Consider the following 57,671-nt stretch of genomic DNA (forward strand, 5'->3'; position numbering starts at 1 on the left):
CATAAAGAGGTTAAGATTTGTTCGCGTTTTAAAACAGAATTTTTATGATCTAGAAAAAGTTTCAATAATTCGGCTTCACGTTGGGTTAATCCAACTTTTTCTTCGTCATTAAAAAGAATGAAATTTTTAGTGTCAAACTGATATTTTCCTACCTCATAAATTGTTTTTGCAGGCGGAATATTTTTCTGAGATCGTTTCAAGAAAATTTCAATTTTCAGAAGTAACTCTTCAATGCTGAAAGGCTTTACCAAATAATCATCTGCCCCGAGACGAAGTCCTTTAATGCGATCTTCTTTTAAAGTTTTAGCCGAAAGGAAAATAATCGGAACATTAACATCAATTTTTCGAACTGCTTCTGCAAGCTCAAAACCATCCATTTTTGGCATCATAATATCAAAAATGCACACATCAAATTCTTCTTCCTCAAAAATTTTAAGTGCCGATTTTCCGTCAGAACAATGAATCACTTCATAATTATTTTGCTCCAAATTATCTTTGGTTAAAAACGCAAGGGTTTCGTCGTCTTCAGCATATAGTATTTTGAAATTTTTCATTTTTTGTAAGGAATTGATAAAGTTAAAGTAACACCTTTTTCTTGATTATTTTCGGCTTTTATTTTCCAGTTTTGCAAACTGCAGATTTCTTTCACATAATATAAACCAAGTCCAAAACCGTTAACTTCGTTACTTTTTTCGTTCTGAACGCGGTAAAACTTATCAAAGATAAAAGATATTTTTTTAGGATTAATGCCAATTCCATTATCAATAAATTCGAGTTTTAGACAATTATTATCTTCAATGATTTTTATTGTAACTTCTGGTTTTTCATTACAATACTTTATAGCATTATCCAATAAATTATAAACTAAATTGGCAAAATGAAAAGTATCAGTTTCAAGCAAATATTCTTTTGAAACGGTTTCAATTGTAATAGAAGCCTCAGGATATTTTAGTTTAATGTTTTCTATTGTCTCTTCAATAATCGGAACAATTAAAATACTTTCTTTTTTAAGTTCTAACGGAGTATAATCAGATCTTGCAATATCTAGAATCTTTTCGATGTGGCCGTTTAGTTTATTTCCTTGATTGATAATAATATCGGTATAAGTAAAAAGTTTTTTATCTTCTTTAATTGGTTTTTGTTCGATCAAATATTTCGATGCAATAAGAATAGATGCTAAAGGAGTTTTAAATTCGTGCGTCATATTATTGATGAAATCACGCTGCAGTTCTGAATATTTTTTATGCTGTAAAAGTGTAAAAATAGAATACACATAAATCAATAAAATCAGAATCAATGCGGTTGAAAGAATAAACCAAAAACGCATAGAACTGAATAAATAGGTGGTTTCATTCGGAAAACGAACAGCGAAATAATAAACCAGATTTTTATGTTTAGGAAAATAAACAGTCTTTTTACATTCTGATTTTTTCTTCGAAAGCGAAATATAATCGCCATAAATCATTTCATCACTTTGGCAATTGTACATTGCATATTCAAAGTCGGTCGTGATATTCATTTTTTTGAATTCTGTCTTTAGATAAAATTCTAAAATATCAGGTTCAAATTCATTGTCGACATTTACAATATAATAGTCGTTTGCAATTTTCTGTACAGGATTCTGAACCGGAAGTTCATGATTAGTTCCTTCGTATAATTTTTTAGCCACTTCTAGCAAAGCAATATGTGCTTTTTGGCTAAGTTTTTTTTGTTCGATTGTGAAAGCCTCTTTTGTCCATAACAATTGTGCCACCAAAATACTGATGATGGCTACCAATCCTAAGATAATGATGCTGTTAAGTTTATTAATTTTCAAGAATGCAGAATTTTAAGAGTGTAATATTAATCAATTTTAGCCTGAAAATAAGCGATTAACAAGTCATTAACAAACGTTTGAAAGCGGTTAACAGCGATTTGTTTTTGTCTGAATTACCTTTGTAATATCAAAATGAACTACAAACCATTTTAAATATATCAGTTATGAAAATGATCAAAATTTCGATGTTAGCTTTGGCTTTAGGCCTAATGTCTTTTTCGGCAATTGCGCCAGTACAATCTTTAGTTTCAGATAATGAAATTTCAGAAACTGCTGCAGCTTCTACAATTGTTTGGAAAGCAGAAACAATTGATGTAGGACAAATTCCGCAAGGAACTCCAAAAGCAATTGTATACGAATTTAAAAATACAGGAAAAACAGCTGTAGTTATTACAAGCGTACAAGGATCTTGCGGATGTACAGCTACAGATTACACAAAAGAACCAATTCAGCCAGGTAAATCTGCAAAAGTTACTGCAACTTACAATGCCGCAAATAAAGGTGCTTTTACAAAAACAGTTACTGTAACAACTAGTGCAGAAACAACACCTAAAGTACTTACTTTAAAAGGTACAGTTATCTAAGATTTTTAATAGGTTGGTTATATGGCGAAAGCTCCAGACATGAAAATTGTTTGGAGCTTTTTATTTTTTTATTAAACGCTTAAATTTCAAAAAAATAAGGTTAAGATTTATTTCAGAGTTCTTTGATTTAATAGAATTTTTTCTACTTTTAACTCATTAAATAGAATTTAAAAAATAGACTTTAACACATAGAAACATAGATTTTTAAGTCTAAAAATAGGGATTAAAAAGAAACAAGTTTCGACACATAGATAAACTATGTGCATTTAAATTAGCGAAACGCCTTTTTTTAATTTTTCAAAAAATTATGTTTCTATGTGTTGAAAATAATTAAGCTCAACAGATTTACTTTTAATAAAAAAATCTACTTATGAAAATTTGGTATACGCCTTTAATTGCAGTTGTTTTTTTCGTTGTTTTTTCGTGTAATTCGAAAGCCGATAAGAAGGAAGAAAAATCGATAAAAAAAGTTGAAAAAATTCCAGAATTAAAACTTACAATTGACACCGCACGCATTGCGAAGTTTTATGAAAATTATCCTAAACTGGATAAATTTAAAAATGATGTAACCGCTTTGTATCAAAAAAACAAATCAACTCAATTATGGCAGGATAATAAAGGAGTAGTTGAGTTTGGAAGTACATTATTCAATCAATACAAAAATTTAGATCAAGAAGGATTAAAAGCCAATTACCCTTATAAAGAAGAACTAAATTCGGTTTTCGAAAACAATCCAAGCAAAAAATTATCCAAAGAAGATACCGATTTATTGTTGTCAAATTTGTATTACTATTATGCCGAAAAAGTATATGCAGGTTTTGATGAAAAAACAAGTATTTCGTTAGAATGGCTTTTGCCAAGAAAAAAATTCAACTATCAAGTACTTTCAGATTCTATTTTTAAGAAATCAACCATTTTGGATGATAAGAAGAAAAAAGATGTTCAGCCAGTATTACAAGCTTCGTGATGCTTTAAAAGAATATAGAGAAATTGAGAAAAACGGCGGTTGGAAAACTATCGAAACTGATGAAGATTACAAAGCGTTAAAAGTTGGAGATTCATCAGATATTGTTGCTCAAATTAGAGAAAGGCTTTTTGTAACAAAAGATATTAAGGAAGATAATAAAAGTGCCGTTTGCGATACCATTTTAATGAAAGCCATGAAGTACTATGAAGCACGTCACGGTTATACTCCAAAAAACACTATTTTATTAGAGCATATAAATGATTTAAATATTCCAGTTTCAGAACGTATCAAAACAATTATCGTGAATATGGAACGTTGCCGCTGGATTGATCCTGAATTAGAAAAAGGTCAAAAATATATCGAAGTTAATATTCCTGAATTTAAACTGTATATAATTGAAGACGGAAAAATTGCTTTTATTTCTCCAGTTGTGGTTGGAAGAGCAATGACCAAAACCGTTATTTTTAGCGGAATGATGAGTAATATTGTTTTTAGTCCGTATTGGAATGTACCAACGAGCATTATTAATTCGGAGATTAAACCCGGAATGGCAAAGGATAAAAATTATCTGCAAAAGAAAAATCTGGAGTGGAATAATGGCGCGGTTCGTCAGCTTCCAGGAAAAAATAATTCTTTAGGTTTAGTGAAGTTTTTATTTCCAAATTCAAGCAATATTTATTTGCATGATACACCTTCAAAAAGTTTGTTCGAAAGAGAAAGCCGAGCATTTAGTCATGGTTGTGTCCGTGTAGCAAAACCACGTGAATTGGCAATTGAATTATTAAAAGTAGATCCGCAATGGAATCCTGCAAGAATTGATAAAGCCATGCATGCAGGAAAAGAAAGCTGGTATACGCTTAAGAAAAAAATTCCAGTATACATAGGATATTTTACCGCTTGGGTTGACCGCGAAGGAAATCTAAACTTCTACAAAGATATTTATGGAAGAGATGAAAGTCTAATTAAACTCTTAACCGAAGAATAAAAGTTTAAGGTTGCCACGAATTGCACGAATTTACACGAATTAAATTATAGTATTGCAAATAAAAAATTAGTAAAAATTAGTGCAATTCGTGGCAAAAAATAAAAGCCAGAGATTAAAGGATTAAAAAAATCTGTGCAAATCTTTTTATCGCGATAGCTATCGGGAGTGACAAAAAATAAATTAGTGCCTAAAAAAATTATTTCTCCAAGACATCAACACATTTATAAAAGCGTTTGGTATAATGTTCTGTATCAAGCGCTGTTATAGTTACTTGCTGTGCTTTTCCTGACGAAGCATGAATAAATTTCGAATGCATTCCATTGGCTTCACAAATAATTCCAACGTGACCTACAATATTTCTGTTTTTATATCCGTAAAAAACTAAAATATCACCAACTTTAAAATCTTCTGGTTTTACAGTTTTACCAATATTTTTATAACCGCTAGAACTTCGCGGAAGCGTCATTCCAAAATTTTTAAATACATAACCCACAAAACCCGAGCAATCAAATCCTTTTTGCGGATTACTGCTGGCGTACCTGTACGGAATTCCTAAATGTTTTTTTGCAAAAGCAACAATAGAATCACGATTGATTTCGGTTTGAATATTAGAATTTTGAACTAGAATTTGTTCACTATTCTTTTTGAAAGTAAAAGAAGAAAATAATATAAAGGCAGATAGAAAAGTAAAAAGACGTAATTTCATTTGGGCTATAAAAACTATTGAATTGATAAATAAAAACGGCAAATTAAGCATTTCAAAGCAATACTATTTGATGCACTTGTAAGAATTAACGTTATGAAATCCAAAAGTGATGTGTTTGTGTGGTGTTTTTTTATTACTTTTTGACATTTTAGTATCTTTTTCGATATTCTCTTTCCAATATATTTGTGAATCGTATTTAGATTTTAACAAATAAATTATGTTTCCCAAAAAAATAGCCCTTTTAATTTTGTTTTTGCTGATTTCAGTTATTTCGACTTCGCAAACACTAAATTCAAATAAAACTTTCTTATATCAGGGCAGAATAGAAAAACTGCAAAATGATAATGTCATTTTAATCGGAACAGCTTCATCTGTTTCTTTCAATTTTACAGGAAAAGAGTGTTCAATTTCACTTCAAAGCGTAGACGCTTATGAACATCATAATTATGTTCAATTGGTTTTGGACGGTAAATATATTGGGAAGATCAGAATTGAAAAAGGAGCTGTGCAGGTATTTCCAATAAAAGTGACTTCAAGTAAAAAAGAACATCGACTAGAAATTTATAAAAATACTGAAGCCCAAAGCGGCAATATTTTGTTTGCTGGAACAACTTCGAAATTAATTCCGATTTCGTTTAAAAAGAAAAAGAAAATAGAATTTATTGGTGATTCTATTACTTGTGGCGCCGCTAGCGATCCGTCTGATGTTCCTTGTGATAAAGGAGAATACATGGATCATCATAACGGTTATTATGCTTATGGACCAACACTTTCACGAGAAATCGATGCAGATTACTTAATGAGTCGCGTTTCTGGAATCGGAATGTATAGAAACTGGAATGATGAGAATAAAGACGAAGCTATAATGCCAGATGCTTATCCAAATTTATATCTAACGAAAGATGCATCAAAACCTAAATATGATTTTGCTTTTCAACCTGATATTATCAGTATTGCTTTAGGAACAAATGATTTTTCTGGCGGAGATGGTAAAAAAGAAAGATTGCCTTTTAATCCAGAAAAATACATTTCGAATTACATCAATTTTATAAAAATGTTGTACGAACATAATCCAAAAGTACAGATTGTAATTACGAATAGTCCAATGGTTGGAGGAGAAAGAGGAGTTGTTTTTGAAGATTGTCTGAATAAAGTTAAAAACGCTTTCGCGAATGATAAAGCACATAAACCAATTCAGATTTTCAAATTTAAACCAATGACTCCAAGCGGATGTTCAGGACATCCAGATCTTGCAGAACATAAGGTTTTGGCAAACGAATATGCTCCATTTTTAAAGAAGTTGCTAAATGAAAAATAATATCTATAAGTTTGTTTTCTTTTTATTGATTTCCAGTACTATGATGGCAAACATTTCGCTTCCGAATATTTTTAGTGATAATATGGTTTTACAACGCAACTCTCAAGTGAAAATTTGGGGTTGGGCAAATCCTAAAGAAGAAATTAAACTAGTTTCGAGTTGGAACAATCAGGAATATAAAACCGTTGCCAACAACCAAGCAAAATGGGAAATTACCATTAAAACTCCAGAAGCGGGCGGACCTTTTACTATTTCTATAAAGGGCTATAATGAAGTCGTTTTAAAAAACATTCTAATTGGAGAAGTTTGGCTTTGTTCTGGACAATCAAATATGGAAATGTCTGTGAGTTGGGGAATTGATGATGGAGAAGAAGAAATGAAAAATGCAACGAATCCAAACATTCGTTTTTTTACCGTTCCAAAATTAACGGCGGAAAGTCCGCAGAATAATTTGCTGGGAAATTGGACAGAATCGACTCCAGAAACGATGAAATATTTTAGTGCGATTGGCTACTTTTTTGCTAAACGCCTTCGCGAAGATTTAAAAAATGTTCCAATCGGATTAATTTCTTCGAATTGGGGCGGAACTCCGGCTGAAATCTGGATGCCAGAAGATGTGGTAAATAATGATCCGCTTTTATTAGAAAATGCAAAAAAGCTTAACGAACAAGAATATGGACCAAGACAACCTGGACGTGCTTATAATGCGATGATTTATCCAATTGTCGGATTTAAAATCGCAGGAACGCTTTGGTATCAAGGAGAATCTAATGTTGGTTCGTTAGTTTATGATAAAACTTTAGGAGCCTTAATTATTTCTTGGAGAAAAGAATGGAATGATAATTTTCCATTTTATTACGTTCAGATTGCGCCATTTAAAAATGGTTCAAATAATTTCTCAAACGTAACGGTTAGAGATTCTCAGAGAAAATTATTGAAAGAAGTTTCAAAAACAGGAATGGTTGTAATTAGCGATATTTCGAATACGATTGATATTCATCCCAAAAATAAAAAATCGGTTGGAATTCGTTTAGCGAATCTAGCTTTGGCCGAAACTTATAAAACCAATTCTAACTTGGTTAATGGACCGCTTTTTAAAGGAATTAAAGTGAATAAAAATGCAGTAATCGTTTCTTTTGACTACGGAGACGGATTGTACTTTAAAGACAAAAAATCGAATCAATTTGAGGTTGCGGGAGTAGATGGAGTTTTCTATCCGGCCGAAGCTTCGATTAAAAATGACGAAGTGATTGTGACAAGTAAAAAAGTAGCTTCTCCAGCAAAAGTGAGATTTGCATGGGGAAATACGATTCAGTCAGATTTGTTTAATAAAGCGAATTTGCCTGCTTCTTGTTTTATTTCTGAGTTATAGAGAGAAGGGAAAAGAAGCAAGATTTTAGATTATTGATCTGCTTTGCCAGGCTTAGTGAAGTCGAAGCTAAAAATGTATAGTTCGAATCTCTCAAAGACGCTAAGGCGCAAAGTTTTGGAAAACTTAGGATCTCAGAAGCTTAGCATCTTAGTACCTAAAAAAGAACTAACTAAACCATCATGAAAAATAAAAAAATAATTATTATCGGGGTTTTATCCCTGTTTACTGTTGGAAATATGAATGCACAAAAAAAGCCGTATCTGGATAAAAATAAAACTGTTGAGCAGCGCATAGACCTGCTTCTGCCATTAATGACGCTGGAGGAAAAAGTTGGGCAGATGAACCAATACAATGGCTTTTGGGATGTTACGGGACCGGCGCCAAAAGGCGGAACAGCCGAACTGAAATACGAGCATTTAAGAAAAGGCCTTGTGGGATCGATGCTGACAGTTCGCGGCGTTAAAGAAGTGCGCGCGGTGCAGAAAATTGCAGTCGAAGAAACCCGCTTGGGAATTCCATTAATTATCGGTTTTGACGTGATACATGGCTATAAGACGTTAAGTCCGATTCCGCTGGCAGAAGCTGCGAGCTGGGACTTGGAAGCGATTAAAAAATCGGCGGCGATTGCGGCAGATGAAGCTTCGGCATCTGGAATTAACTGGACTTTCGGGCCAAATGTTGATGTGGCAAATGATGCGCGTTGGGGACGCGTGATGGAAGGCGCGGGAGAAGATCCGTATTTGGGAAGCAAAATTGGATATGCAAGAGTAAAAGGCTTTCAGGGCGAAACGGTTGCTGATTTGGCTAAAGCAAATACAATTGCTGCCTGTGCAAAACATTTTGCCGCTTACGGTTATGTTGAAGCAGGATTGGAATATAATATCGTAGACATTAGTAATTCGAAATTGTACAATTCGGTCTTGCCTCCTTTTGAAGCAACGGTTGACGCTGGAGTTCGCACGTTTATGAATTCGTTTAATACTTTGAACGGTGTTCCTGCAACTGGAAATGCCTTTTTGCAAAGGGATATTCTAAAAGGGAAATGGAAGTTTGACGGATTTGTAATTTCGGATTACGCTTCGATTCGCGAAATGATCGCTCACGGTTATGCAAAAGACGAAGCCGATGCAGCGGCAAAAGCCGTAATTGCAGGTTCTGATATGGATATGGAATCGTATTTGTATGTAGCGAAATTAGTTGATCTGGTAAAATCGGGAAAAGTAAAAGAATCTTTAATCGATGATGCCGTTCGCAGAATTTTGCGTGTAAAATTTGAATTGGGGCTATTTGATGATCCGTACAGATATTGCGATGAGAAACGCGAAAAAGAAGTTGTGGGAAGCAGAGCCAATAACGAAGGCGTTTTGGATATGGCAAAGAAATCGATCGTTTTGCTGAAAAACGAAAAGAATCTGCTTCCGCTGAAAAAATCAGGTCAGAAAATCGCTTTGATCGGAGCTTTGGCAAATGATAAAAACAGTCCGTTGGGAAGCTGGAGAATTGCGGCTTCAGACGATACTGCGGTTTCGATTTTGGAAGGGATGCAGCAGTACAAAGGCAATCAGCTTACTTTTGAAAAAGGTGCAGATTTATTAAAACAGAAAGCAACTTTCTTAACGGAAACCGTTTTCAATACAACAGACAGAAGCGGATTTGAAGTCGCTAAAAATGCGGCTAAAAATGCCGATGCCGTAGTAATGGTTTTAGGCGAATACGGATTCCAGAGCGGTGAAGGAAGAAGCAGAACCGATTTGAATCTGCCAGGTTTGCGGCAGGAATTATTGGAAGAAATCTACAAAGTGAATCCGAATGTGGTTTTGGTTTTAAACAATGGACGTCCGCTGAGCATTCCGTGGGCGGCAGAAAATGTTCCGGCCATTGTGGAAGCTTGGCATTTGGGAACCCAAGCCGGAAATGCAGTTGCGCAGGTTTTGTACGGAGACTACAATCCGAGCGGAAAATTGCCGATGTCGTTTCCTAGAAATGTTGGACAGGTGCCGATTTATTACAACAAATACAGCACAGGAAGACCGATCGATAGCGATAAAAATGTTTTCTGGTCGCATTATATGGATGTCGAGAAAACGCCCCAATTTCCGTTTGGTTTTGGATTAAGCTACACCACTTTCGATTATAAAAACCTGAAATTGAATAAAACATCTTTTGCAAAAGGTGAAAAAGTTCAGGTAAGCGTTGAAGTTGCAAACTCTGGAAATTACGACGGAAAAGAAGTGGTTCAATTGTACATTCATGATGAATATGCAAGCATCGTCCGTCCGATTAAAGAATTGAAAGGTTTTGAACTGGTAAGCCTGAAAAAAGGGGAAACCAAAACGGTAAGCTTTACTTTAACGGATAAAGAGCTTGGTTTTTACGATAACGAAGGAAATTATCTGGTAGAACCAGGAACTTTTAAAATCATGGTTGGAGGAAGTTCTGATAAAGGTTTGCAGAGTGGTTTTGAAATTAAAGAGTAAAAAGGGTTTTGCCACAAAGGTACTAAGACACTAAGTTTTTTTAATCTCACAATCCCGATAGTTATTGGCAGTAAAGATTTTTGAATAGCCCCTAGCTTCAGCTAGGGAAATAAGATTTGAATAGGAACAGGGCTTTAGCCAAACTTTGTAGGTTTGGCTAAAGCCCTGTTTTATTGTGGTTATGTTTTCATCCAGCTAAAGCTGGACGCTATTGATTTGCATATTGTAGTTTGTTAAGTATTTGTATGTTAGTATTTTATTGTAGGAAAAATATTTTGGTTTACGCTTTTGCCTTATCTTTGATAGACAGCCATTTAAATATTTTTTAATTGGCAATTCAAGGTAAGCTGAAAACTTTATAGAGTAGGCAAGATTTTAAAACAGTATTATGGAACATTCTTTATTTAAAAAAGTGAAAGCGACAATTGATTATTGGTACATTCCGTTATTAGTGGGAATACTTTTTGTAATCATCGGATTTTGGTCTTTTGCCACACCTGTAAAGGCATATTTAACATTAGCATTTTTATTTAGTGTATCGTTTCTGGTCAGCGGAATTTTTGAAATTATTTTTGCACTTTCAAACAGAAAAAAATAGACAATTGGGGCTGGACGCTGATCTCGGGAATTATAGGTTTAGGAGTTGGAATAGTATTAATTGCTAATCCGTTAGTTTCAGTAACACTTTTGCCACTTTATGTTGGATTGGCTATTTTGTTTCGCTCTGTAATGGCTATTTTTATGGCTTTTAATTTAAAAAGCTATTCTGTTCCAGATTGGAAAAATCTTTTAGGATTAGGAATTTTGGGACTATTGTTTTCATTTTTGTTATTATGGAATCCTGTTTTTGCGGGACTTTCAATAGTATATTGGACTGCTTTTGCTTTCATCGCAAGCGGTATTTTTTACATTTATTTTTCTTTCAAGTTGAAAAGAATTCATGATTTAGGATAAAGAATATAGATTGTTCTTTAACTTTTAATAAATTAAAAAAGAATTAGATTTTAATTTTCTCTCGCAGATTTAGCAGATTCGGCAGATTTTTTATCTCCTAAATCTGCTAAATCTGCGGGAGTTTTTTTTACCTTTAAAATCTATTAAAATTCCAACTTTTAAATTAAAACAATGAAATATAACAGATGCGGAAAAAGCGGTTTGTCGCTTCCTGAAATTTCTTTAGGATTATGGCATAACTTCGGTTCGGTTGATAATTTTGAAAATGCCGAAAGCATTGCTATTGAGGCTTTTGATAAAGGAATTACTCACTTTGATTTAGCAAATAATTATGGTCCAGTTCCAGGTTCTGCTGAGGAGAATTTTGGAAAAATATTATGGCATAATTTTCAGGGAAATCTGCGTGATGAAATCATAATTTCTACCAAAGCAGGTTATACGATGTGGAAAGGTCCTTACGGAGATTGGGGTTCGAGAAAATATCTGCTTTCGAGCTTAGATCAGAGTTTGAAAAGAATGAATGTCGATTATGTAGATATTTTTTATTCACACCGTCCAGATCCAGAAACGCCAATTGAAGAAACTATGATGGCTTTAGATCACGCCGTAAGAAGCGGAAAAGCTTTGTATGTCGGAATCAGTAATTATTCTGCGGAACAAACGAGAGTTGCGGTTGATGTTTTAAAACAATTGGGAACGCCATGTTTGATTCATCAAGCAAAATATTCGATGTTGGAGCGTTGGGTTGAAAATGGTTTGTTGGATGTTTTAGAAGAAAAAGGAGTAGGCTGTATTGCGTTTTCGCCTTTGGCACAAGGACTTTTGACCGATAAATATTTAAAAGGAATTCCTGAAAACTCACGTGCTCATAATCCGAATGGGCATTTAAGAGAAGATGAGGTTACACAAGAACGTATTCAGAAATTAATTCAATTGAATGAAATGGCTCAAAATAGAAATCAGTCTTTAGCACAAATGGCTCTGGCTTGGCTGCAGAAAGACAAACGAATTACATCGGTTTTAATTGGCGCAAGTTCTGTAAAACAATTGTGTAATAATATTGATTGTTTGCAAAATACTGAATTTAGTAATGATGAATTAAATGCGATTGAAAAAATTCTAGCATAAAATGCTATTTGTAAAATGTGAAATGATAAAAAAAGGAGAACAATTTGTTCTCCTTTTTTTATTTGATAATCATCGCCAATCCACCTCCGCTTGCTAAATGATATTTTAATTTCGTAGTTGAATCAACTGTTATAATTTCTTTTTTATAATCAGTTGCGGCTTTGTCTGCGTTTATACCATCAGAGAAAATCTCGGCTTGGAATTTTTTGCCTTTTTCAAGGAAAGAAAAATCAATTGCTACTTCTCTAGAATCCCAATTTGTAATAGCGCCTAGGTACCAAGTATTTCCTTTTCTTCGGGCAATTGAAACATATTTTCCAACTTCACCATCAAGTGCGATAGTTTCATCAAAAGTCGTTGGAACTTTAGCGATAAAATCGGTGCTTTCTTGTTCTTTCATAAAAGCAGTCGGACTGTCGGCCATCATTTGTAAAGGCGCTTCAAAAATCGTGTACAATGCCAATTGATGACATCTTGTTCCTTGACTCATTGGTGTCGAATGACTTGGTTTGAATTCGCTTTTTGTAGCATTTCGCATTGCGCCAGGCGTATAATCCATTGGTCCAGCCATCATTCTAATAAACGGAATCGTGCAATCATATAGCGGAACATCATCATTTGGTGTCCATTTGTTGTTTTCTAAGCCTTTTACACCTTCAAAATTTAAAATATTTGGATAAGTTCGTTGAATTCCAGTTGGTTTGTACATTCCGTGGAAATCTAGAATCAATTTATAATTTGTCGCTTTTTGAGCAATATCGTAAACCGAATTGACCATTTTGGCATCATCGCGGTCTAAGAAATCAACTTTAAAACCTTTAATTCCTAAATTGGCATAATTCTTTAAAATTTCATCTGTGTTTTTAGTCAAAGCCATCCAAGAGCTCCATAAAATAATTCCAACATTTCGTTCTTTTCCGTATGCGATTAAAGCCTCTAAATCGACATTAGGATTATGCTTCATAATATCTTCTTCCAAACTCCAACCTTCGTCTAAAACCACATATTCAACTTTATTTTTAGAAGCAAAATCAATATAATATTTATACGTCTGTGTATTAATTCCGGCTTTAAAATCGACATTGTAAATATTCCAATCGTTCCACCAATCCCAAGCAACTTTTCCGGGTTTAATCCAAGAAACATCTTTAATTTTTGAAGGTTCAGCTAATTTCTGAACCATATCATTATTCGCTAATGCGAGCATCACTTTCAGAAATTACAATTGCTCTCCATGGGAAAATTCTTGTTCCTTTTGTCTTCACCAAATAATCGGCTCTTTCGGTAATTAATCGGTTGATATTGTTGAATCCGCCATTGGCTTCTTTTAATGGATATTTAGAAAAACGAGATTCAAAACCTATTTTATTTTTATTATTAGTAACAAATAATCCAGGATAATCTTCTAAATTGACTTCTAAGAAAACGGCTTTTTTATGGTTTTTGTAATCAATTAAAAAAGGTAAAAATGCCAAAGTATCTTTTGTAAATTCACTGATTTTCTTGTTTTCGTAATGTGCTTCAAAAGAAGAAATATAAGGATCTTTCGGATTTCTTAAATCTCTTACATAAGGCATTAAAGTGCTGTAGTCTTTGTCAAAATTTAAAACAACTTCTTCTGATTTTATCGTAATATCTTTTTTCTTTTTGGTAACGAATCGATACGCAGCTCCATCATCAAAAACACGGAATTCAATTGCGAAATCATTTTTAAAATTGATAGTTAGTTTATTATACTGATCTTTTACGCTTTTCTTTTTGTATAAAGGTGTTTCAAAAGAAGTATTTACGCTTTCTTTTTTCGAATTTAAAACAACTGGGTTTTTTCCTAAAACATTATTTTCATCCAAAGTCATAGCCATTTCAGATGGCGCTAAAATCAAATCATTTTCGTGCAAAATAGACCATGAGATTTTATCATTTACAGCAATTTTAACTTCGATTTTTCCATTTGTAGAATTCACCGTAAAATCTTGTTTCTTTTGTGAAAAAGAAAGGTTTACGATTATAAAACAGAAAAGAATAAATATGTTTTTCATGTTGTATTTTTTATCAAATTTTGATTTTGTTATTCTGTAGAGACGCACCGTAGTGCGTCTAACGTATTTTGGATATTCGTTGTGTAGACGCACTGCAGTGCGTCTCTACAGAAAATAGAGATGAATAATTCTTTTATTTCTTTAATTCTGAATTGTATTTTTTGACAATTTCTAATGTCGATTTATCTCCATTAAAAACAGAGTTTAAACCTTGTGGTTCTTGAGGAGGATCTGTTGTAAGTGGTTCGCCAGGATTCCATTTTCCGTCTGGATGAATCGCTTTTCCTTCACCGCCATAACCCCAGAAATTTGTCGCTCTTAACGGGCCATTATTTTTAACGCTTTCTGCAACTCGTCCAAAAATATAGCTGTAAAACTTATCTCTGTAAACAGAAGAAGCACCAGCATTCAGATTTTCATTTTCTCTCGGAAGACCAAATTCTTCAATAATAATTGGTCTTTTCAGATTATTAGCTACTTTAATGTGGTCGTCAATATATTTTCCGGCATTTTCGATTGTTACAGGCATTGTAGCTTCGGCATTATCAGCTTTAAACCAATTCCAGTTTTTAGGCCAAATGTGCATGGTTAAATAATCAATATTCGGATTTTGATGTGTTCTTTCGAAGATTTCCATGCTGTCGTTAGAACTGTTTTTTCCTTCAGAACCTGTAGAAACCAAATGATTTTTGTCTAGACTATCAATTAAATCCACAATATTATTGAGCCATTTCGTGAATTTTGCTTCATTTTCTGGCGTAAAAGTTCTTGGTTCGTTTCCAACCTGCCACGCCATAATTGTGTTGTCTTCGTTGTATTTCTTTTTAGAATAAGAATTTGTTCTTCCGATAATAAACTTTACATGATTGTTCAATGCTTCCATGCATGGTTCGCAGCTGTGAAACTGTTCTGTATACGACATAAATTGAGGCCAAGTATTTGGCGGAATATTTGGAACTGGAACTGGACCTTTGCCATTCCATTCTAAATATTGCGACATTCCGCCCGACCATTCCCAGTTATTCGTTAAATACAAAACTGCGTACATATTTCGTTTGCCCATTTCGTTAATCAAGAAATCTAAGCCATCGAGTAAATCTTCATCATATTTTCCTTGCTCGTATTGCAATGCTGGGCGAACCGTAAAATCGTATTTTCCGCCATCAGCACCAACTAAAACACGTAAATTATCAATTCCGTTTTTTTTCATTAAATCCAATTCGCGTAAAAGCCTTTTTCGGTCTCCTATTTTTTTAGAAGCCAACATACTTCCGTACCAATAATTGGTTCCGATATAAGCATAGGGTTTCTCGCCTTTGTAAAATTGGTTTCCTTTTACGGTGATTTTTTCTTGAGCATTACATGCAATTGCTGTTAAGATTAAGACTAACGAAAGGGTTTTAAAAAATCTATTTTTCATAATTTATATTTTAATGGAGCTAATCCTGCTATCCGTTACAATCTTTTATGCTGAACCCCAGCATAAAAGGATTTTCACTCCTATCAGGGCTAGGGCTTTACGTTATTTTAGAAAGTTTTGAATTCAAACTGAAACAAAAAGTTATTTCGGCATTTCATACATCTTTGGCAGAGAATTCACCAAAGCTGATTTTGTTTTCAAACTATAAGTTTTAAAATCTGCTGTATTCGAAACCGAACCATTCGGAACATAATAACCATCAGTATTATTGTTCCAGAACATTACATAACTTATCTGGATGTCATTTTTGGTTAACGCGTTGTATAAAAGTGAAGAAAACCAGTCGGTAATGGATGGAGTTGTGCTAGTTACACGATAACCTGTTTCGGTTAAGGCGGCGATTTTTACTTTCGTTTTAGCGTAATCAGAAAGAATTTTAAGTTTTGTATTTGCTCTGTCAGATCCCGTTTGTCCTTGATTATTGAAGTCTCCGTAATTATCCATTCCGATAATATCAACATATTTATCGCCTGGATAACGGCTTAAGTAATTGGCTTCAGTTGTGTAAGAGTTGTCGGGAGAAAAAGCATATAAAATATTATGAACGCCTTTTGTGTTTTTTAAATAATCAACTGTAAACTGATAGGCTTTTTTATATTCATCGGCAGTACAAAAATCGGCGCCCCACCAAAACCAGCTTCCGTCAAATTCATGAAAAGGTCTAAAAATTATCGGAATCAATTCGCCATTTGAACCTTTTAAGTTTGAGACCACGCTGGCAACTTTATCTAGTTTTTTCTTGTACCATTCGTTGTTTGCCCCACCAGGAAGAATGCTTCTAAAAGCGGTCGATTTCTGCTCTGAAGTCATATCGGCTGTGTAGAAAGAATCTTCGTTGTAAGGTTCTCTCAAATGCCAACTGAAAGTATTGATTATTCCTTTCGCGTAAGCGGCCTTTGTATCGGCAATAATTTTTTGTTTCTGCTGATAAAACCAATTATTGCTTTGCTCGTTATTGTTTTTATCGGTAATAAACATAAAATCTGAACCCAGAACTGCTGGATCAAAACCTGTATTTTTTTTAATGTCAGAATCTCCGCCAGCATCTTGATAAAAGCTATTGAAAGCATCTTGCTGACCGATTGCTGTTTTGGTTTGTGCTAGTCTTTTTAAGTTATAAAATAAAGCAACAGTTTCTTTTGTAGCACCGGCATCGACCATATAATTTGCCGCATTTGATGTCGTTAAAGGATCGTCTTGCATTGGCGGATCGACAATTACTTTGCCAGAGTCTTCATTGTCTGAAGAACAGCTGATAATAGTTAAAATCGAGAGGCTGAGAAATGCTATTTTAAGAAATGTTGTTTTCATTTTAGTCTTTAATTCGATTAATAAGCTCTAGGCAAGCGCGGCCGTTATGATATGGGCATTTCCAAAATCCAGCTTTGTCTTTTTTCATTGTGGAATAATCCTCGTAGATGCCCCAGAACCATTCTCCGTTTTGATGATCGATCATGTGTTTCTTTGTGAATTTCCAGATTTTGTAAACAATGTCTAGATATTCTTCTTTATCAGTTAATTGATATGCATTGTAGAAACCAATTAATGCTTCTGCTTGTGGCCACCAATGTTTTTCGGCAATTAATTCTTTTTTTTCAGGATCGTATTCGTACCATAATCCACCATCAAAGTCAAGGCCTTCTTTAGTGGCTTCGGCTATCTGAATGGCGTATTTTTTAAAATTGGCAATTAAGGTTTCATTTCCTGAAATTTCTGCACATTGCTGTAAAAGCCAAGCAGCTTCGATATCATGTCCATACGAAATCACATCTGGCTTTTCATTCCAGTTTTCATCAAAAAACAAATGTAAATGCCCTGTTTCTGGATTGATAAAATGCTTTTCGATAGTTTCTAATAATTCGATAATATCGTACAACAGTTTTTCGTCTTTCCAGACTTTATATAAATTCACATAACCCTCAATAATATGAAGATGCGTGTTCATGGTTTTCTTTTCGTTGGCATCTTTTGCACTTAAACGCAAATCTTCAATTGGTTGCCAATCTCTGGTAAAAGCTTCAAGGTAGCCTTTATTTATAGGATCGTAGCTGTGTTCTTGAATTTTGGCGTATAAGTTTTTAGCCAATTCTAAAGCTCGTTCTTCTTTTGAAATAGCATAATATTCAGACAAGCCATAAATAGCAAATGCTAAAGCATAAATTTGATTTTTGGTGTCTTTTGGAGTTTTATCCTCATTTATACTCCAAAAAAGACCTCCAAATTTTGTGTCATAAAAATAAGTCGCGAGAAATTCGAATGCTCTTTTTGCCAGTTTTTTGTGGTTTTCGTTTTTTGTGGTTGTGTAGCTGGCAGAGAATGTCCAAAGAATTCGGGCGTTTAAAACCGAACCTTTTTCTGCATTCACAATAATATGATCGTTAAAATCGATTTGACCAACAAAACCTCCATTTTGGTCGTCAATAGAACGCTTCGACCAATATTTTAGAATGGAATTGAGTTCTGCGGTTAATTCCGATTTTAAAAGCTTTCTTTGTAATGACACGGTATTTTAAATTGCGTTATTTTTTTCGATTTGTTTAATAATGGTTTGCACAGAACCTGCAGAAATAAAAGTATCTGATGGAGTATTTATTACATAATCTACAAGTTTGTCTACAGAAGAAACCGCTACGTGCATGCGTGTATCCGATGAAGCGTAGTAGATATAAACTGTTCCGTCTTGGTCTTCGATCCATCCGTTAGAGAATAAAACATTCGAAACGTCTCCAATTCTTTCAATTCCTTCAGGTCCCATAAAATGTCCAGCTGGAACGTGAGTTACTTTCGAAATATCATTTAAATCGGTCATGAACATATACAAAGTATAGCGTAAGCCGGCGGCAGTATTTCTAACTCCGTGTGCTAAATGCAACCAGCCTTTTGAAGTTTTAATAGGAGCAGGGCCAAGACCATTTTTTAATTCGTAAATTGTATGATAATGTTTGCCAAAAATGATTTTTTCGTCTTTTACTACAGGATTTGCCATATCGTCAACATATCCTAAACCGATTCCGCCACCTGATCCAACATCGATAAAACCATCTTGCGGACGCGTGTATAAAGCATATTTTCCGTTTACAAATTCTGGATGTAATACTACATTTCGCTGTTGTCCTGTATTTGAAATTAAATCTGGAAGTCTTTCCCAGTTTACCAAATCTTTAGAACGAACGATTCCTGCATTGGCTACTGCCGAACTTGTATCTCCTTTTGGCGCTTTTGGGTCTTTTCTTTCGGTACAGAAAATCCCATAAACAAATCCGTCTTCATGATGGATTAAGCGCATATCGTATACGTTTGTATCTGGTTCTTCTGTCTGTGGAATCACACATGGTTTATCCCAAAACTTGAAATTATCGATTCCGTTTGGACTTTCTGCGATAGCAAAAAACGATTTTCTGTCAATTCCTTCTACGCGAACGGCCATTAAATATTTGCCATTCCATTTCATTGCTCCAGCGTTGAAAGCCGCATTCATACCGATTCTTTCCTGTAAAAACGGATTGGATTCTTCGTTAAAATCGAAGCGCCAATTTAACGGAATATGTTCTGCTGTAACAACTGGATTTTTATATCGTTCGTATATTCCGTTTCCAACAGTTTGCTGAGGCTCGTTTTTTTGTTCAAGCAGAGTTTTATGTTGTTTTTCTAATGCCAATTTTCTTTCTTGAAAAGTGGCTGAAGATGTTATTGTTGTCATATAAATTGATTCTTTGTCTTTGTTTTTTAATGATTTCTCTTTTCGTTTAAATCCTGTTCTATAATCTGTAATTTTTCTTCTGATAGAGGGTAAAATACTATGAAAGCTACTGATACTGCAGCCGCAATTGCGGGTAGAATACTGAGCATTAATTGAATTCCGTTTTGAGCAGTTGCTGTTTGCTCGACATTGGCTTGAAAACCGTAATAGCCTAAAAGCCATCCCGCTCCAGCGCCACCAATTGTCCATCCGAATTTTTGTGACATTGACGAAGCTGAGAAAACCAATCCTGTTGCTCTACGTCCTTGTTTCCATTCCGAATAATCGGCACTGTCTGCATACATTGACCAGATTAATGGGAAAATACATCCGGCACAAATACTGATTAAAACTTGGAAACTCATGATTAGGAAAACATCTTCTTTTCCGAATACATAGAAAATCAGGCTTAAAATGGCGACCAAAGTCATCGCTCCGAAGAAAGTTTTTTTCTTACCAATTTTATTTGCAATTGGCGTTGCAATGATTACTCCAATGATGTTTGCTGCTTGTCCTAAAACCAAATAAATTGAAGTTGGAGTCATATGGAAATCGGTTCCGAAAAGTGAAAAATCGAAGTTTATAGTACTGCTTACATAATACTTGAAATAGTAAACTGCTGCACCATCACGAATAGAATTGAAAACTAATGCGCCAATTCCTGCTCCAAGCAAAATCCACCAAGGTCTATTTTTTAGAAGATCTTTTAAATCTTCTTTTAAGTTATTTTGTTCATTTTCAATTGGCTTAATTCTTTCTTTAGTGAATAAAAAACAAGCCCAAAAAAAGATGGTTGTGATTAATCCGAAAACGGCAATTGTAGCCAGCCAACCAGTTTTTGAATTTAAATTTCCACCGAAATAATTTACTAAGGGCTCAATTAGCCAAAGCGCTAAAAGACTTCCTCCAAAGGCAAAAAGCATTCGGTAAGAAGAAAGTGTATTTCTTTCTTTTCTGTCAGAAGACATTACGCCCAAAAGTGATGCGTAAGGAACATTGATTAAAGAATAAATCATCATCATTAAGGAATATGTCACATAAGCATAGATGATTTTTCCTTTTTCGTCAAAATCAGGAGTGTAAAAAGTTAGAACTCCAATCACGGCAAAAGGTATTGCTACCCAAAGCAAATAAGGTCTAAATTTTCCCCATTTGCTTTTGGTTCTATCGGCTAGAATTCCAACAATTGGGTCAAAGCAAGAATCCCAGATTCTAGTAATTAAAAACATAGTTCCTACTATGGCAGGCGCTAATCCGAAAACGTCGGTGTAGAAAAATAACAGATACATGCTGAAAATTTTCCAAAACATAGATGAAGCAGCGTCTCCAAGTCCGTAACCAATTTTTTCTTTTAAACTAATTTTGTCGTGCATTAGATTTCTTTTAAAGATTGTAATTTATTTTGGGGCGATTATTTTAATTTTTTCTGAATGTCTTTCTCAAAGATTGTCTGGTCGAGATTATAAAAATCTATAAAATCTTTCTCGCTTACTTGTCCGTTAAAAGGAGCGTAGTAATGCATTTTTTGTTCTTTTTCTTGCCAACCGTGATTTCTCCATAACAGGACATAAGAAATTTTATAATCTCCAATGGCTTTCAATAAAGTTCCTGTCCACCATTTTGGGTCTGGAACTGCTTCATAGCCAGCTTCTGCCAAAGCCATTGGTTTATGCTTTTTTAGGCTTATTTCATTCAATATTTTAAATTGGTTCTGAACTTCAGAGATGAATTTTTCTCCATTTACATCAGTATTATTTTGGTAACTATCAAAGCTTAAAATATCGACGTAATTATCTCCTGGATAATTGGTTAAGAAATCATTTTCGTTTCCGAAACTTCCTGTATTATAAACATAAATTAAATTATGAACACCTTTTTTCTGAAGATAATCAAAGGTGAATTTCCAAGCGGTTTTAAATTCTTCTGAAGTGCAATTTCCTTTTCCCCACCAAAACCATCCGCCAGTAAGTTCGTGAAAAGGTCTAAAGAGAATCGGAATGTTTTTACCATTCTTATCTTTTAAAGACAAAAAGAAAACAGTCGCCTTATCTAACCATGAAGCGAATTTTTTATGATTTGCGGCTCCAGGCAGAATTGTTTTTAAAGAGTTTGGCGCATTATCCCAAGCGTTTTTTCCTGTTGCAGGGTTGTCAAAATGCCAACTTATTGTAGAAATTCCGCCTCTTGCATTTGCTTCAATAATATACTGTTTCATTTTAGTAAAAGGTACGCCATCGATATTATTTTGACTATCATTTTCTAAGCCGGCAATATCCCATCCATATACAGCAGGATAATCACCAACAACATCTTTTATATCGCTTCGTCCGTCTTCATACTTCCATTTAACGCCATAAGCCAAATCATCCTGATGCCCGAATAAGAACCCTTTTTGAGTTAAAGTATTAAGTTCTTTATATAAAGATTTAGTTTCAGTTGTTGCTTTTTTATCTGAAAGTGACAAATTAGTATTACTAGTGCTTTTTTGAGACATACATGAACTTGCTATTAGGGTTACAGTCAAAAGCGTTAAAAAATGTTTTTTCATTGAAAAATATTAGTTGATTGTTTAGCTAAAAGCTGACTAAACAAGAGTTTATAGTTTTTAAAATATAGCGATTTTTTTACCCAAAATTCTCTATGTTATTATTGTTAAAATTATTAAAACTATAAAAAGTTATTTAATAAAAAATGATTAATGTTTATTATTAATATTCTTTTTAAAGAAATGATAAATTAACTTTTTCAAAGATAAACGGATGATTATACTGTAATTAATATTATTTTATCAATTATATATCATATTATTGCAGTCAAAAAAGACAAATATTGTTTTCCTAAAAATAATTTTTAAGATGGGTAGTACGAAAAATTTTTATAGAGAAATAGCACCGCTTGCTGCGAGTGATAGCTTTTTAGTTTTTGATCGCGTGAAAGATAGTTTTGATTTTCCGGTTCATTATCATCCAGAATTCGAGATCAATTTTATTCAAAACGGAAAAGGAGTGAAGAGAGTTGTAGGAGATAATATTGAAGAAATCGATAATGTCGAATTGGTTTTAATTGGTCCGAATTTATATCACGGTTGGGAGCTAAATAAATGTACAAGTAAAAAAATACACGAAATAACAATTCAGTTTCATAATGATTTATTTCATGAATCTTTGTTGTCAAGACGTATTATGAATCCGATTCGAGATATGTTTAATAGATCGATTCACGGAATTCTTTTTCGAAGAAAACAGCAGAAGAATTAACGCCAAGGCTTGTGAGACTCTCTAAATTGGATGGTATGGATTATTTTCTTGAAATAACTTCTTTATTATATGATCTTGCCAATTCTAGAAATCAGCGTTTGCTTTCGACTTATACGGTAGACTATGATACTTTTGATGATTATGATAAAATGAAATTGGTTTATGAGTATGTGCAAAAACATTTTGCTGAAAAAATCACTCTAGAAGATGTAGCAAATGTGGCGAGCATGTCGATAATCTCTTTTAATCGATTTATAAAAAAAAGAACAGGAAAAACTTTTGTCAATTATATAAATGATATTCGTATTGGTTATGCTGCGCGTTGGTTGGTTGAGAAAGATATGAGTGTTTCTGAAGTTGCTTTTAAATCTGGGTTTAATAATATTGCTAACTTCAATCGCAGTTTTAAGGCAACAAAAAATTGCACTCCAAGTCAATACCGAGAAGAATTTTCAGGTCTAAAGCGCATTTTATAGTGATACTTTTTTGTCACTACTAAATATTATTTTTAACGAAAACGTTTGATTTTTGGGTTTTCGTTGTTTTTAATTCATTGTTTGGGTTTTTAAGAGTGGTGTAATTGAGAATAATTTAAAATTTTAATGGTTTTATTTTCATATGTGTTTTTTTAATCGTATCTGGTAAAAATATTATCATTAAATGATATAATACTATTGATTTGATAACCCTCTCTGTTATAGATTTGTTAAATAATTTAAAACGTAAAAATTACCCTGGCATTTGCTTTTAGATTATAGAAAAAAACAAATTTAACTAACCAAACACTTATTATGAAAAAACTAATGACTAGCTTCATTCATTGGATGGCTGACCACAGAGCCGTTCCTTTGATATTATTTTTGTTACTGACTAGTAATTTTATTACGGCTCAGGTAAAGGTTTCGGGAACTGTATCTGATGAAAAGGGATTATCTATACCAGGTGCCAATATCGTAGTTACCGGTACAAAGAAGACGGCTTCGACAGACTTTGATGGAAAATATTCTATTGAAGCACCTGCAAATTCTACTATTTCTGTTTCATTTATTGGATATGTTGCACAAACAATCAACGTTAAAAACGGAGGAACAGTCAATGTTGTTCTGAAGCTTAGCGCCGAAGATTTGCGTGAGGTTCTAGTAAACGTAGGATATAGAAGTGTAAAGAAAAAGGACTTAATGGGGGCTGTTTCTACAGTAACCTCTAAAGATTTTGCTGATACTCCACAAGTGTCTGTAGATCAATTGTTACAAGGACGTGCTGCAGGGGTTTCAGTTACGAATAACTCTGGTCAGCCTGGAGGTAGTGTTTCGGTTAAAATACGTGGAACGACTTCTATTTCTGGAACAAATGAGCCGTTGTATATCATAGATGGTATTCCAATTTCTGGAGATGCTTCTAATACTAACACAGGTGGTTCTATTGTAACTGGTTACTTAGGAACAAATACAGGAAACGTTACTTCTAGCCCTATTGCATTTTTAAATCCAAATGATATCGAGACAATGGATATTTTGAAAGATGCATCTGCAACTGCAATTTATGGTTCTAGAGCGTCAAACGGAGTTGTAATTATTACAACAAAAAGAGGTAAGAAAGGCTCAGGAAAGATCACTTTTGATTCCTTCATGTCTATTCAAAATGTTACACGTTTATTAGATACGATGACTTTGAGCCAATATGCAGCACAGCAAAATGCTTTAGCAGGGGTTTATGGTGTAACGCCTAGAGATGAGTTTGCTGTTCCGTCTGTTTTAGGTAAAGGGACAAACTGGCAAGATGAAATTTATAAAACAGCAATAATGACTAACCATCAGATTTCTTTCTCAGGAGCAAAAGATGGTACGACTTATTATATTTCTGGAGGTTATGTAAATCAAGAAGGTATTGTGATTGGTTCTGGATTTAAAAGATATAATTTTAAAACGAACGTAGACAGTAAAATAAAAGATTGGCTGACTGTTGGTGTTTCTATTGGAACAGGTATAACTAACGAGGATATTACAATTAATGGGGCAAGTAACGGTATTATTAGTACATCTATTTTATCTACTCCAGATGTTGCGGTAAAAGATACTAATGGTAATTATGCTGGTCCACCAGCAGATGGATCAATCGGAGTTTGGATTAATCCTGTAGCTTCGGCTTTGATGAATACTAATAAGTTGATTAAAAAGAATTTCCTTGGAAACTTTTATGCTAATTTTAGAATAGCAAAAGGATTAGAGTATCGTTTTGATTTTGGAGGATCTACTAATATTGATAATTTCGAAGGGTTTCAGCCTACTTACAAATGGGGATCGGCAGTTAGAGAAACTAATTCGCTTGTTGAAAGAGCTAACAATTGGTATGGTCTGAACGTTAAAAACGTTTTAACTTACAAGACTGATCTAGACAAACATCATTTTAATGTATTAGTTGGTCAAGAGGCTAATGATAGCCATTGGAACGGAAACTCACAATCGGTTTCAGGCTTATTAAGTAATGATATCCATTCTATTAGTTTAGGAGATCCTGATACAGTTGTGGCTTCAGAATATAAAGGAAGCTCTTCTTTATACTCTTTCTTTGGATCTTTTAATTACGATTTTGATAACCGTTATGGTTTGCAGGCAACAATGAGAGCTGATGGAAGCTCTAATTTTGGACCTGGCGAAAAATGGGGCTACTTTCCTTCTGTTTCAGGTTATTGGAAACTTTCAAACGAAAAGTTTATGGAAGGCACTAAAGAGTATATTGACAATATCAAATTTAGAGCTGGATATGGAGAAACTGGAAACCAAAATATTGGTGGTGCAGGTTATATGAGTACAGTTCGAGCAATAAAATCTGCAATGGGGAATTTCTTTACTGTAAATAATATTGCAAACCCTGGCTTAACTTGGGAAACTTCTAAACAGACTAACCTTGGTCTAGATTTTACACTTTTTAATTCTAAACTTCAAGCAACGGTTGATGTATATAGAAAAGAATCGGAAGGATTTTTATTTGTTTTACCATTACCTTATTATGTTACTGGTACAGATGCTTATCAGGGAGGTCTAGGAGCGCCGAATGTGAATTTAGGAAGCTTAAGAAACCAAGGTCTAGAGGTGACTTTAGATTACACTAATAAGTTTGGGAAAGATTTTAAATGGAATTCAAAAGTAATATTCTCTGCAAATAAAAATAAATTATTGAGCTTACAAGACAATTTTGATTTGACAAAAGATGTAATGCTTAATGATTATACTACTAAAGCAGTTACCAAAACAGTGGTTGGTCAGGCAGTTGGTCAATTTTACGGATACCAATCTGTTGGTATTATTAGAACCAATGAGCAATTGGCAAATGCACCAATTCCTTTTACAGGAAATAAAGCTGTAAAAAGCCAATTAGGAGATATTGAATACGTAGATCAAAATAAAGATGGTTTAATTGATGAGAAGGATTTAACGTACATTGGTAATCCGCAACCAAAATTCACTTATGGATTCAACAATACTTTCAATTACAAAAATTTAGATTTAGGAGTCTTTTTACAAGGATCTTACGGAAATAAAGTAATGAATTTAACTAGACGTGCTGGTACAAAAAACCAACGTTTGTATGAAAATCAATTGGCTGAAGCTGCAGATTTCTGGACACCAGAAAATCCAAATGCAAAATATCCAAGACCTGATGGTGGAGATGGAAATCCAAACATTGCAATTTCTGATCGTTACGTAGAAGATGGATCATACTTAAGAATTCAGCAATTAACTTTTGGTTATAGCATGCCTTCTGATGTTATTTCGAAAGCGAGTATTAGTAAACTAAGATTTTACTTAGGTATTCAAAATCTTTACACATTTACTAAATATACAGGTTATGATCCAGAGATCGGATCATATAATCAAGATCCATTATTATCAGGAATTGATTCTGGGCGTTACCCAACCAATCGTAGTTTCACTTTTGGATTGAATTTAGAATTTTAATTACTACTCTTATGAAAAAATATATCAATATAAAGACATTCGTTTTATTCTTGACACTTGGTTTGGCAACTACTTCTTGCAGCTGAAGATTTCTTGGATCGTCCATCTGAAGATAGTTACAGCAGTGACCAGTTTTATAATAGCGACGAGCAAGTGGCACGTACTACTTATGGTATGTATGGAGCAATGTGGGCACCTTATTATACTAAAAATTTTTATGCATTGTCTGAGTTGTCGTCAGGAAACTGCTTAGCTTATGCAGATGGACCAGAACTTATTCAATTTAAGTTAACTTCTGACAGTACAATTTTATTAGATCCTTGGAGAGCTTGTTTTGCAATTGTAGCTCAGGCTAATAATTTAATTAATAATATAGAGAAAAATGCTACTTCAGCTGTGAGCCGCGATGTAATTAAAAATACTATTGCCGAGGCACACTTTTTTAGAGGGATAGCTTATTTTTATTTAGTTCGTTTGTACGGGCCAGTGCCTATTATTGAAGATAATTTAGCTTTAGCAAAAGACCCATTAGTTAATACAAATAGAATTGAAGATGTTTATACATTCATTGAAAACGACTTCAAATTTGCAGCTAGCAAATCTAAAATCTAAAATCAGATCAAGATCTGCTAGTGGAGACAATATTTTTGTAACACAAGGTTCTGCAGAAGCATTTTTGGCTAAAGTGTATTTATATGAAAAAAAATACTCAGATTCTAAATTAATGGCTGAGAAGGTTATCAATTCAGGAGAGTTTGCTTTGTTGCCAAATTTTGCAGATTTGTTTTTGACTAGTAAAAATAACAACGAAGAATCAATTTATTCTTGGCAATGGTCTGGTGCTATAAACACTTATGGAGGAGGAAACTTTTCTAATATTCAATATGGTTTAGATATTTTGAATGATAATGCATCTTATGGTGCTACATACGTGCCAAGTAACGATGTGCAAGATGCTTTTGAAATAGGCGATTTAAGAAGAAAAGAATCTTTTATGGTTTATGGTGATTCTTACCCTAATCTGAAAGCTGACGGGCAAGTGGGCTTTGTAGTAGATAAAGATAAGTACGGAGATATATTGGCTAATACTGGCGCAGCGGTCAAAAAATATGTTGTAGGACAAGCTACTAGCGAAACAGGCCCAGCAGATTCGTGGGGAGGAATGAATAATTGCAATTATATTATGCGTTATGCAGACCTTTTATTGATTTATGCAGAAGCAATTATGGCTGGAGCTGATGAAACTACTAATGCAGCACGCAAAAGATTCATACAATATGGTGAGACAGAGAGCAGGTCTTGGTATTTTAGGAAATAATGTTCCTTTGACAAAAGCGGCTTTATTTCACGAGAGAAGAGTTGAATTTGCTTTTGAAGGAGAATTTTGGTTTGACTTAGGAAGACTTCCGCGTCAAGAAGCAATTAATATTATTTCTCAGCAAGATAGAGGTTTTGATTCTCAAGGAGTGATGCATTATACACCAACTCCAACAGATTTTACTTATCCAAAACCAGATATTGAAGTTAGAAAAAATCCAAAGTTGAAAGAGGCACCGGTTCCTTACAATTTTAAATAATTTTTTAAAAAGTAAATCACTATGAAAAATATAAAAGATAGAATGTTATTGAAGTTGTATTTTTTGGCTTCAGTTTCAATTTTGCTGTTCGCTTCTTGTTCAAATGATGATTCTGGAGGTTCATCAGGAAAACTTGCAGTAACAGGAATTAGCAAATCTGTTATTGATGATCCTTTGGTTGAAGGAGACAGACAGGTAGATGTTCCTACAGATATTATTAATGCAGGAAATTATTATATCATTAGAGGATCTGGTTTTGCTACATTAAAATCAATTTCATTCAACGGGTTAGAATCTTATTTTAATCCGACTTTCGTAACAGATAACGCAATCGTTGTGTTGGTAGACCAAAAAACGCCATACTATAACGAAATGGATGAAATGAAAATAGTTACCAATCTTGGTACTTTAAACTATAAAATAGCAATTCGACCTCCAAGTCCTACCATTAAAGGATTTCCAATTAACCCTAATGCAGGAGACATAATTACAATTACGGGAGAATACTTTTTGCGTCCTTCTGTAAATTTTGGAGCTACAAAAGTTGAGCCTATTGAATCGACATTGACTGAAATAAAAGTAAAAGTTCCAGATGACTTCAAATATAAATATCTATCTGTAACAAATGTTTCAGGAACAACTGTTGCTAGCCAAGCATTAGGAAGTGAAATTTATGATGATGCTCCAACCAATATTTGGGGTTGGGACGAGAAATGGGATGGAACCAATTCTTTTGATTTGGCTTATTCTAAAGATGCTAGTCAAGGTACTAAATGTATTGAATGGAAATCTGGTGAGTGGGATGGTTATCTTATTGCACTTGCTTCTTGGAATTTTACAGATACCGATAAATTTAAAGCGGTTAGATTCTCTGTTAAAGGTGCAAAAGCTGGAAAAGTAAAGTTTTTTATTAATGGAGATGCTGATAATAATTTCAAAGTAGTAGAATTTAAATCGGATTCATGGACATATATAGAAATTCCTTTTAGCGATGTAGGTAATCCAGCTGTATTAAGCAAAATTGGATGGCAAGAATTTGGTGGCTTTGGCGGAAACACAATCTTACTTGATGATATTGGATTGGTATTAAAATAATTGTGACGAATTCGAAAAATAAATTCCGATTGTTAATCGGGTTTACTTATTAAAATTCATAATTAAAAAACTAAAAGAGAATTTATGAAAAATATATATAATAAATTAAAACATATTGCTGTATGTGTCTTTTTGCTTGTAGCAGACTTCTTCTTGTGATAATGATATTCAAGATATAGGTGGGGCGCAACAAAATTACAATACAGCATACGGATTAGTCTTGGCAAATAGCAATTTAAGTACGTTTGCAAAAGCAATCCAACTTGCTGGTTTAGAATCGTCATTAAATACACCTGATGATTTTACTTATTTTGTCCCTAACAATACAGCTCTAGATGCTTATTTAGTAGCTAATGGTTATGTAAATGATTTGGGATATCCAGATATCAATTTAGTTCCAGTAGACGATCTAAAGCAACTTGTTTTAAGTCATGTTGTTAAAGGGGTTAAAAAAAGAGTGGCTAAACTTGAAGGTGTTGAAGCTGATTATTTAACAACCGGTGATTATGCAACAATGGCAAATGCCGTAAATCCTGATTTGTATTTACTAAGCATTAATGTGACTAATAATGTTTTAAAAGTTAATGGATCTGATAAATCGGCTCCAGGACTTGATTATTATGGTACGAATGGTTTTGTAAATGTTTTGGATAATGTAATTGTCTTAACTCCTCCAGCTCCTGCAATTACAAGTTTGTCACAAGTTTTAGCTTCTGCTGGAGATGTTATTACTATTACAGGACAGAATTTTGTAAAAGTTAAAACGGTTAAGTTTGGATCTTCTGAAGCTACATTTACTGTAGTGTCTAAAACAGAAATAAAAGCAACTGTTCCAGCAGATTTTGATTCGTATGCGCTTATTGTTGTAGAGACTGAATTTGGAGTTTCTGCTCCAAGTGGTGTAGGCCTTAAATATTTATTATACGAAGACTCACTGAAAGGCTGGGGCTGGGGCTGGGGAGGAGACATCACCTGGGAAAGCACAGAAAAAGTTAGCAGAGGAACATATGCAATTAAGAAAGTTGCAGAAGCTTGGAGCGGACTTTTCATGCACTCAGATCTTCTTCTTAACGCTGCAGATTATCAATTTGTTAAAATGTCTATTTTCCCAACTGAAAGTACCAAAATTATGGTTACCATAAATAGTGATACGGGTGATTCTGCTAAAGGTACGACTGTAACGTTAATTCCTGGACAATGGAATAATATTTCAATTCCTATTTCAGCTTTACACCCTGAACTTTTGACTGATGGAAATTTTGATAGTGTGTTTATTCAAGAGTTTTCAGGAGGAACAATTACTCCATCTAGTGCTTTTTACATAGACGACATCGGGTTTTTATAAAAATAATATTTGTTATGAGTTAGTTTGAGGTATTCCCTAATTGAGAAATTAGGGAATATCTTTTTTAAAATAGATAAAGAATGAAAAAAATAATTTTAGGGTTTCTTTTAAGTGTTTCGAGTTTTACTTTTAGTCAAGGAAATACGCACACGCAACAAGGCGGAAAATTTGAAGGTCTTGCAATGACGCCTCCAATGGGCTGGAATTCTTGGAATACTTTTGCAACTAATATAGACGAAAAGTTGGTGAAAGAAACGGCAGACATTATGGTCTCTTCTGGTTTAGCAGACCGCAGGTTATAAATATATTGTTTTAGATGATGGCTGGATGACGCACGAACGGGATGTAAATGGTGATTTAGTTCCAGATCCAGAAAAATTTCCAAACGGAATGAAAGCACTTATTGATTATGTGCATAGTAAAGGTTTGAAATTTGGATTGTACAATTGCGCAGGAACGAAAACCTGTGCTGGTTATCCGGGAACAAGAGGTTATGAATATCAAGATGCTAGATTTTATGCAAAACTTGGAATAGACTTTTTGAAATACGATTGGTGCAATACAGAAGGGATTACTGCAAAAGAGGCTTATACAACCATGAGTAATGCGCTCAAAACTGCAGGAAAGCCAATTGTTTTTAGTCTTTGCGAATGGGGAGATAATCAACCGTGGGAATGGGGAAAACCAGTTGGAAATCTTTGGAGAATTTCTGGAGATATTTATCCTTGTTTTGACTGCGAATTCAAACATCCGGAAAATTGGTCATCTTGGGGATTCATGAAAATTGCAGATATGAGAAAAGATATCCGTAAATATTCAGGTCCAGATCATTGGAATGATTTTGATATGATGGAAGTTGGAAACGAAATGAATAATACAGAAGATAAAACGCATTTTGCAATGTGGTGTATGCTTTCGTCACCTTTATTTACAGGAAACGATTATCGAAAAATGTCTAAAGAAACTTTGGCAATTTTAACCAATAAAGAATTACTTTCGGTAAATCAAGATAAACTTGGAATTCAGGGATTTAAATGTGCAATTTTAGATGGAGTAGAGGTTTGGGTAAAACCACTTTCAGACGGGGCTTGGGCAGTGAGTTTTGTAAATAGAACTGAAACCTCAAAAAAAGTTAGTTTTGATTGGAAGAAAAACAATATCAAAGATGTCGATTTTGGATACGAAGCTGATTTTAGTAAAACAGTTTTCAAAATAAAAGATCTTTGGAAAAACAAAGAAATAGGAAATACGAAGAAAGCTTTTGTGACCGAAATAGCTTCTCATGATGTTGTTACCTTAAAATTAATCCCTTAAAGCTATATAATATGAAATCAAAGGTTTGGTATGTCGCTTTTTTCTTTTGCTATGTGTAAATGTTTCAAAAGCACAATTCGTTAAAAAACACGGGCAATTAAGTATTCTTGGAACTCAACTTGTAGATAAAGAAAATAATCCAATTGTGCTCCGTGGTTTAAGTTTTGGATGGCACAGCATGTGGCCGAGATTTTATAATGAAAAAGCAGTAAGCTGGTTAAAAAAAGATTTTAATTGTAATGTAGTTCGAGCCGCAATGGGAATCGAATTAGGAGATTACTCCTATGTAAACGATCCTCAGTTTTCTAAAGAAAAAATCGAGGCTGTTGTAAATGGTGCTATAAAATCTGATATATACGTAATTATAGATTGGCATAGCCATAATATCAATCTTAAAGAAGCTACAGCATTTTTTGCAGAAATGTCAAAAAAGTACGCCAAGTATCCTAATATAATATATGAAGTATTCAACGAGCCAGATTATGAAACTTGGTGGGAAGTAAAGAACTACGCAGAAGAAGTTATTAAAGTTATTCGAGAGAACGATCCTAATAATATAATTTTAGTAGGCTGCCCTCATTGGGATCAGGATATTGATTTGCCTGCCGAAGATCCAATAAGAGGATATAACAATATAATGTATACAATGCACTTTTATGCCGCTACGCATGGTAAAGAATTAAGAGATAGAACAGATAGAGCTATTAAAAGTGGCTTGCCAGTTTTTATTTCAGAATCGGCAGGAATGGAAGCTTCTGGAGATGGACCGTTAAATTATAAAGCTTGGCAAGAATACATTGATTGGATGGAAGCTCGGAAATTAAGCTGGATTACATGGTCGGTATCGGATAAGGATGAAACTTGTTCTATTCTAAAAAAAACAGCTAAATCTGATGGAAAATGGAAAGACGAGGATTTAAAAGAATCTGGAATTAAAGTCCGAGAATATTTAAGGAAATATAATAAAGAAGAATAAGTCAATTTTTAGCTAAAATGCAAGTAAGCCTGCTCATATCTGAGCAGGCTTTTTTTGTTTATTATTTTCTCTTTCTCTTAAAAATATAGATGAGAAATGGGGTTGGGTAGTACTAAAATTGGATGTTATTTTTGTAAGAATAATTTCCTCGGCTCTGAAGGGGGGTATGCTGTTTTGTTTTTGTGAGTTGAAAACTATTTTTATTGTTTTATTTTCTAATACCCCTAAAATTTTAGGGGGTGTATTGTTTTTTGTGTCATTTTAATGTTTGTTTTTGTAGTTTTTATCTGTTTTATTTTTGTTTTACCCTTTTAAAAATTGAAAATAACTTAAAATGGTGTTATTGAATTTTCAAAAACAAATATCGATAAATATCAAATATTGATTATTGATGATTTAATTTTTGTAATCCGTAATTCTTCGCCTAAAACGTCAAAAAAGCAGTTTTGAATTATTCTACTCATACAAAAGTTAATAAATTCGCTAATGAAAATGATGATGATTTGAAGGGCGCATGCAAGGTTTTAGAAATGACTTATACTAGTAAATAGATATATAAAAAGATTAACTAACCAGAATCAATTAATAACTAAAAACCAAATTAAAACATGAAAAAAGCATTTCACATTTTAGCCGCGATGTTAACAAGTTCTTTTGCCTTTGCCCAAGAAGAGGAAGCAGCCGCTCCAGCAACCACATGGGGAGGTTCTGCAGATGCGTACTATAAATATGATTTTTCAAAACAGATGAATGGATTAACGAGCTTCACCAACTCACAAAATTCATTCGAGTTAGGAATGGCATCGATTGAAGCAGGTCATACTTTTGGAAAAGCTTCTGTTTTTGTAGACTTAGGTTTCGGAAAAAGAGCGACGAGAATTTTCATATAATGAAACGCCAGATAAAGATGCAAGCGCAAAATTTATGATTAAACAATTATATTTTACATACAATTTGACTGAAGAGTTTAAAGTAGTAGCAGGTAGTTTCGGAACTCATATCGGCTATGAAGTATTAGACGCGGTAGATAATAAAAACTACAGTATGTCTTATGCGTTTTCTTACGGACCATTTTTTAATACTGGGGTTAAAGCGCAATATACTTCAGGTAAATTCACTGCAATGTTAGGAGTAACAAATCCAACAGATTTTAAATCGGCTATGGATGCAGGATCTTACCAAAAAACATTCATCGGTCAAGTAGGATATATTGGTGACACAGGAAGTGCTTATTTGAATTTTACAACAGGAAGTACAAATCCAATTCCAGGAAGTACGATTCCAGTTTCAGATGAAAATAAAACACAATTTGATTTAACAGCATCTAAAACAATTACAGATAGTTTTTCACTTGGGTTGAATGCAACTTATGCTAAAACAACAAACGATTTTGATAGTAATTTAGACGGAGACTGGTTTTCTGTGGTAGGATATGCTACTTATTCTTTCAATCCTGCATTGCTTTTGGCTTATAGAATGGAGTATTTTGATGCTAAAGATGCTGCTCCGAGTTTAGGAACTTTAGCAGGATCAAATGTATTTGCAAACACAGTTTCTTTAAACTACAAAGTTGGAAAATTGACAATAATTCCTGAGCTAAGATATGATGCAGCTTCTGAAGACATCTTTTTAGATAAAAATGCATTGCCAACAGGGGGTAGTTTCTACGCCTTAATTGCGACAACATACTCTTTCTAGAGATAAAGATTGATATTTTTTTTTTTTTTTGGAGCTGTCGAAACATTCTAATGTTTTGGCGACTTTTTTATTTGTTTCAAGTTTAAGGTTTGAGGTTTGAGGTTTCTAGTTTTGAGGTTTCTAGTTTTGAGGTTTTAAATCTCGTGTCTCTGCCTTCTTTCTTAGTATTACTCAACATGCCCGAAAAAAAAGCGTTCCTAAATTAATAGAAACGCTTTTTTTTATTTTAATTGATTGAGATTCTTTATTGAACCTGTTTTTTATATATCGAATAAATCGTATCGATTGTTTTTCTATCTAAAACTGAAGTTGCATCAGTTTGAATATAATGTAGTTTAAATGCTTGAATAGCCGCAGTTAAATTTTTGGTGTTATAGCCTATTATTCTCAGTGCTGGTTCAATTTTAAAATCAAAAGGTGCAGGTTCTAAGACTTCATCTGGCCAAATTCCAAATCCTTTTTCAGCTAATATTTTCCAAGGAAATAGAGCGCTCGGATCCTGCTTTCTTCCAGGTGCAATATCAGCATGACCTAAAAAGTTTTGAGTCGGAATGTTATAATCCTTTTTCAATTTGGTCAATAAAGCGAGCAAACTATTAATTTGCGCTTCAGTAAAAGGTTTAAAGCCGTTATTATCTAATTCGATACCAATAGAACAAGAGTTTAAATCTGTTGTTTTTCCCCAAGTCGAATTTCCAGCATGCCATGCTCTTAGATAATCATTAAGCATTTGTACTACTTTTCCGTTTTCAGAAATGATGTAGTGGGCGCTTACTTGAGTTTTGGTTTTTGTAAAAGTATTAATCGTCTGTTGCAGCGAATCTTGCGCAGTGTGGTGAATAATAACAAAACTTGGTTTTCTTAAATTAAAATTTACTGTACCGACCCATTCTGTGTTTATTCCGTTTACCAAATAAGTAGAACCTGTTTTAGATAAAGTGTCTTTCACAATTCCCAGTTGTTGCGCATAAGAAGTGTCAATTGCTAAAGGCGGAACAGCAGGAATTGATTTTGCTTCTTTGCTTGTAATCTGGTTTTCTAAAGTTTTCAGCTGCTGATCGTAAGCCTTTTCAGTATTCTTGTACGGATTTGTAGAACAAGAGCTGATTATAATAGCTAAAATCAGATAACAAAAATGTTTTTTTGTCATAATTCGTTGTTTTATAAGTTAATAACGATTATTCTGAAATTTTCGTATCTGGGGCGTCTTTTACTTGTTCGGCATCTTCTTTAGAATCTTTATCTTTTTTCTTCTTAGATTTAGATTTAGATTTTTTCATGTCTTTAAAATTGTCCATGAAAGTTTTGTATTTTTCAATTTGATCAGGATTTAAAAAAGCAGAGATTTTTTTATCAGTGCTTTCTTTTAAAGCTTTAATCTGCTCAATTTTTTGGTCTTGACTGCTGCTTTCATTTTTCAATAAAATACCTTGCTCTCTTATGCTTTCTGCCAAAACATTTGAAATAGCAATTGCTTGCAACTCATCTAGATTTACTTGAGGCTTCATTTGATCCATGATTATCGCCGCAATTTCTTCTGGAGGAGTTTCTTTAGGCTTGCTTGGTGTGCTTTGTTGTTGTCCAGCCATCATACTTCTATCCATACCCATTCCGCCGCCTCTTCCGTAGCCGCCGCCATAACCATTACCATAACCATTGTTGTATCCGCCATATTGGGCAGAAGCAGTAAAGCTTAAAAGGCCAAAAACTAAAATAAATAAGATTTGAAAGCGTTTCATAAAAGTATTTTTATCTGTGATTTAACAATTGTTCAGCGTAAATTTAAGCAGGTTCTCCGTATAAATCAAATTCTGTTGCTTCAATTATTTTTATATTAACAAATTCACCAGTTTTAACATAATGCTTAGAAGCATCAATTAGAACTTCATTGTCAACATCTGGACTATCAAACTCTGTACGTCCTACAAAATGCGCGCCTTCTTTTCTGTCAATAATGCATTTGTAAACTTTACCTACTTTTTCTTGATTCAAGTCCCAAGAAATTTGCGATTGAAGTTCCATGATTTCATTTGCTCTTGCTTGTTTTACATCATCAGGAACATCATCTTCTAATAAATAAGCATGAGTATTTTCTTCGTGAGAATAAGCAAAACATCCCATTCTGTCAAATTTCATTTCTTGAACAAAATCTTTCAAAATTTCAAAATCTTCTTGAGTTTCACCTGGATAACCAACAATTAAAGTAGTTCTAATTGCCATTCCAGGAACAGCAGCACGGAAATCTTTTAATAATTGAGTTGTTTTAGCCTGAGTTGTACCGCGACGCATTGATTTCAAAATTGAGTCAGAAATATGCTGTAACGGAATATCAATGTAGTTGCAGATTTTAGGTTCGCGTTTCATTACTTCCAAAACATCCATAGGGAAACCAGTAGGGAAGGCGTAGTGTAAACGAATCCATTCAATTCCTTCTACTTTTACCAAAGCTTCCAGTAATTCAGCAAGATTTCTCTTTTTATAAAGATCAAGGCCATAATAAGTTAAGTCTTGAGCAATTAAGATTAATTCTTTAACTCCGTTTTTAGCTAAGCCTTGAGCTTCTTTAACTAATTTTTCAATTGGCTGAGAAACGTGAGAACCTCTCATTAAAGGAATGGCGCAAAAACTGCAAGGTCTATCGCATCCTTCAGCAATTTTTAAATAAGCATAATTTTTAGGAGTTGTAGTTAAACGTTCTCCAAGTAATTCGTGTTTATAATCGGCTCCAAGAGCTTTTAATAGTTGAGGTAATTCTGTAGTTCCAAAATATTGGTCAACATTCGGAATTTCTTTTTCTAAATCTGGTCTGTAACGTTCAGATAAACATCCTGTTACGAAAACTTTATCAACAAGTCCTTTGTCTTTTTTATCTGCATATTCCAAAATCATGTTTACCGATTCTGCTTTTGCATTATCAATAAATCCGCAAGTATTAATTACAATAATGTTTCCTTCTTTTTCTGCAGGTGCTTCGTGTTCAACATCTTTACCATTTGCACGCAGCTGTCCCATAAGGACTTCACTGTCATAAACATTTTTTGAACACCCAAGAGTGATTACGTTAATTTTGTTCTTTTTTAAAGACTTGGTTCTCATACTTTTATAAATTGGAGTGCAAAATTACACTTTTTTTATTCAAACCACACTAGTTTGCAGTTTGTTTTAGCTGTTTTTTATGAAGCTAGTCATTCTTATTACCTGATAATCTTGAATTGAGTTAAAAAAGTATTCTATAAAGGATAAAAAAAATCCACCAAGTAAACCTGATGGAAATTTTCAATCATCTATTTTGATTTTTAATTACAATTCAAATAATAAGGTCATGGTGACATTGTTTAATTTAGAAGTAATGTTGGCTCCATCTGTGAATCCTCTTGTAAAGAAACCTTGATTTGAATCTCTCTCTAAATAAGAGTAAGCTACATCCAATTTTGTAGAGCCGAAATTATAACCTAAACCGGCAGAATAACTGTTTAACTCGCCAACTGTAATTCCATTTTTATAAGGACTTCCTTCATAGCGGTATCCGCCTCTTAAACTTAATTGCTTTATTTTGTATTCAGCGCCAATACGAAGTTCGCCAGTACTAGATAGAGTGTTATCTATTTCATTGTTTATACCGCCAAAGCCTGCGCTAGTTGGTTTGAACTTGGTGTTTCCATAGTTTCTGATACCATAATCAATGCTTAATAATCCGGATTTACCAAATATGTATGCAGCGCTAAAAGTCCATTTGTCAGGTGTTTGTAAAGTGTAAGATTCGTATACATTTACTATATTAGGATTCACATTAGCACTTACAATTGGTCCACCTGTAGCTTGTCTTGTTGTGTATAAACTTTGTGAAAGTTCATCATAAAGTTCGTACCATGTGTTTGATTCGTAAGCTATTCCAAGTCTAAAATTATCTGTTACTTTACCTATTGCTCCAAGCTGGAAAGAAAATCCATTTCCGTAAGTGTATAAATCATTATTGAATCTTAAATTTGATATAGTTTCCTTAGGTTGTAATGGATTATCATTGTCCTCATAGAAACTTGTAGATCTTCTATAATCTGTAATATGAACATTTAAATTTGCTCCTAAATATAGTCGGTCTTTGTAAGACGTTGCGATATTGAAGCTTACTTTGCTATTGTAACCTCTAGTGTAAATTTCGTTTTCCTGATAATAATTTCCTCCATTAGGAACATTTGTGGAATACGTGCTGTTAGGATTGTTTGCTTCATCAATGCCTATAACGCGTCCTAGATTTCCTAATAATGCTTGTTGTGCAGAAAATCCACTTAGGTTTGGATATTGGACATTTGGAAAATTGGATCCTAAATATCGATATAAATCAGATACTGTTTCGTTTGGCTGTAAAGTAACAAATTCCTGAGGAACAGGAGCGCCTCCATTGCTATAATTTGCGTAATCTAAGAAATAAGCTCCAACTGAATTTGTAGGGTTTGTCCCAGCGGAGAAAAGTTGATTGTTGAAATTGTTTGTGTTCTCGTAAGTTGCTCCAATTGTAATTTTATTCCATCCCACATTAGGATTGTGGTTTTTAAATACAAAAACACCACCAGCTTGATTTAGAATAAAAGAATTTTTTTTATCTGAGGTCTGAGTGCCAAAGTAGTCAGAATTGTTTTTGATATTCTGATTGCTAAAGGAAACTCCAACTTGATTACTGTTAAAAATTGCAGACCCAGCAGGGTTAACGCTCAACGCAGAGATATCTCCTCCAACTGCTCCAAAAGCACCGCTCATTGCTCTGTAACGAGCGGTACCTGTAAGATTTTCTTGAGAATAACGCAAAGCATCTGAAACTTCTTGTGAATATGACGCGCTGACAGTTAGTCCTGTTATAAATAGGAAAAATATTTTTTTCATTTTGATGAGTTTTAGTTAGAAATTCAGAGGGTTGAGGAAAAATTATCTTCTTCCTCCACCGCCACCGCCGCCAGATCTCATTCCTCCACCGCCGCCACCGCCGCTGTATGATCTAGATCCGCCACCGCCACCACTAGGAGCGTAGCTTCTTGAAGATCCGCTATTGCTAGGTGTGTAGCTTCTAGATGAGCCACTGTTGTTGCTTGGTGTATAGGTTCTATTTGTAGAAGTATTTCCGTTATTATAAGATCTTCCGTTACTGTAAGTGCTGTTGTAGTCAGAACCATTGCTATATGATCTTCTGTTTGTAAATGTAGGACTAGTTGTTCTTCCGTTCATGTTTGAACTTCTGAAGTCGGTATAGCCGTTAGATCTATTTGTAGTGTAAGTTCTGTTTGTTGTATAATTTCCTCTATTAGTCGTGTAGTTTCTGTCGGTTGTATATCCTCTACCAGTTGTATATCCTCTACCAGTGCTGTAGTTTCTGTTGTAAGCATAGTTTCTGTCTCCATAATAAGCTGCAGAACCTCTTCTTCCGTAGTTGTAAGAGTAATTATATCCATAACCGTAGTATGGGTATCCCCAACCTGGATAACCCCAACCTGGGTAGCCCCATCCTGGATATCCCCAACCATAATAAGGGTAGCCCCATCCGTAACCGTAGCCATAATAAGGATAACCCCATCCAAATCCGAATGACCATGATGGAGTAGTGTAAAAGTTTACAGAAACATCAGAACTGCTGCTTCCCCATGCAGGATAACTTCCTACAGAGGCAGTTTGAGTGCTGTCTGAATAATTGGTGTAATTATCAACGTCAGTAAATATTTCAGTTGGCTGATTGTCGTCTTGCAATGATCTGAAATACTCTTTGTATTGGTTGTTTGTTCCATTTGTTACATATTTAACAGATGTACCACCATAAACTCCATCATTATCATAATAAGAGGAATTTTGGTAAGAACCACACGATGCTAGCAATAAACTCAATAATCCAATTAAGTAAAAATGATTAGAGTTTTGGCGGAGTGAAAGGTAAGTTTTCATATCTGTGGTGTTTTTTATTGTTGCACATTACAAAATTAGTTAGTTTTGTCAAACTATTTAGTTAAAATTGTATAAAACAAAATTTGTGCCAAAATATATAATATGAGTAAGAACCTTACTACAAGATCAGAAGATTATTCAAAATGGTATAACGAACTGGTTGTAAAAGCAGATCTAGCTGAAAATTCAGGAGTTAGAGGATGTATGGTGATAAAACCATACGGGTATGCTATTTGGGAAAAAATGCAAGCCGAGTTAGATCGCATGTTCAAAGAAACTGGACATCAAAACGCTTATTTTCCTTTGTTTGTACCGAAAAGCATGTTTGAGGCGGAGGAGAAGAATGCAGAAGGATTTGCTAAAGAATGCGCAGTTGTAACGCATTACAGATTGAAAAATGACGAGGAAAGACCTGGTAAATTAATGGTTGATCCGAATGCAAGATTAGAGGAGGAGCTTATCGTTCGTCCAACAAGTGAAGCTATTATTTGGTCTACATATAAAGGATGGGTGCAATCTTATAGAGATTTACCTTTATTAATCAATCAATGGGCAAATGTGGTTCGTTGGGAAATGCGTACGCGTTTGTTCTTGAGAACTGCAGAGTTTTTATGGCAAGAAGGGCATACGGCCCACGCTACAAAAGCAGAAGCAATAGAGGAATCAGAAAAAATGATGAACGTTTATGCTGATTTTGCCGAGAGTTTTATGGCAATTCCAGTTGTGAAAGGTTTTAAAACTGAAACAGAGCGTTTTGCTGGAGCAGATGAGACATATTGTATTGAGGCATTGATGCAAGATGGAAAAGCATTACAAGCTGGTACATCTCACTTCTTGGGTCAGAACTTTGCAAAAGCATTCGATGTTAAGTTTGCTAATGCAGAAGGAAAACAAGAACACGTTTGGGGAACTTCTTGGGGAGTGTCTACTCGTTTGATGGGTGCATTGATCATGACACATTCTGATGATCAAGGATTGGTATTGCCTCCAAATTTGGCTCCAATTCAAGTAGTTATTGTTCCTATATATAAGACAGATGAACAATTGGCTCAAATTACTGAAGCTGTTAAGGATTTAACGGCTAAACTGAGAAAATTAAAAATCACTGTTAAGTTTGATGACAGAACAACGCAAAAACCAGGATTTAAATTTGCAGAATGGGAATTAAAAGGAGTTCCTGTTCGAATTGCTGTTGGTCCTAAAGATTTGGAAAATGGAACTTTTGAGGTGGCAAGACGTGATAATTTGACAAAAGAAGTTGTTGCTAGCGAAAAAATTGTTGAGCACGTAAATAATCTTTTAGAACAGATTCAAGTTGACTTATTTACAAAAGCGTTAGATTATCGCAATACTCATATTACGGAAGTAAATAGTTTTGAGGAATTTAAAGAAGTTTTAGAAGGTAAAGGAGGCTTTTTGTCTGCTCACTGGGACGGAACTGCAGAGACAGAAGAGAAGATAAAAGAATTGACAAAAGCGACGATTCGTTGTATTCCTTTAGATGCTGTAGAAGAGGCTGGAACCTGCGTGTTTACTGGAAAACCTTCTTCTAAAAGAGTGCTTTTTGCTAAGGCTTATTAAAAAAATATAGATTTTTTTGCATTAGGTATTGCGCAAATAAAAAATAGATGTATCTTTGCATCCGCAATACAGAAGCGCGGTCCGTTCGTCTATCGGTTAGGACGCCAGGTTTTCATCCTGGTAAGGGGGGTTCGATTCCCCCACGGACTACAAGTTATATTACATATTGAAAAGTTTCCAACTTAGGAGAATATTGGTCCGTTCGTCTAGGGGTTAGGACGCCAGGTTTTCATCCTGGTAACAGGGGTTCGATTCCCCTACGGACTACAAATTAGTTGTAAATAAGTTTTGTAAAACAAAAATTGGTGTCTCGGTTTTTGTTTTATTAGTTAAAACCAAAGTGATTGTTATACGATTGTGGGAGGTTTTTCTTTTTTAACTAGTATTTATAATAATTATTACATCTAAAATTAAAAGAAAATGGCAAATCATAAGTCAGCATTAAAAAGAATCAGAAGTAACGAAAAAAGAAGAGTTCTTAACAGATATCAGCATAAAACTACTCGTAATGCTATTAAAGCGTTAAGACTAGCTACTGATAAAGCTGATGCTACTGCAAAATTATCAACTGTAATTTCTATGATTGATAAATTAGCTAAAAAGAACATCATTCACGATAATAAAGCTTCTAACTTGAAGTCTAAATTAACGAAACACGTTGCTAAATTGTAATTAATACAATTTGTTAGATATATAAAAGTCCTCTTCTTAGAGGACTTTTTTTGTTTCTAATTTTAAGAACATAGAAATTAAGAATAAAAAAATCTAAATTCCAATCTTTGTAAAATTGGAGTTTAGATTTTTAAATTTAGAGTGTTATGTGTCTTTCTTTATAAATCAATCTTCTTTTTAAGATATTCCAGCATGGGCTGTGTAATTGGTTTAGAAAGAAAGTCTATTATAATTGGATATTTTTTTGCTTTGGCAAGGTCTTCAGGGTCAATAGTTGAGGATAGTACAATTACAGGAACAGTATTGAATTCTATATAATCTGGAGAAGTGAAGTGATCTAAAAATTCCCATCCTCCCATAATAGGCATATTTAAATCTAAAAAAATTAATTCAGGCCTTTTTCTTGCTTTGTCGTTGGTGTATTTTAAGATGTTGAAATGATGAAGGGCTTCTTCGCCGTTTTGAGCTGTAATAACTTCATGTGAAAATGAAGATTTTGAAATTACTTTTTTGCATAGCATCAATGTGATAGGGTCATCATCGATGCATAAAATCTGCTCAAGCATAATAATTAATTTTTAAATGTTATTGTAAATGTAGTTCCTTTATTGACTTCACTGTCGATAGAGATTGTTCCTCCCATTGTCTCCACCTGTGATTTTACAAGATATAATCCTAATCCTTTACTATCTGGGTAATTGTGGAATCTTTGATAAAGTCCAAATACTTTATCGCGATTTCTTTCCAAATCAATGCCTATTCCGTTGTCTTTAAAGGTTAGGATTGTTCTATGCTCTATTTGTTCTGCTGTAATAGAAATTTTTAGTTTTCTATTTTCCGATTTGTATTTGATGGAATTCGTTAACAGGTTTAATAAAATACTTTCAATGTAAGCTTTGTTTGTAATAAGTTCTGGAACTTTGTCGAATTTCAATTTGATTATTGGTTTGTGTAATTCAATTTGAAAAGAAAGCTGGCTAAATACATTTTCAAAAACTTCTTTTAAAGAAACCTCCTCTTTCTGCATTGAAGGGTTGTCTTTAATGATGATAACTTTTACTAAATCATTTATGGTTTCATTTAACAAATGAGTCGATTTTGTAAATCCTGCTAGTATTTCTTGTAGTTCTTCATTTTCTATCGGAATGTCTTCTATAAGGTTTAATAGCCCGATTAAATTAGAAAGCGGTGCTCTAAGGTTATGAGATGTGATATAAGAGAATTGTTTTAAGTCTTTATTGTTTTGCGTTAATTCTCGAATAAGATGTTCTTTTTCTGTTTCTAGTTTTTTCTCGTCAGTAATATCTCTTTGAATCGAAATCCAGTGCGAGATCATTCCTTCGTTATTGAAAATAGGAATCATAGAAAAGCGTACCCAATATTCTTCTTTACTTTTTGTGTAAGTAATAGTTTCGATCAAGCATTCCTCTTTGTTTTTTATGGCCCTTAAAAGCTTTTTTAATTCGTCTGAATCTGATTTTGGTCCTTTGAAAATATTTGGCGATTTTCCGATAATTTCGTTTGACTGGTAGCCAGACATTTGAGAAAATGCAGGATTTACATAAACTATTTTTGGTATTTTCCCGTCAGAAGAATTGGCTTCGGTAATTAAAATAGAATCTTTAGATTGAGTAATTACAGTTTCTAAAAGCTTTAATCGTTGCTCTTCTTCTTTTTGTTTCGTGATATCTTGGATTGCACCAATCATTCTAATGGCTCTTCCGTTTTCATCTTTTAATAAAAAACCTCGATCCAAAACGTACTTATATGTTCCGTCTGCACATCTAAAACGGTATTGGTCTTGCCATTTTTCTGTTTTTTGTTCTATGAAAGAATATAATTTTATTGACATTCGGATACTATCTTCCGGATGAATTTTGTCAAACCACCATTTAGAAGTTTTGCCTACTTCTTGTGGGTCGTAACCAAAAACACCTTCAATTCCTTTGTTCCAATTAATACTGTCCTCTTGAATTTTCCAGTCCCAAATAGTATCGCTTGTTGCTTTTGCTACAATGTCATATTTCTCATTCGATTCTTTTATTTCTTCGTTGGTTTTGTTTAACTTTTCAAAGATGGTTATGTTTCTTTTTTCGTTCTTTGAAAGTATAAAACTAAAAACTAGTCCTGTGATTAGAATGAATATAATGTCTTTTATTAAAAATAAATATTGATATTCAGAAGAAGAAAAGTAGGTTGTGAGTAATTTATGACATATGGTCGCCATAATTATCGAGATGATTGTATAAATAAGAGTAATTTGGAGAGTTTTACTTTTCATCACTTCAAATATAGTTAATTTAACTATAACTAAACGTATGTTAATGTCATTTTGAAGCCGATATTTTTGCGTTTTGTATTAACTAATTGATTGTATATACGCAAACTATGATAGAAACATTTTTTTAAAAAATAAAGTGTACCTTTGCGCCCATTAAAAATCACAGATGGAATCTATTAGAAACATTGCAATTATTGCCCACGTCGATCACGGTAAAACAACTTTGGTTGATAAAATTATGTATCACTGTCAGTTATTTCGTGAGAACGAAAACACAGGTGATTTAATCTTAGATAATAATGATTTAGAGCGTGAGAGAGGTATTACAATTACTTCTAAAAACGTTTCTGTTCAATATAAAGGAACAAAAATCAATATTATCGATACTCCAGGCCACGCCGATTTTGGAGGTGAAGTTGAACGTGTATTGAACATGGCCGATGGTGTATGTTTACTAGTTGATGCTTTTGAAGGACCAATGCCGCAAACTCGTTTCGTTTTACAAAAAGCGATTGATTTAGGATTGAAACCTTGCGTGGTTATCAATAAAGTAGATAAAGAAAACTGTACTCCAGAAGAAGTTCACGAGAAAGTTTTTGATCTAATGTTCGAATTAGGAGCTACTGAAGAGCAGTTAGATTTCCCAGCGGTTTATGGTTCTGCTAAGAACAACTGGATGTCTGATGATTGGAAAAATCAAACAGAAAACATTGAGCCTTTATTAGACATGGTTATTGCTAATGTTCCTGCTCCAAAAGTTTCTGAAGGAACTCCGCAAATGTTGATTACTTCTTTAGATTTCTCTTCATTTACAGGTCGTATCGCTATCGGACGTCTTGAAAGAGGTACTTTAAAAGAAGGTATGCCAATTTCTTTGGTAAAAAGAGATGGAAAAATCATCAAATCTAGAATTAAAGAATTACACACTTTTGAAGGTTTAGGCCGTAGAAAAGTAGAAGAAGTTGTTGCTGGTGATATTTGTGCTGTTGTAGGTATCGAAGGTTTTGAAATTGGTGATACTATCGCTGATTTTGAAAATCCAGAAGCTTTACAGACAATTGCTATCGACGAGCCAACAATGAGTATGTTGTTTACAATTAACGATTCTCCTTTCTTTGGTAAAGAAGGTAAATTCGTTACTTCTAGACATATTCGTGAAAGATTAACAAAAGAGCTTGAGAAAAACTTAGCGATGAAAGTTGGAGAAACTGATTCTGCTGATAAATTCATGGTATTTGGTCGTGGTGTACTTCACTTATCTGTTCTTATTGAAACAATGAGAAGAGAAGGATATGAGCTTCAAATTGGTCAGCCACAAGTTATCATCAAAGAAGTTGATGGTGTGAAATGTGAGCCAATTGAAGAATTAACTATCGATTTACCAGAAAACCTTTCAGGTAGAGCGGTTGAATTCGTTACTATCCGTAAAGGAGAAATGCTTTCTATGGAAGGTAAAGGTGAGCGTATGATTATTAAATTCAATATTCCATCTCGTGGAATTATCGGTTTAAGAAATCAATTGCTTACTGCAACTGCTGGAGAGGCTATCATGGCACACCGTTTTATCGGTTACGAACCATACAAAGGAGAAATTCCTGGACGTAACAACGGTTCATTAATCTCTATGGAAAACGGAAAAGCTATTCCTTACTCTATCGATAAATTACAAGATCGTGGTAAATTCTTCGTTGATCCTAACGAGGATATCTATGAAGGTCAGGTAATTGGAGAAAATACTCGTAGCGACGATATGACAGTTAACGTTACTAAAACGAAAAAACTTTCTAACGTACGTTCTTCAGGAGCTGATGATAAAGCTAGAATTATTCCAGCTATCAAATTCTCATTAGAAGAAGCTTTAGAGTACATTCAAAAAGATGAGTATGTTGAAGTTACTCCAAAATCTTTACGTTTAAGAAAAATTTACTTAAGCGAAACAGATAGAAAGAGATACAAAATCTAATTAGATTAATTTTCAATATAAAAATCCCAAATTCCAATTCTGGAGTTTGGGATTTTTTTATGATGGAATGAGTTGTTTTGGAAAGCTGGAATTCGGGATTTTAGGGACGTAATTTTTAAATTTTATCGCTTTAAACTAAAGTGTCCTTTGACATTTTTTCCATTTACAAAAAGAAGGGTAAACCAGTAATCATCAGAAGGCATTTCTCTACCATTAAAAATTCCGTTCCATCCAGTGCCATTTTGATTCATTTGTTTTAGCAATTTTCCATAGCGATCAAAAATTGAAATCGTAAAATCTGGCATTTGATCAATATTTTTAATTACCCATAAATCATTATATCCATCTCCGTTTGGGGTAAAGAAACGCGGATAATCTAACACATATATTAAAAATGAACTTGACAAACCACAGCCATTTTTATCTCTAGCAATCGCATTATAAACACCTGGAGTTACTTGTGTGAAAATGGAACTGTCCTGATAGACTTTTCCATCAAGAGAGAACTCATAATTCCCTGCGCCTGTATACTGGATCTCAACAGTATTGTCATTTCCAGAAAAATCCTTTACGTCTGCTCCGGTAATTGTGGCTGGTTCAGATAAAATTATTTTGAATTTTTTAGTTTTTTCGCGACCATTTGCATCTTTTACAGTTACAGAATAGTCTCCAGGACTATTAATTACTATAGAATTTGTGGTACTTCCATTAGACCACATATAACTGCTAAAACTAGAATCTACACTTAAGGTCATATCATCTCCTTTACATAAATAACGAGCTTCATCTTCAAAATTAGGAGGATCAAATGTGTGAACAATTAATTCTATAGGAGTTATATCGTAACAATTAGGGCCGTTTGCAGCACGTGCATAAATCGTTTGGCTATTTGGAGTTGTATTTTTAAAAATATTTGGCAACGGATTAGTTTCTGTAATTGCATCTGCAGAAGTCAAGAAATAATTAATTAGCAATCCTGCAGGTAAACCTGATAAAATTTGAGGAGTTACTTCTGCGCTTAAATCAAATTGATATAAACCGTCTTGAGTATCATCTCCATCACAGGTTTCTATTGGGTTCTGATTAGGAATGACAGAATTAGAAACATTTAGAGTGATTTCGGCTGTAGTATTACAACCATAAGTGTTTTCTAGTAGTGCAAAAACAATTTGATTTGGTGACTTGTTAGTATATCGTTGCGGATTTAAAATTGGATTTGTTTTTGCCTTTGCATCTGCCAAAGTTTCGTAATAGCCTTGATTGGTAATTTGAGAATCATTGTTTTTTACAATATTAGCGACTTTAGTTAGATCAAAAACTGTAACCCCATCTGTATCATCATCACATTGTAATAAAGAAGTATTTGTTGACGGGATTTGAGCAGAAAATTCAACCGTGATTTCTCCAACAGAAACACATGCTGTATTGTTCATTGTCGCTTCTACTTTATATGCCCCAGATGATGGTACAGTATAAGATGGAGATAGTGCGCCAGGAATTTCGACATAAGTATTAGAAGCGTCTTTTTTATACCATTTAAAAGTATATGTCGTTGCGCTTAAATGGGTATCTAAAGAAAAGTTTTCTCCATAACAAACAGGATTGCTATTTGCTACAGTTCTATCTTCTCCAAAATTTATTTTAGTTACAAAACTACCTGCCTCAATAAAAACTGCCGAATTGTATTGTCGGGTGACATCATCGGCAACAACCAATTTTAGATGATATTTTTTGTTTGGAATTACATCTGTTGAAGCATTCATCACAACAGTTTGGCCAGCATAATTAATAGGACTTGCAGCTGTATTATAGCCATTGAAATAGTTTTCGTTTATTGCTTCACAGCCAACTAATGGTTCTCCGCCACTGCCATTTATGGTTTCAATTTTTGGGTGTACTGTTGTAGCCGAAACCGCAGTAGTGGTATTGGGTAAAACAGCAAGGTTTTTATAATTATCACTGCTTCCAGCTTCTTTAATTAAGAAAGCAAATCCGTCAGAATATATACAGGGAAAATTATTCTGATATTCATTCGAAGCAAAAATATAATTAAAGCTAATAGAGTTGGTAAGTGCTATAAAATCAAATTCTAAAACTGTTGCTTGTGTACTGTTGTTAATTCCTAAAGCAGTATTAAGATCTGCATCACCATTCCAAGTTCTTACTTGAGTGCCTTTAGAACCTTGTTGGTTAAAAGGACCTTCAGCATTTTTACTGGGAGAAGTACTTAAAACTATTCCACTAGGAAAAGGAAAATTTGAGCCAGCTGTAAAAGAACCATAACTTTGTTGATTTGGAGTAGGGTTTCCTGATGCGTTTACACTTTCGACATCAACACAAGAACTATTTATTAAAACATTCTGGATTAAATCTGTTGGAGTAGCTGTATCATTTACAGAAATATCCTGTGCCCTGATTTTATAGCAAAAACAGCACAAAATTAGAATTAGAAAAACTCTTATTTGACTCATAGTAACAAATATACTACAAATCTCTATTTTTTAATAATTTGTAAGAAAAATATATGAATACAAAAGTCCAGACTAAAACAATTAAAATAGCAGAATAATGTACGCTAAAATCAGCGTCTGTTGCAATTCCGATTTGCGAACCAATATTTTTTACTACTGATAATCTTGGGCCAGGATTAACAATCAAATTAGACATTGATTCTAAGGGTAAAAACTGTGTAATCTTTTTATCTGTATCACTATTTGGGAAAACTTTAAAAGCTAAAAAACCTCTTATGATTGCTTCTAATATGTTCCAAACGAGAAGAAAACCAAGTGCAAAAGCAGAGCGTTTTACCAAGATTCCTAAAAATAAACAGAAAGAAAAGAATGCGGTTAGTTTTACAAAGAAGGCTAAAAGATAATCTAACTCACTAAAAATAATTCCGAATTCGGTATAAGAAGAAAAGCATAATCCTAAAATTAAACTCAAGATAAAAACAAAAACGGTAGAGGCAAAAGCAAATAAAACTACAGTTAAGAATTTAGATAAGATAAATTCTTTTTTGCTCAGACCATCAATTAAGTTCTGTTTTAAAGTTCCGTAGCTATACTCATTTGCCATCATTGAAACGATTACAATAGCTAAAAAGAATTTTAACCAAGCGAGCAACATAGGTGTTAAAATGCCAGATAAACGGAAAATTAAAGATTCCCATTTCTGCCAAATGAAATTTAAAAGGACCAATATCAAATTTTATAACAGCAATTAATGCTATAAAAGAAAGTAATATGAAATAGGTCAAAGTTAATAATCGGCTGGCTTTGTTCATCCAGATTTTTTGTAATTCTATAGAAAGAAGTCTTTTCATGGTTTAGTTTTTTTGGGCGATGGCGTTTTTGGTTAACTCTAAAAATTGTGCTTCTAAACTGTTTTTGCGTTTTACTAAATGGCTTAAAACAATGTTTTTAGAAAACAAGAACTGATTTAAGTCTGAAGCCGATAAATCAGATTTTATATAAACTAAAACTTTTCCGTCTTCTTCAGCAATTCTATCTACAGCAGGATGTTCCTGTAAAGCAGTTTTTAGAATTAAATTGTCATTGGCTTGTAGTTCAAAGAAACCTTCGTTTGAAGACATTCCGTCAACAGGTCCAGAATATAAAACTTCGCCTTTTCTTAAAACAATTACTTGCGAGCACACTTTCTCTACTTCGTCCAATAAATGAGAAGCCAATAAAATTGTCGTTCCGTGAGATGCAATTTTTTTTATGATATCTCGAATTTGATGAATTCCTTGTGGATCTAATCCGTTGGTTGGTTCGTCTAGAATTAAAATTTCGGGATCGTTTAAAAGTGCTGATGCAATGGCCAAACGCTGTTTCATTCCTAAAGAAAAAGTACTGAACTTGCTGTCTTTTCTTTCACTCAAACCAACTAATTCTAGTTTTTCGTTAACTTTAGAATAATTGATGTTTTTGATTTTGCAAACCAGTTTTAGGTTTTGTTCGGCCGTCATGTACGGATAAAAATTTGGTCTTTCTATAATAGCGCCAACCTTTTTTAAAGCCTCATGCGTTTCTACTTTGCCATCAAACCAGCTATAATTGCCAGACGACTTGTTGACAACACTCAAAACAATTCCTAATGTAGTCGATTTTCCGCTGCCGTTTGGCCCTAGAATGCCATAAACGCGACCTTTTTGTATTTGAAAAGATACATTTTTCAAAGCCTGAATTCGGCCGTATCTTTTACTTAAATTCTCAATGGTTAATATGGTTTCCAAATTTTTCTGGTTTTAGTTTTTAGTATGACGAGTCAAGTTGATTTTTGTTACTTTAAATTCTAACTTTAAATCCTATTGACGTAAATTTGTAATAAAGATATTCAAAATGAGCGAGCCTTTAATGGTTTTAAAAAAACCGTCTTACCCTTTAACACAGCCACTTTTAAGTTACTTAGAACGATACGAACGTATATCTAAAGTTTCTGTGTTTTATGATGACTTGCTCCGTTTTTCGGGTTCTATAAATGTTTATGATAAACATGATAACGATACACTTTGGATTCGAGTATATTATGGAGAATTTGAGCGCAGTGAAATTGATTTAAATCTAAAGAAAATCTATTCGTTGTTGCATTCTGATGGAAATAGCGAAATCATTCAATACCTGAATGTCGATGCTATTGATTATTGTACTTTCGGGAATTCGAAACCTTTTAGAATTAAAGTTCGAAATATTCTCAATGATAACTATGTTCATTTTTACATCAAAAAAGCAGATGCTTCGCGTATATATGGATTAGAATTGGAAGATATTCTTTCGCCAGATAAAATCAACTTTCTAGTTTATAAAGATACTCTGATTGAGGAGCATATTATAGGAATTCCTGGCGATGTTTTTATGGATACGTTGCTAGACCAATGCAGTGAAATGGAAAAGGCGCAAATTGCCAAAGAGTTCGTCAAGTTTAACGAACGCTGTATGATTCGCCTTTTGGGAGACATGCGTGCCTATAATTACGTAATTGTCCCAATTCACGATTTTGATCAAGTAGTCTATAAAATTCGTCCGATCGATTTTGATCAGCAATGTTACGAGGGAAATTTTAAAGTATATCGCCCGCAGTTTTTCAAGGAAAATTTTCCAATGATTCAATTGATCAAAGAGAAATTAGAAGAACGTTCTATTATTCAGTACAAAGATGAAGAAAGAGCTATTTTGGCGAAACGTATTCATTCTGCCGAAACGAGAATTAAAAAATTGTTGAATATTATGTGTCACGATACCATTTCAACGCAAGAGCATTTGACACAGCTGAAAATGGAATTGTACCGTTACACGAATGATATGAAATTTAAAAACGCAAAATCAATGGGACATGTGATGCACGCTGCGTTTGAATTTATTACACGTAATTTTAAAAATACTAACTTAGTTTAAAGTTTTAGCCACTCCCGATAGTTATCGGGATTCACAGATTAAAAAGATTTTGAAATCATTATAATTCTTTTAATCTGTGGCAAAATAAAAAAATATTATGAAAAAATCTTTTTTAGTTATTTGCTCAATTGCTTTACTAGCTTGCCAGAAACAATCTGGCTCTGATTTAAAAGAACTTTATTCGCTACCTAAAAAATTGAAAGAAGTTTCGGGAATTACTTATTTTCCAGAAAGCAATATTCTCTACACTTTGGAAGATAGCGGAAACAAAAACGCCATTTATGCAATTGATTCTAAAGGTAAAATAGCTAAAACAATCACAATCTCAAATGCAACAAATGTTGATTGGGAAGATATTACAAAAGATAAAAATGGAAATATCTACATTGGAGATTTTGGAAATAATGATAATGAAAGACGTGATTTATGCATTTATAAAGTAGCAAAAAATCAATTGAATAATGATGTGGCTAAAGCCGAATATAAAATCTCATTCTCATATCCAGAACAAAAAGAATTTCCTCCAAAGAAAAAAGAAATGTTCTATGATGTTGAAGGTTTTTTTGAACAAAACGGTTATTTCTATCTTTTTACCAAAAACAGAAGCAAAGGTTTTGACGGAACTGCGTTTATCTACAAAATCAAAAATGCCGTAGGAACTCAGAAAGCAGTAAAGATTGGAGAATTTAAAACATGCAACAATTATAATCATTGTGTGCTGACAAGTGCTTCAATTAGTCCAGATGGAAAAAAAGTAGCCTTATTAAGTCATGACAAAGTGCTTTTGTTTAAAGATTTTAAAGGTGATTTATTCCACACAGGAAAACAAACAGAATTAAATCTAAATCACTTTTCGCAAAAAGAAGCCATAGTTTTTAAAGATAACAACACCTTACTTATAGCCGACGAAAAAACAAATAAAATAGGAGGAAAGGTTTATGAGTTCAAGCTTTAAGGCACTAAATCAAAAGTTAGCCACGAATTACACTAATTTACACGAATTATATTTAAATAAAAATTAGTGTAAATTAGTGTAATTCGTGGCTAAAAAACTTTGTTACTTTGAGCCTTTGCAACTTTGAACCTACAGCTAGAAGCTGTAAGTCTGCTCCAAAAATTAATCTTCCAATTTCATCAGGAGATTTAAAATAAGAGATTCTCGCTGTAATAACATTTATGGCATTTAGCCAAAGTCCGCCGCCGTAATCTTGATGCCATTTTCTTGATTCTTCACCATCAAGCCAAACCCTTCCGTAGTCGAAACCACCTAAAATTCCGTACGTAAAAGGAACAATAGTTTTACGGATTTTTCCAATGCTTAAACGTAAATCAGAGCTTTGAGAAAAATAAGAACTTCCTAAGAAACGCTCATTTCTATATCCGCGTAAATCTGTATCTCCGCCTAGAGAAGCACCTTGGTAGAATTCATAATTATTGTTGAAAATAGCTTTTCCTTTAACGTAAGTAGCCAATATCAATTTTCCGTTATGATCAATTTTATGAGTAAATCCTAAGAAGCTTTCTAGAGTAGGGAAATTCTTCTTGGTGTCATCTAAATTAGCTGTCCAAGTCGCCGCAATCATAAAAGCCATTCCTAAAGTTGGTTTTTCTTGCAAAATCTGAATTTTTAAACTGATATTTTACTTTTAAACTTCCGTAATTCTGACTGTCAAATACATCTGAATTTACAATGCCAGGAATATTAATGTATCTGTTTTCGGTATCTTCAACTGTCATTCTCTGGAAAATTGGTTGAACGCTAAACTCACTTCCATATCTTCCAACATGGCGAACGGCACCCGAAGCATTAAATTTTCTAATACGGACACGATTGTAATCCATTCCTAAATCATCATTATACTGCGACTCATTTCCATAACCAAAATAATTCATGGCAAAGTTTGGAGTCGTATACAATGATTCCACATCAATAACCCATTTTCCTAATAAACCAGGGAAATGTGCAAGCATAATTAAACTCTAAACCGCCAGTAGCAAAATAGTAAAATGCATTAAAAATATGCTTTTGCGTGTACGGATTCTGTTTGAAATTATTTACCGTATAATTTACGTTGACTCCCATTTTTACGCCATCATCAGGATTATACCCAATGTTTGGAAGTCCCGCAATTACATTGTACTTAGGTTTTTCGTAGTTATATAAATTAACATCGTAATCGTCTGTTAACTGCGTTTGTGTTTTAGAATCTAGATTATAAGTGTTTTCTTTTGATTTGAAATCGTAAACAATAACCTTTCTTCCGTTTTCAATATTGTAAGTATCATTGTTTTGGCCACCAAGCAAACGAATTTTTATGTTTGATTTCTCATTTCCTTTTACTTCAAAAACATCATTATCATCTAATCCATAAATCCAAAGATTTTTGGTTTTGTCCTCGGTTACATTTTTGGCATAAAGCAATTCATCGCCTTCTTTTTTAATTCTGAAAACCTGAATTTCAATCCCCTTTTTTACATTATGATTCAAAACAAACTTATCTTTCTTGTCTGTTCCGGCAATCATCACAGTTCTGTTTAAAACATCAGAATATTCACGAGCATACTTTTGAAGATCTTTTTTTCTTCTTTTTAATTTTGCTTTGATTTCATCGACTGTTCCATCCTGAACCTCTTTTGGCATGTTTTTAAAAGCCTCATCAATATCTGCATCAGTTAAGTTTTCTTGAATATATTTGGCCTGTTCCACCCATTCTTTTTCTTCAGCAGTTCTTAGAAAAGCCAAATCCATTGGGTAAGGTTCTCTGCCAAGCCATTTCACATTGATCCTGTCACCTTTAAAAGATCGCATATGACGAAGGGGAGGCATGTTCATTAAAAGTGAAAGCAAAGCACCATCATATTTTACAAAAGCTTGGTCACGATCTCTCGGAATTGGTCTATAAATTACTTTTCCATCTTCTTTATATTCAGCCCAACGCCATTGATCACTATGTCTGTCCCAATCTCCTATAAGAATGTCAAATAAACGAGCTTTTATATATTCTTTTTCATCAACCACATATTTTTCATCTTTATGAAGATTTAGCATCATATCGTCAGTTCCGATGATGTTGCTTGGTTTTCCGAAATTTTTTCCATCCAAATGATTATCAGCAGGTCTTTCTTCGACCATATATAATTGATCTCCAAAGCTTGCATTAAATTCTCCCAAACCATTTTGCTTCGGGATATAATATAAAATAGGATTCGTATGTCTTAAACCAATTTGATCAGACATTTCGCCAATAACAAAAGAAGCATAAGGATGAGAAGTGGTGTAAAAATCAAATAAGAAATCTTCGGCATATGTTTTCTCGAAATCATTTACCACGTATTGGTCTTTAAAAGCAACTGATTGTAAAAACACTGTTGCGCTTTTTTTCATTGCGCGCATGATAAACTCACGCCCTTGAGGATCTGCCATTCTTAATGAAACCGATTGATGTCCGCCACCTTCACGAATTGGTTTTAAACCTCCTTTTAATGTATCTACAGTTGCCGTTGTAGCTTCAATAGGAAGACTGTAATATTTTCTATAATGCTGGCCAAATAAAAATCTGTGAAACGCACCTTTTTGAGTCATTTTTGGTGAATAAATCGAAGTAGTGACTTTTGCAGGAAAATTATTTGGAATATCTGAAGCCCAGTTGATTTCTTTGGCTTTTATAATTTCACGCTCAAAAAGAAGTTTCTCTTTGTTGTTTTCATTTCCATAATAAGAAACTTTAGCATCGCCACTTTTATACATAGTCAATGTAGCATAACCATTTCCTCCATACGAAAAATCATAAGGACTGATGGCTCTTGCGGCTTCAGATTTTGATCCTGCGCCACTAATAATCTGCTGAATATTTTCTTTGCTTATGTATTGAAGGTTATGGTCGTGTCCAGAAACAACTATTACATTTTTCTGTTTTTGCAAAAGCGTTTTAATTCTCTTTGCATAAATTGTGTATTGCTTGTTTTGAATATCCTGCGGACTAACGCCAGATGTTTTTCGCAATAAATTGATGAATGAGCCAATTACAGGAAGAGGAATTTTTTGTTCTAAAGGGAATAATTGTTTTTCTAACGAAAATTGACCGCCATGTGTTCCATTGCTTAGTAACGGATGGTGAATTGCTAAGACAACTGTTTTTTCTTGATTTTTGTTCAATTGACCTTCAAGTTCTTCAAAAAAAGCTTCTCTGGTTTTAATTTCGCAATTGTCATTTATAGTCGGATGATCGTTCCAATTTTCTAGAAACCATTCACTATCAACAACTATCAAAGCTGTAGTGCTGTCAATTTTTACAGTTTCAATAGGGCATGATTTTCTCGGAAGAAAACTTTTTTTATCGTTTAAATATTTTGTAACAAAATCGGCCTGACGTTCTAAACCTTTAATGCCACTGTACCAGTCATGATTTCCAGGAATTACAATTGTTTTTCCTTTAAAGTCTTTGGTCAATTTTAATTGATTGGTCAGTTTGGTTTCTGCTAAGGCTTTGTCTTCAGGATGTTTGTTGCCAGGAAAACCTTTCGGATAAATATTGTCGCCTAAAAAAAGAAGCGTCGATTTTTTGCTCGCTTTTTTTAACTTTTGATGTAAAAGCTCCAGTGTATGCTGTGCTTGCTCTTCATCGGCATTTCCAGCATCTCCAACAAGAAAAAAAGTATGTGCAATTTGTATCGTATCTGTAGCGTTTTCTGTTTCAGTGGCACTAACATTTTTTCCGTATTGAGGTTTGCGCGTTGCACAAGAATAAACGATGAATAGGGCCATAATTGCCAAAGAGTAATTTTTAATCTTAGCAATAAAATGATTATCCAAAAACAATTTCATAATTTAGTGGTATAAAAATATTCTTTATGAATCTAATAGAACAATCCGAAGATTTTGTCGGTAATTTACTCAAAGATAAACTTTCTAATTTATATTCTTACCATAATTTTAATCATACTTTTACCGTGGTTACTGCGGTAAAAGAACTTTGCAAAAAAGAAGATGTAGAAGGTGAGGATAAAGAAGCTCTTTTGGTTGCAGCGATGGTTTCACGACACGGGATATATTGAAGGATATGAAAA

Annotated in this window: 48 protein-coding genes, 2 tRNA genes and 3 pseudogenes (2 of these 53 running past the window's edge); 29 read left to right on the forward strand and 24 right to left on the reverse strand. The window is 33.8% G+C overall.

Annotation, left to right across the window (positions count from 1 at the left end):
• A protein-coding gene (locus tag P5P87_RS22565) for a response regulator transcription factor (RefSeq protein ID WP_198858356.1) crosses the window boundary here: on the reverse strand, positions 1–554 show its 5' portion. Its footprint begins 133 nt before the window's first position; 554 of the gene's 687 nt are visible here — the first part of the coding sequence; it begins with the start codon at positions 552–554; its stop codon lies off the left edge, out of view.
• The gene (locus P5P87_RS22570; protein WP_198858357.1) at positions 551–1,816 is read right to left on the reverse strand and encodes a sensor histidine kinase; all 1,266 of its coding nucleotides are present in this window, start codon (positions 1,814–1,816) and stop codon (positions 551–553) included. Before P5P87_RS22570 ends, P5P87_RS22565 begins: the two co-directional genes overlap by 4 nt.
• 164 nt (positions 1,817–1,980) lie before the next feature.
• Here P5P87_RS22570 and P5P87_RS22575 point away from each other — a divergent pair, with 164 nt between their 5' ends.
• From P5P87_RS22575 to P5P87_RS22585, 3 genes are all read left to right on the forward strand, one after another.
• Complete coding sequence (locus tag P5P87_RS22575) at positions 1,981–2,400, forward strand: DUF1573 domain-containing protein (protein WP_278020676.1); 420 nt, start codon at positions 1,981–1,983, stop codon at positions 2,398–2,400.
• A 370-nt stretch (positions 2,401–2,770) separates the two neighbouring features.
• The gene (locus tag P5P87_RS22580; RefSeq protein WP_278020677.1) at positions 2,771–3,367 is read left to right on the forward strand and encodes a L,D-transpeptidase scaffold domain-containing protein; all 597 of its coding nucleotides are present in this window, start codon (positions 2,771–2,773) and stop codon (positions 3,365–3,367) included.
• A complete protein-coding gene (locus tag P5P87_RS22585) occupies positions 3,321–4,352 on the forward strand; it encodes a L,D-transpeptidase family protein (protein ID WP_278020678.1) in 1,032 nt (343 codons plus the stop codon). Before P5P87_RS22580 ends, P5P87_RS22585 begins: the two co-directional genes overlap by 47 nt.
• Positions 4,353–4,548: 196 nt before the next feature.
• Here P5P87_RS22585 and P5P87_RS22590 read toward each other — a convergent pair whose 3' ends face one another.
• On the reverse strand, positions 4,549–5,058 hold the full coding sequence (locus tag P5P87_RS22590; RefSeq protein ID WP_198858360.1) for a C40 family peptidase: 510 nt from the start codon (positions 5,056–5,058) through the stop codon (positions 4,549–4,551).
• A 217-nt stretch (positions 5,059–5,275) separates the two neighbouring features.
• Between P5P87_RS22590 and P5P87_RS22595 the strand changes: the two genes are divergently transcribed.
• The 6 genes from P5P87_RS22595 to mgrA all read left to right on the forward strand — a co-directional run bounded on the left by P5P87_RS22595 (position 5,276) and on the right by mgrA (position 12,307).
• Positions 5,276–6,376 carry an SGNH/GDSL hydrolase family protein gene (locus tag P5P87_RS22595; RefSeq protein WP_278020679.1) on the forward strand — a complete coding sequence of 367 codons (1,101 nt, stop codon included), beginning with the start codon at positions 5,276–5,278 and terminating at the stop codon, positions 6,374–6,376.
• Positions 6,366–7,748 carry a sialate O-acetylesterase gene (locus tag P5P87_RS22600; protein WP_278020680.1) on the forward strand — a complete coding sequence of 461 codons (1,383 nt, stop codon included), beginning with the start codon at positions 6,366–6,368 and terminating at the stop codon, positions 7,746–7,748. Before P5P87_RS22595 ends, P5P87_RS22600 begins: the two co-directional genes overlap by 11 nt.
• Positions 7,749–7,927: 179 nt before the next feature.
• Positions 7,928–10,225: a beta-glucosidase BglX gene (gene bglX, locus P5P87_RS22605; RefSeq protein WP_278020681.1), complete on the forward strand. Its 2,298-nt coding sequence runs from the start codon at positions 7,928–7,930 to the stop codon at positions 10,223–10,225.
• A gap of 388 nt (positions 10,226–10,613) precedes the next feature.
• Complete coding sequence (locus tag P5P87_RS22610; RefSeq protein ID WP_278020682.1) at positions 10,614–10,823, forward strand: DUF308 domain-containing protein; 210 nt, start codon at positions 10,614–10,616, stop codon at positions 10,821–10,823.
• A 59-nt stretch (positions 10,824–10,882) separates the two neighbouring features.
• The gene (locus P5P87_RS22615; RefSeq protein WP_278022824.1) at positions 10,883–11,179 is read left to right on the forward strand and encodes a DUF308 domain-containing protein; all 297 of its coding nucleotides are present in this window, start codon (positions 10,883–10,885) and stop codon (positions 11,177–11,179) included.
• Between the two features lie 171 nt (positions 11,180–11,350).
• Entirely contained in the window at positions 11,351–12,307 is a 957-nt protein-coding gene (gene mgrA / locus P5P87_RS22620) for an L-glyceraldehyde 3-phosphate reductase (protein ID WP_278020683.1), read from the forward strand.
• A gap of 58 nt (positions 12,308–12,365) precedes the next feature.
• Here the strand turns inward: mgrA and P5P87_RS22625 are convergent, their stop codons facing one another.
• The 8 genes from P5P87_RS22625 to P5P87_RS22660 form a co-directional block, all read right to left on the reverse strand.
• Entirely contained in the window at positions 12,366–13,514 is a 1,149-nt protein-coding gene (locus P5P87_RS22625; RefSeq protein WP_278020684.1) for a glycoside hydrolase family 97 catalytic domain-containing protein, read from the reverse strand.
• Complete coding sequence (locus tag P5P87_RS22630) at positions 13,495–14,346, reverse strand: glycoside hydrolase family 97 N-terminal domain-containing protein (RefSeq protein WP_278020685.1); 852 nt, start codon at positions 14,344–14,346, stop codon at positions 13,495–13,497. Before P5P87_RS22630 ends, P5P87_RS22625 begins: the two co-directional genes overlap by 20 nt.
• 133 nt (positions 14,347–14,479) lie before the next feature.
• Positions 14,480–15,766, reverse strand: coding sequence for a glycoside hydrolase 5 family protein (locus P5P87_RS22635; RefSeq protein WP_278020686.1), 1,287 nt, complete (start codon positions 15,764–15,766; stop codon positions 14,480–14,482).
• A 141-nt stretch (positions 15,767–15,907) separates the two neighbouring features.
• Positions 15,908–17,137 carry a glycoside hydrolase family 26 protein gene (locus tag P5P87_RS22640; RefSeq protein WP_278020687.1) on the reverse strand — a complete coding sequence of 410 codons (1,230 nt, stop codon included), beginning with the start codon at positions 17,135–17,137 and terminating at the stop codon, positions 15,908–15,910.
• 1 nt (position 17,138) lies between these two features.
• Complete coding sequence (locus P5P87_RS22645) at positions 17,139–18,329, reverse strand: AGE family epimerase/isomerase (RefSeq protein WP_278020688.1); 1,191 nt, start codon at positions 18,327–18,329, stop codon at positions 17,139–17,141.
• A 6-nt stretch (positions 18,330–18,335) separates the two neighbouring features.
• A complete protein-coding gene (locus P5P87_RS22650; RefSeq protein ID WP_278020689.1) occupies positions 18,336–19,526 on the reverse strand; it encodes a glycoside hydrolase family 130 protein in 1,191 nt (396 codons plus the stop codon).
• 26 nt (positions 19,527–19,552) lie between these two features.
• On the reverse strand, positions 19,553–20,938 hold the full coding sequence (locus P5P87_RS22655) for an MFS transporter (RefSeq protein WP_278020690.1): 1,386 nt from the start codon (positions 20,936–20,938) through the stop codon (positions 19,553–19,555).
• A gap of 38 nt (positions 20,939–20,976) precedes the next feature.
• Positions 20,977–22,113, reverse strand: a complete 1,137-nt coding sequence (locus tag P5P87_RS22660; protein ID WP_278020691.1) for a glycoside hydrolase family 26 protein — start codon at positions 22,111–22,113, stop codon at positions 20,977–20,979.
• Positions 22,114–22,420: 307 nt separating this feature from the next.
• Between P5P87_RS22660 and P5P87_RS22665 the strand changes: the two are divergent.
• From P5P87_RS22665 to P5P87_RS22720, 12 genes and pseudogenes are all read left to right on the forward strand, one after another.
• Positions 22,421–23,298 (forward strand): annotated as a pseudogene (locus P5P87_RS22665) (AraC family transcriptional regulator).
• A gap of 315 nt (positions 23,299–23,613) precedes the next feature.
• Complete coding sequence (locus tag P5P87_RS22670; protein WP_198856693.1) at positions 23,614–26,781, forward strand: SusC/RagA family TonB-linked outer membrane protein; 3,168 nt, start codon at positions 23,614–23,616, stop codon at positions 26,779–26,781.
• A 57-nt stretch (positions 26,782–26,838) separates the two neighbouring features.
• Positions 26,839–27,393: a RagB/SusD family nutrient uptake outer membrane protein gene (locus P5P87_RS22675; protein ID WP_278020692.1), complete on the forward strand. Its 555-nt coding sequence runs from the start codon at positions 26,839–26,841 to the stop codon at positions 27,391–27,393.
• Entirely contained in the window at positions 27,368–28,099 is a 732-nt protein-coding gene (locus P5P87_RS22680; RefSeq protein WP_278020693.1) for a RagB/SusD family nutrient uptake outer membrane protein, read from the forward strand. Before P5P87_RS22675 ends, P5P87_RS22680 begins: the two co-directional genes overlap by 26 nt.
• The gene (locus P5P87_RS22685; protein WP_278020694.1) at positions 28,059–28,358 is read left to right on the forward strand and encodes a RagB/SusD family nutrient uptake outer membrane protein; all 300 of its coding nucleotides are present in this window, start codon (positions 28,059–28,061) and stop codon (positions 28,356–28,358) included. The genes P5P87_RS22680 and P5P87_RS22685 overlap by 41 nt, the downstream gene beginning before the upstream one ends.
• A gap of 21 nt (positions 28,359–28,379) precedes the next feature.
• On the forward strand, positions 28,380–29,453 hold the full coding sequence (locus tag P5P87_RS22690; protein ID WP_278020695.1) for an IPT/TIG domain-containing protein: 1,074 nt from the start codon (positions 28,380–28,382) through the stop codon (positions 29,451–29,453).
• Between the two features lie 220 nt (positions 29,454–29,673).
• Positions 29,674–30,798: a fasciclin domain-containing protein gene (locus P5P87_RS22695; RefSeq protein ID WP_278020696.1), complete on the forward strand. Its 1,125-nt coding sequence runs from the start codon at positions 29,674–29,676 to the stop codon at positions 30,796–30,798.
• A gap of 80 nt (positions 30,799–30,878) precedes the next feature.
• Positions 30,879–31,100 (forward strand): hypothetical protein, encoded by a 222-nt coding sequence (locus tag P5P87_RS22700; protein WP_278020697.1) that lies wholly within the window; start codon positions 30,879–30,881, stop codon positions 31,098–31,100.
• A 25-nt stretch (positions 31,101–31,125) separates the two neighbouring features.
• Positions 31,126–32,112 carry a glycoside hydrolase family 27 protein gene (locus P5P87_RS22705; protein WP_278020698.1) on the forward strand — a complete coding sequence of 329 codons (987 nt, stop codon included), beginning with the start codon at positions 31,126–31,128 and terminating at the stop codon, positions 32,110–32,112.
• Between the two features lie 145 nt (positions 32,113–32,257).
• Complete coding sequence (locus P5P87_RS22710) at positions 32,258–33,088, forward strand: glycoside hydrolase family 5 protein (protein WP_278020699.1); 831 nt, start codon at positions 32,258–32,260, stop codon at positions 33,086–33,088.
• 608 nt (positions 33,089–33,696) lie between these two features.
• The gene (locus P5P87_RS22715) at positions 33,697–33,978 is read left to right on the forward strand and encodes an outer membrane beta-barrel protein (RefSeq protein ID WP_278020700.1); all 282 of its coding nucleotides are present in this window, start codon (positions 33,697–33,699) and stop codon (positions 33,976–33,978) included.
• Between the two features lie 34 nt (positions 33,979–34,012).
• The gene (locus tag P5P87_RS22720; RefSeq protein WP_278020701.1) at positions 34,013–34,786 is read left to right on the forward strand and encodes an outer membrane beta-barrel protein; all 774 of its coding nucleotides are present in this window, start codon (positions 34,013–34,015) and stop codon (positions 34,784–34,786) included.
• A 244-nt stretch (positions 34,787–35,030) separates the two neighbouring features.
• On the opposite strand, the gene P5P87_RS22725 is transcribed toward P5P87_RS22720, so the two are convergent.
• From P5P87_RS22725 to P5P87_RS22745, 5 genes are all read right to left on the reverse strand, one after another.
• Entirely contained in the window at positions 35,031–35,936 is a 906-nt protein-coding gene (locus P5P87_RS22725; protein ID WP_198856686.1) for an N-acetylmuramoyl-L-alanine amidase, read from the reverse strand.
• Between the two features lie 28 nt (positions 35,937–35,964).
• The gene (locus P5P87_RS22730; RefSeq protein ID WP_198856685.1) at positions 35,965–36,525 is read right to left on the reverse strand and encodes a hypothetical protein; all 561 of its coding nucleotides are present in this window, start codon (positions 36,523–36,525) and stop codon (positions 35,965–35,967) included.
• 43 nt (positions 36,526–36,568) lie between these two features.
• Positions 36,569–37,882, reverse strand: coding sequence for a 30S ribosomal protein S12 methylthiotransferase RimO (gene rimO / locus P5P87_RS22735; RefSeq protein ID WP_198856684.1), 1,314 nt, complete (start codon positions 37,880–37,882; stop codon positions 36,569–36,571).
• Positions 37,883–38,086: 204 nt separating this feature from the next.
• Positions 38,087–39,664 (reverse strand): OmpP1/FadL family transporter, encoded by a 1,578-nt coding sequence (locus tag P5P87_RS22740; RefSeq protein ID WP_198856682.1) that lies wholly within the window; start codon positions 39,662–39,664, stop codon positions 38,087–38,089.
• A gap of 42 nt (positions 39,665–39,706) precedes the next feature.
• On the reverse strand, positions 39,707–40,711 hold the full coding sequence (locus P5P87_RS22745; protein WP_198856681.1) for a hypothetical protein: 1,005 nt from the start codon (positions 40,709–40,711) through the stop codon (positions 39,707–39,709).
• Between the two features lie 102 nt (positions 40,712–40,813).
• Here P5P87_RS22745 and proS point away from each other — a divergent pair, with 102 nt between their 5' ends.
• The 4 genes from proS (at position 40,814) to rpsT (ending at position 42,964) form a co-directional block, all read left to right on the forward strand.
• Entirely contained in the window at positions 40,814–42,292 is a 1,479-nt protein-coding gene (gene proS / locus P5P87_RS22750) for a proline--tRNA ligase (protein ID WP_198856680.1), read from the forward strand.
• Positions 42,293–42,370: 78 nt separating this feature from the next.
• Positions 42,371–42,442: transfer RNA gene (locus tag P5P87_RS22755), tRNA-Glu, on the forward strand.
• Positions 42,443–42,487: 45 nt separating this feature from the next.
• Positions 42,488–42,559: transfer RNA gene (locus P5P87_RS22760), tRNA-Glu, on the forward strand.
• 153 nt (positions 42,560–42,712) lie between these two features.
• Positions 42,713–42,964, forward strand: coding sequence for a 30S ribosomal protein S20 (rpsT, locus tag P5P87_RS22765; protein ID WP_073417115.1), 252 nt, complete (start codon positions 42,713–42,715; stop codon positions 42,962–42,964).
• Positions 42,965–43,122: 158 nt separating this feature from the next.
• Here rpsT and P5P87_RS22770 read toward each other — a convergent pair whose 3' ends face one another.
• Positions 43,123–43,530: a response regulator gene (locus P5P87_RS22770; protein WP_198856679.1), complete on the reverse strand. Its 408-nt coding sequence runs from the start codon at positions 43,528–43,530 to the stop codon at positions 43,123–43,125.
• A gap of 5 nt (positions 43,531–43,535) precedes the next feature.
• Positions 43,536–45,245, reverse strand: a complete 1,710-nt coding sequence (locus tag P5P87_RS22775; protein ID WP_198856678.1) for a PAS domain-containing sensor histidine kinase — start codon at positions 45,243–45,245, stop codon at positions 43,536–43,538.
• A 166-nt stretch (positions 45,246–45,411) separates the two neighbouring features.
• Between P5P87_RS22775 and typA the strand changes: the two genes are divergently transcribed.
• On the forward strand, positions 45,412–47,208 hold the full coding sequence (gene typA / locus P5P87_RS22780) for a translational GTPase TypA (RefSeq protein WP_111378311.1): 1,797 nt from the start codon (positions 45,412–45,414) through the stop codon (positions 47,206–47,208).
• A 122-nt stretch (positions 47,209–47,330) separates the two neighbouring features.
• On the opposite strand, the gene P5P87_RS22785 is transcribed toward typA, so the two are convergent.
• From P5P87_RS22785 to P5P87_RS22795, 3 genes and pseudogenes are all read right to left on the reverse strand, one after another.
• Positions 47,331–49,679, reverse strand: coding sequence for a choice-of-anchor L domain-containing protein (locus P5P87_RS22785; protein WP_278020702.1), 2,349 nt, complete (start codon positions 49,677–49,679; stop codon positions 47,331–47,333).
• A gap of 13 nt (positions 49,680–49,692) precedes the next feature.
• A pseudogene (locus tag P5P87_RS22790) lies at positions 49,693–50,530 on the reverse strand (ABC transporter permease).
• 3 nt (positions 50,531–50,533) lie between these two features.
• Positions 50,534–51,445 (reverse strand): ABC transporter ATP-binding protein, encoded by a 912-nt coding sequence (locus P5P87_RS22795; RefSeq protein WP_278020703.1) that lies wholly within the window; start codon positions 51,443–51,445, stop codon positions 50,534–50,536.
• A 106-nt stretch (positions 51,446–51,551) separates the two neighbouring features.
• On the opposite strand from P5P87_RS22795, the gene P5P87_RS22800 reads away from it, so the two are divergent.
• Both P5P87_RS22800 and P5P87_RS22805 read left to right on the forward strand, forming a co-directional pair.
• Positions 51,552–52,604: a hypothetical protein gene (locus tag P5P87_RS22800; protein ID WP_198856672.1), complete on the forward strand. Its 1,053-nt coding sequence runs from the start codon at positions 51,552–51,554 to the stop codon at positions 52,602–52,604.
• 97 nt (positions 52,605–52,701) lie between these two features.
• Positions 52,702–53,559: an SdiA-regulated domain-containing protein gene (locus P5P87_RS22805; protein WP_278020704.1), complete on the forward strand. Its 858-nt coding sequence runs from the start codon at positions 52,702–52,704 to the stop codon at positions 53,557–53,559.
• A gap of 73 nt (positions 53,560–53,632) precedes the next feature.
• Here P5P87_RS22805 and P5P87_RS22810 read toward each other — a convergent pair whose 3' ends face one another.
• Genes P5P87_RS22810 through P5P87_RS22820 form a run of 3 tightly spaced genes read right to left on the reverse strand, consistent with a single transcriptional unit; the run spans position 53,633 to position 57,429 of the window.
• Positions 53,633–54,220 carry a hypothetical protein gene (locus P5P87_RS22810; RefSeq protein WP_278020705.1) on the reverse strand — a complete coding sequence of 196 codons (588 nt, stop codon included), beginning with the start codon at positions 54,218–54,220 and terminating at the stop codon, positions 53,633–53,635.
• Entirely contained in the window at positions 54,162–54,575 is a 414-nt protein-coding gene (locus P5P87_RS22815) for a hypothetical protein (protein WP_278020706.1), read from the reverse strand. The genes P5P87_RS22810 and P5P87_RS22815 overlap by 59 nt, the downstream gene beginning before the upstream one ends.
• Entirely contained in the window at positions 54,532–57,429 is a 2,898-nt protein-coding gene (locus tag P5P87_RS22820) for a metallophosphoesterase (protein WP_278020707.1), read from the reverse strand. Before P5P87_RS22820 ends, P5P87_RS22815 begins: the two co-directional genes overlap by 44 nt.
• Positions 57,430–57,455: 26 nt before the next feature.
• Between P5P87_RS22820 and P5P87_RS22825 the strand changes: the two are divergent.
• A pseudogene (locus P5P87_RS22825) lies at positions 57,456–57,671 on the forward strand (Pycsar system effector family protein) (it continues 962 nt past the right edge of the window).

The sequence above is a fragment of the Flavobacterium ginsengisoli genome (genome assembly GCF_029625315.1).
Classification (GTDB): Bacteria; Bacteroidota; Bacteroidia; order Flavobacteriales; family Flavobacteriaceae; genus Flavobacterium; species Flavobacterium ginsengisoli.

What these genes read in the sequence shown, in the direction of transcription:
- P5P87_RS22625 (WP_278020684.1), bottom strand. Translation starts at nt 13,514, where the DNA reads ATGCTCGCATTAGCGAATAATGATATGGTTCAGAAATTAGCTGAACCT.
- rimO (WP_198856684.1), bottom strand. Translation starts at nt 37,882, where the DNA reads ATGAGAACCAAGTCTTTAAAAAAGAACAAAATTAACGTAATCACTCTT.
- P5P87_RS22590 (WP_198858360.1), bottom strand. Translation starts at nt 5,058, where the DNA reads ATGAAATTACGTCTTTTTACTTTTCTATCTGCCTTTATATTATTTTCT.
- P5P87_RS22775 (WP_198856678.1), bottom strand. Translation starts at nt 45,245, where the DNA reads ATGAAAAGTAAAACTCTCCAAATTACTCTTATTTATACAATCATCTCG.
- P5P87_RS22640 (WP_278020687.1), bottom strand. Translation starts at nt 17,137, where the DNA reads ATGAAAACAACATTTCTTAAAATAGCATTTCTCAGCCTCTCGATTTTA.
- P5P87_RS22770 (WP_198856679.1), bottom strand. Translation starts at nt 43,530, where the DNA reads ATGCTTGAGCAGATTTTATGCATCGATGATGACCCTATCACATTGATG.
- P5P87_RS22785 (WP_278020702.1), bottom strand. Translation starts at nt 49,679, where the DNA reads ATGAGTCAAATAAGAGTTTTTCTAATTCTAATTTTGTGCTGTTTTTGC.
- P5P87_RS22650 (WP_278020689.1), bottom strand. Translation starts at nt 19,526, where the DNA reads ATGACAACAATAACATCTTCAGCCACTTTTCAAGAAAGAAAATTGGCA.
- P5P87_RS22585 (WP_278020678.1), top strand. Translation starts at nt 3,321, where the DNA reads ATGATAAGAAGAAAAAAGATGTTCAGCCAGTATTACAAGCTTCGTGAT.
- P5P87_RS22720 (WP_278020701.1), top strand. Translation starts at nt 34,013, where the DNA reads ATGATTAAACAATTATATTTTACATACAATTTGACTGAAGAGTTTAAA.
- P5P87_RS22580 (WP_278020677.1), top strand. Translation starts at nt 2,771, where the DNA reads ATGAAAATTTGGTATACGCCTTTAATTGCAGTTGTTTTTTTCGTTGTT.
- P5P87_RS22740 (WP_198856682.1), bottom strand. Translation starts at nt 39,664, where the DNA reads ATGAAAAAAATATTTTTCCTATTTATAACAGGACTAACTGTCAGCGCG.
- P5P87_RS22635 (WP_278020686.1), bottom strand. Translation starts at nt 15,766, where the DNA reads ATGAAAAATAGATTTTTTAAAACCCTTTCGTTAGTCTTAATCTTAACA.
- P5P87_RS22815 (WP_278020706.1), bottom strand. Translation starts at nt 54,575, where the DNA reads ATGCTTGCACATTTCCCTGGTTTATTAGGAAAATGGGTTATTGATGTG.
- P5P87_RS22575 (WP_278020676.1), top strand. Translation starts at nt 1,981, where the DNA reads ATGAAAATGATCAAAATTTCGATGTTAGCTTTGGCTTTAGGCCTAATG.
- mgrA (WP_278020683.1), top strand. Translation starts at nt 11,351, where the DNA reads ATGAAATATAACAGATGCGGAAAAAGCGGTTTGTCGCTTCCTGAAATT.
- P5P87_RS22690 (WP_278020695.1), top strand. Translation starts at nt 28,380, where the DNA reads ATGAAAAATATAAAAGATAGAATGTTATTGAAGTTGTATTTTTTGGCT.
- P5P87_RS22700 (WP_278020697.1), top strand. Translation starts at nt 30,879, where the DNA reads ATGAAAAAAATAATTTTAGGGTTTCTTTTAAGTGTTTCGAGTTTTACT.
- P5P87_RS22745 (WP_198856681.1), bottom strand. Translation starts at nt 40,711, where the DNA reads ATGAAAACTTACCTTTCACTCCGCCAAAACTCTAATCATTTTTACTTA.
- P5P87_RS22660 (WP_278020691.1), bottom strand. Translation starts at nt 22,113, where the DNA reads ATGAAAAAACATTTTTTAACGCTTTTGACTGTAACCCTAATAGCAAGT.
- typA (WP_111378311.1), top strand. Translation starts at nt 45,412, where the DNA reads ATGGAATCTATTAGAAACATTGCAATTATTGCCCACGTCGATCACGGT.
- P5P87_RS22655 (WP_278020690.1), bottom strand. Translation starts at nt 20,938, where the DNA reads ATGCACGACAAAATTAGTTTAAAAGAAAAAATTGGTTACGGACTTGGA.
- P5P87_RS22595 (WP_278020679.1), top strand. Translation starts at nt 5,276, where the DNA reads ATGTTTCCCAAAAAAATAGCCCTTTTAATTTTGTTTTTGCTGATTTCA.
- P5P87_RS22715 (WP_278020700.1), top strand. Translation starts at nt 33,697, where the DNA reads ATGAAAAAAGCATTTCACATTTTAGCCGCGATGTTAACAAGTTCTTTT.
- P5P87_RS22820 (WP_278020707.1), bottom strand. Translation starts at nt 57,429, where the DNA reads ATGAAATTGTTTTTGGATAATCATTTTATTGCTAAGATTAAAAATTAC.
- P5P87_RS22800 (WP_198856672.1), top strand. Translation starts at nt 51,552, where the DNA reads ATGAGCGAGCCTTTAATGGTTTTAAAAAAACCGTCTTACCCTTTAACA.
- P5P87_RS22725 (WP_198856686.1), bottom strand. Translation starts at nt 35,936, where the DNA reads ATGACAAAAAAACATTTTTGTTATCTGATTTTAGCTATTATAATCAGC.
- P5P87_RS22670 (WP_198856693.1), top strand. Translation starts at nt 23,614, where the DNA reads ATGAAAAAACTAATGACTAGCTTCATTCATTGGATGGCTGACCACAGA.
- P5P87_RS22610 (WP_278020682.1), top strand. Translation starts at nt 10,614, where the DNA reads ATGGAACATTCTTTATTTAAAAAAGTGAAAGCGACAATTGATTATTGG.
- P5P87_RS22600 (WP_278020680.1), top strand. Translation starts at nt 6,366, where the DNA reads ATGAAAAATAATATCTATAAGTTTGTTTTCTTTTTATTGATTTCCAGT.
- proS (WP_198856680.1), top strand. Translation starts at nt 40,814, where the DNA reads ATGAGTAAGAACCTTACTACAAGATCAGAAGATTATTCAAAATGGTAT.
- P5P87_RS22685 (WP_278020694.1), top strand. Translation starts at nt 28,059, where the DNA reads ATGGTGAGACAGAGAGCAGGTCTTGGTATTTTAGGAAATAATGTTCCT.
- P5P87_RS22805 (WP_278020704.1), top strand. Translation starts at nt 52,702, where the DNA reads ATGAAAAAATCTTTTTTAGTTATTTGCTCAATTGCTTTACTAGCTTGC.
- P5P87_RS22730 (WP_198856685.1), bottom strand. Translation starts at nt 36,525, where the DNA reads ATGAAACGCTTTCAAATCTTATTTATTTTAGTTTTTGGCCTTTTAAGC.
- rpsT (WP_073417115.1), top strand. Translation starts at nt 42,713, where the DNA reads ATGGCAAATCATAAGTCAGCATTAAAAAGAATCAGAAGTAACGAAAAA.
- P5P87_RS22630 (WP_278020685.1), bottom strand. Translation starts at nt 14,346, where the DNA reads ATGAAAAACATATTTATTCTTTTCTGTTTTATAATCGTAAACCTTTCT.
- bglX (WP_278020681.1), top strand. Translation starts at nt 7,928, where the DNA reads ATGAAAAATAAAAAAATAATTATTATCGGGGTTTTATCCCTGTTTACT.
- P5P87_RS22705 (WP_278020698.1), top strand. Translation starts at nt 31,126, where the DNA reads ATGACGCACGAACGGGATGTAAATGGTGATTTAGTTCCAGATCCAGAA.